At 48.2% G+C, this 57,671-nt stretch carries 54 protein-coding genes, 1 tRNA gene and 1 riboswitch (1 of these 56 running past the window's edge); of the genes, 27 read left to right on the plus strand and 28 right to left on the minus strand.

Annotation, left to right across the window (positions count from 1 at the left end):
* Positions 1-233: 233 nt before the first annotated feature.
* From Q0991_RS07155 to pyk, 4 genes are all read right to left on the minus strand, one after another.
* Positions 234-1,424, minus strand: coding sequence for a VWA domain-containing protein (locus tag Q0991_RS07155; protein ID WP_299486823.1), 1,191 nt, complete (start codon positions 1,422-1,424; stop codon positions 234-236).
* 30 nt (positions 1,425-1,454) lie between these two features.
* Positions 1,455-2,420, minus strand: a complete 966-nt coding sequence (locus Q0991_RS07160; RefSeq protein WP_299486825.1) for a TIGR04168 family protein — start codon at positions 2,418-2,420, stop codon at positions 1,455-1,457.
* A gap of 27 nt (positions 2,421-2,447) precedes the next feature.
* Complete coding sequence (locus tag Q0991_RS07165) at positions 2,448-2,831, minus strand: DUF4346 domain-containing protein (protein ID WP_299486827.1); 384 nt, start codon at positions 2,829-2,831, stop codon at positions 2,448-2,450.
* Between the two features lie 83 nt (positions 2,832-2,914).
* The gene (gene pyk, locus Q0991_RS07170; protein WP_299486829.1) at positions 2,915-4,690 is read right to left on the minus strand and encodes a pyruvate kinase; all 1,776 of its coding nucleotides are present in this window, start codon (positions 4,688-4,690) and stop codon (positions 2,915-2,917) included.
* Between the two features lie 132 nt (positions 4,691-4,822).
* Between pyk and Q0991_RS07175 the strand changes: the two genes are divergently transcribed.
* Positions 4,823-5,266, plus strand: coding sequence for an Rrf2 family transcriptional regulator (locus Q0991_RS07175; RefSeq protein ID WP_299486831.1), 444 nt, complete (start codon positions 4,823-4,825; stop codon positions 5,264-5,266).
* 38 nt (positions 5,267-5,304) lie between these two features.
* On the opposite strand, the gene Q0991_RS07180 is transcribed toward Q0991_RS07175, so the two are convergent.
* From Q0991_RS07180 to Q0991_RS07195, 4 genes are all read right to left on the minus strand, one after another.
* The gene (locus Q0991_RS07180) at positions 5,305-6,585 is read right to left on the minus strand and encodes a prepilin-type cleavage/methylation domain-containing protein (RefSeq protein WP_299486833.1); all 1,281 of its coding nucleotides are present in this window, start codon (positions 6,583-6,585) and stop codon (positions 5,305-5,307) included.
* Between the two features lie 155 nt (positions 6,586-6,740).
* Positions 6,741-7,277 (minus strand): GspH/FimT family pseudopilin, encoded by a 537-nt coding sequence (locus Q0991_RS07185; protein WP_299486835.1) that lies wholly within the window; start codon positions 7,275-7,277, stop codon positions 6,741-6,743.
* A 25-nt stretch (positions 7,278-7,302) separates the two neighbouring features.
* Positions 7,303-7,824, minus strand: coding sequence for a hypothetical protein (locus tag Q0991_RS07190; protein ID WP_299486837.1), 522 nt, complete (start codon positions 7,822-7,824; stop codon positions 7,303-7,305).
* 150 nt (positions 7,825-7,974) lie between these two features.
* The gene (locus tag Q0991_RS07195) at positions 7,975-9,387 is read right to left on the minus strand and encodes a hypothetical protein (protein WP_299486839.1); all 1,413 of its coding nucleotides are present in this window, start codon (positions 9,385-9,387) and stop codon (positions 7,975-7,977) included.
* A gap of 908 nt (positions 9,388-10,295) precedes the next feature.
* Here Q0991_RS07195 and Q0991_RS07200 point away from each other — a divergent pair.
* From Q0991_RS07200 to Q0991_RS07215, 4 genes are read left to right on the plus strand one after another with little or no spacing between them, the layout of a single operon-like run.
* Entirely contained in the window at positions 10,296-10,844 is a 549-nt protein-coding gene (locus tag Q0991_RS07200) for a GspH/FimT family protein (protein WP_299486841.1), read from the plus strand.
* Between the two features lie 35 nt (positions 10,845-10,879).
* Positions 10,880-11,350, plus strand: a complete 471-nt coding sequence (locus Q0991_RS07205; RefSeq protein ID WP_299486843.1) for a type II secretion system protein — start codon at positions 10,880-10,882, stop codon at positions 11,348-11,350.
* The gene (locus Q0991_RS07210; RefSeq protein WP_299486846.1) at positions 11,277-12,386 is read left to right on the plus strand and encodes a PilW family protein; all 1,110 of its coding nucleotides are present in this window, start codon (positions 11,277-11,279) and stop codon (positions 12,384-12,386) included. Before Q0991_RS07205 ends, Q0991_RS07210 begins: the two co-directional genes overlap by 74 nt.
* Before the next feature lie 55 nt (positions 12,387-12,441).
* Complete coding sequence (locus Q0991_RS07215; protein ID WP_299486847.1) at positions 12,442-14,850, plus strand: hypothetical protein; 2,409 nt, start codon at positions 12,442-12,444, stop codon at positions 14,848-14,850.
* Between the two features lie 184 nt (positions 14,851-15,034).
* Here the strand turns inward: Q0991_RS07215 and Q0991_RS07220 are convergent, their stop codons facing one another.
* Together Q0991_RS07220 and Q0991_RS07225 are read right to left on the minus strand one after the other, a co-directional pair.
* Positions 15,035-15,226: a Uma2 family endonuclease gene (locus Q0991_RS07220; RefSeq protein WP_366524911.1), complete on the minus strand. Its 192-nt coding sequence runs from the start codon at positions 15,224-15,226 to the stop codon at positions 15,035-15,037.
* Between the two features lie 25 nt (positions 15,227-15,251).
* Positions 15,252-15,464 (minus strand): hypothetical protein, encoded by a 213-nt coding sequence (locus tag Q0991_RS07225; protein WP_299486849.1) that lies wholly within the window; start codon positions 15,462-15,464, stop codon positions 15,252-15,254.
* 248 nt (positions 15,465-15,712) lie between these two features.
* Here Q0991_RS07225 and cbiB point away from each other — a divergent pair, with 248 nt between their 5' ends.
* Positions 15,713-16,714, plus strand: coding sequence for an adenosylcobinamide-phosphate synthase CbiB (gene cbiB / locus Q0991_RS07230; RefSeq protein WP_299486851.1), 1,002 nt, complete (start codon positions 15,713-15,715; stop codon positions 16,712-16,714).
* Positions 16,715-16,748: 34 nt separating this feature from the next.
* Here the strand turns inward: cbiB and Q0991_RS07235 are convergent, their stop codons facing one another.
* The gene (locus tag Q0991_RS07235; RefSeq protein WP_299486852.1) at positions 16,749-17,930 is read right to left on the minus strand and encodes a murein transglycosylase A; all 1,182 of its coding nucleotides are present in this window, start codon (positions 17,928-17,930) and stop codon (positions 16,749-16,751) included.
* Positions 17,931-17,949: 19 nt separating this feature from the next.
* Positions 17,950-18,201: a hypothetical protein gene (locus tag Q0991_RS07240; protein WP_299486854.1), complete on the minus strand. Its 252-nt coding sequence runs from the start codon at positions 18,199-18,201 to the stop codon at positions 17,950-17,952.
* Positions 18,202-18,952: 751 nt separating this feature from the next.
* Here Q0991_RS07240 and Q0991_RS07245 point away from each other — a divergent pair.
* Positions 18,953-21,721 (plus strand): EAL domain-containing protein, encoded by a 2,769-nt coding sequence (locus Q0991_RS07245; protein WP_299486855.1) that lies wholly within the window; start codon positions 18,953-18,955, stop codon positions 21,719-21,721.
* Here the strand turns inward: Q0991_RS07245 and Q0991_RS07250 are convergent.
* The 3 genes from Q0991_RS07250 to Q0991_RS07260 form a co-directional block, all read right to left on the minus strand.
* Positions 21,711-22,478 (minus strand): HAD family hydrolase, encoded by a 768-nt coding sequence (locus Q0991_RS07250; RefSeq protein ID WP_299486856.1) that lies wholly within the window; start codon positions 22,476-22,478, stop codon positions 21,711-21,713. The genes Q0991_RS07245 and Q0991_RS07250 overlap by 11 nt on opposite strands.
* Before the next feature lie 87 nt (positions 22,479-22,565).
* On the minus strand, positions 22,566-23,141 hold the full coding sequence (locus tag Q0991_RS07255) for a CAP domain-containing protein (protein WP_299486859.1): 576 nt from the start codon (positions 23,139-23,141) through the stop codon (positions 22,566-22,568).
* Positions 23,142-23,497: 356 nt separating this feature from the next.
* Complete coding sequence (locus tag Q0991_RS07260; RefSeq protein WP_299486861.1) at positions 23,498-24,382, minus strand: DMT family transporter; 885 nt, start codon at positions 24,380-24,382, stop codon at positions 23,498-23,500.
* Between the two features lie 207 nt (positions 24,383-24,589).
* Here Q0991_RS07260 and Q0991_RS07265 point away from each other — a divergent pair, with 207 nt between their 5' ends.
* From Q0991_RS07265 to Q0991_RS07310, 10 genes are all read left to right on the plus strand, one after another.
* Entirely contained in the window at positions 24,590-24,859 is a 270-nt protein-coding gene (locus Q0991_RS07265; protein ID WP_299486864.1) for a hypothetical protein, read from the plus strand.
* 60 nt (positions 24,860-24,919) lie between these two features.
* Complete coding sequence (locus Q0991_RS07270; RefSeq protein WP_299486866.1) at positions 24,920-26,680, plus strand: DUF389 domain-containing protein; 1,761 nt, start codon at positions 24,920-24,922, stop codon at positions 26,678-26,680.
* Between the two features lie 388 nt (positions 26,681-27,068).
* A complete protein-coding gene (locus tag Q0991_RS07275; RefSeq protein WP_299486869.1) occupies positions 27,069-27,254 on the plus strand; it encodes a hypothetical protein in 186 nt (61 codons plus the stop codon).
* 146 nt (positions 27,255-27,400) lie between these two features.
* A complete protein-coding gene (locus Q0991_RS07280; protein ID WP_299486872.1) occupies positions 27,401-28,909 on the plus strand; it encodes a hypothetical protein in 1,509 nt (502 codons plus the stop codon).
* Between the two features lie 156 nt (positions 28,910-29,065).
* Positions 29,066-29,203, plus strand: a riboswitch (guanidine-I (ykkC/yxkD leader).
* Positions 29,204-29,354: 151 nt separating this feature from the next.
* Positions 29,355-30,551: an agmatinase family protein gene (locus tag Q0991_RS07285; protein WP_299486875.1), complete on the plus strand. Its 1,197-nt coding sequence runs from the start codon at positions 29,355-29,357 to the stop codon at positions 30,549-30,551.
* 3 nt (positions 30,552-30,554) lie between these two features.
* Positions 30,555-30,935, plus strand: a complete 381-nt coding sequence (gene hypA, locus Q0991_RS07290) for a hydrogenase maturation nickel metallochaperone HypA (protein WP_299486878.1) — start codon at positions 30,555-30,557, stop codon at positions 30,933-30,935.
* Positions 30,919-31,617: a hydrogenase nickel incorporation protein HypB gene (gene hypB, locus Q0991_RS07295; RefSeq protein WP_299486881.1), complete on the plus strand. Its 699-nt coding sequence runs from the start codon at positions 30,919-30,921 to the stop codon at positions 31,615-31,617. The genes hypA and hypB overlap by 17 nt, the downstream gene beginning before the upstream one ends.
* Before the next feature lie 33 nt (positions 31,618-31,650).
* Positions 31,651-32,664, plus strand: a complete 1,014-nt coding sequence (locus tag Q0991_RS07300) for an ABC transporter substrate-binding protein (RefSeq protein ID WP_299486884.1) — start codon at positions 31,651-31,653, stop codon at positions 32,662-32,664.
* Positions 32,665-32,731: 67 nt separating this feature from the next.
* Entirely contained in the window at positions 32,732-33,577 is an 846-nt protein-coding gene (locus Q0991_RS07305; protein WP_299486886.1) for an ABC transporter permease, read from the plus strand.
* 9 nt (positions 33,578-33,586) lie between these two features.
* Positions 33,587-34,363 carry an ABC transporter ATP-binding protein gene (locus Q0991_RS07310; protein WP_299486889.1) on the plus strand — a complete coding sequence of 259 codons (777 nt, stop codon included), beginning with the start codon at positions 33,587-33,589 and terminating at the stop codon, positions 34,361-34,363.
* A gap of 7 nt (positions 34,364-34,370) precedes the next feature.
* On the opposite strand, the gene Q0991_RS07315 is transcribed toward Q0991_RS07310, so the two are convergent.
* The 6 genes from Q0991_RS07315 to Q0991_RS07340 form a co-directional block, all read right to left on the minus strand.
* Entirely contained in the window at positions 34,371-34,856 is a 486-nt protein-coding gene (locus Q0991_RS07315) for a hypothetical protein (RefSeq protein WP_299486891.1), read from the minus strand.
* 63 nt (positions 34,857-34,919) lie between these two features.
* Entirely contained in the window at positions 34,920-36,059 is a 1,140-nt protein-coding gene (locus Q0991_RS07320) for an anhydro-N-acetylmuramic acid kinase (protein ID WP_299486892.1), read from the minus strand.
* Between the two features lie 2 nt (positions 36,060-36,061).
* Entirely contained in the window at positions 36,062-38,479 is a 2,418-nt protein-coding gene (locus Q0991_RS07325) for a serine/threonine-protein kinase (protein ID WP_299486893.1), read from the minus strand.
* A gap of 53 nt (positions 38,480-38,532) precedes the next feature.
* On the minus strand, positions 38,533-39,417 hold the full coding sequence (locus tag Q0991_RS07330; RefSeq protein ID WP_299486896.1) for a hypothetical protein: 885 nt from the start codon (positions 39,415-39,417) through the stop codon (positions 38,533-38,535).
* On the minus strand, positions 39,417-40,118 hold the full coding sequence (locus Q0991_RS07335) for an iron-containing redox enzyme family protein (RefSeq protein WP_299486897.1): 702 nt from the start codon (positions 40,116-40,118) through the stop codon (positions 39,417-39,419). The genes Q0991_RS07330 and Q0991_RS07335 overlap by 1 nt, the downstream gene beginning before the upstream one ends.
* Positions 40,119-40,122: 4 nt before the next feature.
* Positions 40,123-41,253 (minus strand): beta-ketoacyl-ACP synthase III, encoded by a 1,131-nt coding sequence (locus Q0991_RS07340; RefSeq protein ID WP_299486899.1) that lies wholly within the window; start codon positions 41,251-41,253, stop codon positions 40,123-40,125.
* Positions 41,254-41,786: 533 nt separating this feature from the next.
* Between Q0991_RS07340 and Q0991_RS07345 the strand changes: the two genes are divergently transcribed.
* Entirely contained in the window at positions 41,787-42,698 is a 912-nt protein-coding gene (locus tag Q0991_RS07345) for a tetratricopeptide repeat protein (protein WP_299486901.1), read from the plus strand.
* A 131-nt stretch (positions 42,699-42,829) separates the two neighbouring features.
* Positions 42,830-43,156: a hypothetical protein gene (locus tag Q0991_RS07350; protein WP_299486904.1), complete on the plus strand. Its 327-nt coding sequence runs from the start codon at positions 42,830-42,832 to the stop codon at positions 43,154-43,156.
* Between the two features lie 204 nt (positions 43,157-43,360).
* Here the strand turns inward: Q0991_RS07350 and Q0991_RS07355 are convergent, their stop codons facing one another.
* From Q0991_RS07355 to Q0991_RS07370, 4 genes are all read right to left on the minus strand, one after another.
* Complete coding sequence (locus Q0991_RS07355; RefSeq protein WP_299486905.1) at positions 43,361-43,744, minus strand: DUF1823 family protein; 384 nt, start codon at positions 43,742-43,744, stop codon at positions 43,361-43,363.
* Between the two features lie 3 nt (positions 43,745-43,747).
* Positions 43,748-44,320, minus strand: a complete 573-nt coding sequence (locus Q0991_RS07360) for a DUF3611 family protein (protein ID WP_299486907.1) — start codon at positions 44,318-44,320, stop codon at positions 43,748-43,750.
* Between the two features lie 6 nt (positions 44,321-44,326).
* Positions 44,327-45,520, minus strand: a complete 1,194-nt coding sequence (locus tag Q0991_RS07365) for a Coenzyme F420 hydrogenase/dehydrogenase, beta subunit C-terminal domain (RefSeq protein WP_299486908.1) — start codon at positions 45,518-45,520, stop codon at positions 44,327-44,329.
* Between the two features lie 129 nt (positions 45,521-45,649).
* The gene (locus tag Q0991_RS07370; protein WP_366524913.1) at positions 45,650-47,170 is read right to left on the minus strand and encodes a Rieske 2Fe-2S domain-containing protein; all 1,521 of its coding nucleotides are present in this window, start codon (positions 47,168-47,170) and stop codon (positions 45,650-45,652) included.
* A 351-nt stretch (positions 47,171-47,521) separates the two neighbouring features.
* Here Q0991_RS07370 and Q0991_RS07375 point away from each other — a divergent pair, with 351 nt between their 5' ends.
* Positions 47,522-48,331 (plus strand): HpsJ family protein, encoded by an 810-nt coding sequence (locus Q0991_RS07375; RefSeq protein ID WP_299486912.1) that lies wholly within the window; start codon positions 47,522-47,524, stop codon positions 48,329-48,331.
* Between the two features lie 66 nt (positions 48,332-48,397).
* Positions 48,398-49,744 carry a UDP-N-acetylmuramoyl-tripeptide--D-alanyl-D-alanine ligase gene (gene murF / locus Q0991_RS07380; RefSeq protein ID WP_299486914.1) on the plus strand — a complete coding sequence of 449 codons (1,347 nt, stop codon included), beginning with the start codon at positions 48,398-48,400 and terminating at the stop codon, positions 49,742-49,744.
* A 4-nt stretch (positions 49,745-49,748) separates the two neighbouring features.
* On the opposite strand, the gene rph is transcribed toward murF, so the two are convergent.
* The gene (gene rph, locus Q0991_RS07385) at positions 49,749-50,468 is read right to left on the minus strand and encodes a ribonuclease PH (RefSeq protein ID WP_299486916.1); all 720 of its coding nucleotides are present in this window, start codon (positions 50,466-50,468) and stop codon (positions 49,749-49,751) included.
* A gap of 224 nt (positions 50,469-50,692) precedes the next feature.
* Between rph and Q0991_RS07390 the strand changes: the two genes are divergently transcribed.
* Positions 50,693-51,229 (plus strand): P-loop NTPase family protein, encoded by a 537-nt coding sequence (locus Q0991_RS07390; RefSeq protein WP_299486917.1) that lies wholly within the window; start codon positions 50,693-50,695, stop codon positions 51,227-51,229.
* 16 nt (positions 51,230-51,245) lie between these two features.
* Positions 51,246-51,842, plus strand: coding sequence for a dCTP deaminase (gene dcd, locus Q0991_RS07395; RefSeq protein ID WP_299486970.1), 597 nt, complete (start codon positions 51,246-51,248; stop codon positions 51,840-51,842).
* A gap of 7 nt (positions 51,843-51,849) precedes the next feature.
* Here the strand turns inward: dcd and Q0991_RS07400 are convergent, their stop codons facing one another.
* Positions 51,850-52,704 (minus strand): 2OG-Fe(II) oxygenase, encoded by an 855-nt coding sequence (locus Q0991_RS07400; protein ID WP_299486919.1) that lies wholly within the window; start codon positions 52,702-52,704, stop codon positions 51,850-51,852.
* Positions 52,705-52,763: 59 nt separating this feature from the next.
* The gene (locus tag Q0991_RS07405) at positions 52,764-53,549 is read right to left on the minus strand and encodes a cobalt-precorrin-6A reductase (protein WP_299486921.1); all 786 of its coding nucleotides are present in this window, start codon (positions 53,547-53,549) and stop codon (positions 52,764-52,766) included.
* 259 nt (positions 53,550-53,808) lie between these two features.
* Here Q0991_RS07405 and Q0991_RS07410 point away from each other — a divergent pair, with 259 nt between their 5' ends.
* From Q0991_RS07410 to secE, 4 genes are all read left to right on the plus strand, one after another.
* Entirely contained in the window at positions 53,809-56,508 is a 2,700-nt protein-coding gene (locus Q0991_RS07410; protein WP_366524909.1) for an EAL domain-containing protein, read from the plus strand.
* 128 nt (positions 56,509-56,636) lie between these two features.
* Complete coding sequence (gene rplS, locus Q0991_RS07415; protein WP_299486924.1) at positions 56,637-56,999, plus strand: 50S ribosomal protein L19; 363 nt, start codon at positions 56,637-56,639, stop codon at positions 56,997-56,999.
* Between the two features lie 123 nt (positions 57,000-57,122).
* Positions 57,123-57,195: transfer RNA gene (locus Q0991_RS07420), tRNA-Trp, on the plus strand.
* A 296-nt stretch (positions 57,196-57,491) separates the two neighbouring features.
* Positions 57,492-57,671: the 5' portion of a preprotein translocase subunit SecE gene (gene secE / locus Q0991_RS07425; RefSeq protein WP_299486925.1), read on the plus strand. It continues 87 nt past the right edge of the window; the window shows 180 of its 267 coding nt (coding positions 1-180); it begins with the start codon at positions 57,492-57,494; its stop codon lies beyond the right edge, outside the window.

The following is a 57,671-nucleotide window of genomic DNA, read 5'->3' on the forward strand; positions in this document are numbered from 1 at the left end:
CGGCCCGTCGTTTGATGGAAGCGAGTTCTTCAGATGTCATCTCTGACAACCGGAGAATCCTGACCACGTGCTGTCTCCTTTAAATCAATAATCGACGACATGTATCGGTCGTCGAGCGGTGTATAAGCATTACTAGCTTAGCTCAGAAGCGGGGTCAACAAAATCGAATGTATCAGTGAGCTCGATTCCACGCTGGCTGAAAGGTATTGGCGTGACGATCTCAAAAGTGGCGGTCATAGGGAAGCGGTCACAATCTCTTCTTTGGCGGCCCACTGTCCAATATCTTGACGTTGAATAGCGGCGGCCATTAAATCGGCAAATTTATCCGGCGTACAGGCAAATGTAGGAATCCCCAGAGTGGCGAACTTGGCCGCATTGTGATGGTCAAAGTAGGGAGCGCCGTCATCGCTGAGGGCCAACAGCGTAATCATTTGTACTCCTGAATTGACCAAGGAGGCGACGCGCTTGAGCATGGCTTCCCGATTGCCCCCTTCGTACAGATCGCTAATCAGCACTAAGATTGTTTCTTCTGGTCTGCGAATCAACCCCTGGCAGTAGCTTAAGGCTCGGTTGATATCGGTGCCACCGCCCAGTTGGGTGCCAAACAGCACATCGACGGGATCTTGCAGGAGATCGGTTAAATCGACGATGGCCGTATCGAAGACGACGAGCTGGGTTTTAACGGCGGGCAGTGAAGCTAATACTGCTGCAAAAATACTGGCATAGACAACGGAAGTGGCCATGGAACCGCTCTGATCGACGCAGAGGATAATGTCGCGGAGGGCTGAACGCTTGCGACCAAAGCCAATCCGGGTTTCAGGAATAATTGTGCGATACTCCGGCTGATAATGGCGTAGGTTGGCGCGAATCGTTCGGTGCCAATCAATTTCATGATGGCGCGGGCGGCGATTGCGAATCGACCGATTTAAGCTGCCCTGGACAGCCTGTTGCATTGGGTTGGAGAGCTGACGGATCAAATCTTCAACCACCTGCTGGACCACTAACCGCGCTGTCTCTTTGGTCTTGCTGGGCATCACCTGACTTAGGGAGAGCAGATTGGCCACGAGATGGACATCCGGCTCCACAGCGGCTAGCATTTCTGGCTCTAACAACATCTGCTGCAAGTTCAGCCGTTTAAGGGCATCCTGCTGCATTACCCGAACGATGGAACTGGGAAAGTAACTGCGAATATCGCCCAGCCAGCGGGCAACTTTGGGAGAGGATCCCCCTAATCCACCTGAGCGTTGCCCTTGGGACCCATGGGTGCCTTGGGTTTCATATAGGGCGGCTAAGGTTTGATCCATCGCCGTGTCTTGGGAATTGAGGGTTAACCCGCCCTTCGTACTGATACCATCAGCCTCGCCACCCCCGAGGATCAGCCGCCAGCGTCGATTACGTTCGGAATTATTCTGAAGCTCTGCCATCACTGCTTTTTGGAGAATATACGATGGGGGCTATTCGGAAGATGGCACCAGGGACTGATTCACAGTAGTGGGTGGGGGCGCATGAGCATACAAGGTTTCTGAAGAGGTAATATCGTAGGCGGCATCGACCCAGGCCAGCTTGACCTCCGTGACCTGATGATTTTGCAAGGTCACCAAAGAGAAATTACGCTGCAGTCCTTGCTGTGTTTTGATAATCCGAGGCACGCAGGCCGCATTGAGATAGACCGTGCCTGCTTCATCTACACAAAGTCGCTTGCGCTGAACGGCTTTGGTATGGCGCAAGTTATGGTGCATATGGCCGAAGGCGACAAGGGGAACTCGCTTGCCAATGGATCGAGTGGTTGCGATCGCATCTCGCAAATCCGGGTCCCCAAAATCTCCCCCCAGCTGCTTCCAATCCTTACCACAGGGATCTTCTGCCTGATCTCCTAACCCAGCCGGACCATTATGGCCCAAGAAAAGAATGGTTTCTGAGGGGGCCTGGGCGGCGGCATCGACAATCCTTGCCATAGACTCGTCGAAATCCTTAACGCCAAAGCGGTCTCGATAAAATTCTGCACAACGCCAGTCGGGTCCCCCCCAGCTAAAGGGCCGTCCACCGACCACACTCAGATCGAGCTGAGGAAAAACGCGGTGGGTATAGCCCACATGGGCTTCCGCCAATAGGTCTATTTGCAGCGATACCCAGTCTTCCTGAGTGCGATCGTAGGGACAATGTTTCGTTCCCCAGGGCGTGGCCGTATACCAAGCATCATGGTTGCCAAAGGAGGCCGCATAGGGCAGGGCTAAGGTTGAGACTGCCCGCACCACCTCCACTGCTTCATTACCAAAATCCCCCACAAACAAGGCTAAATCGACGCCCAAGCGCTCCAGTGCTTTAGGATCCTCTTCATCCCAAGCATCATGAATATCCCCAATCACAGCAATTTTGATTGATGGCGGACTAGGGAGAGGGGTGGGGGATGGCTCAGTCATTCCGATGTGGGGCAAGGGTTGAGGCCGCTAATCTTGAATATATTCTTGGTCCTGGGCCAACGCCATTTCTGCCCGGATAAATTCGCGACCTAAATAGGCGGCATGATCCAACTGGGTCACCAAGCAAGTTTGTGGTTCTTCAAAGATTGCAATACACAGTTCTTTCGCCGTCTTAGCCCGGAACGTAGCGTCGGGCTTTCGCTCCACTTTGCCGCGACAAGATAACGGCTCTCCCGTCTCTGGATCAACCGCTAAGCCCTTCTCGTTAATGTCATTGGCATAGTGATCGGCACAAATTGCTGGAGCGTGCCGATCGAGATAAATCAAAAAATAGCCGCCTGGATCTAGGGCAATAAAGCGTTGAGATAACTGGTCATTGATGGCAGCTTGATCGCTAACAATGGTATTCATGAACAAAAAACATCGTCAAGTGGATAGGATACGACTCCAAGATCCAGTCTAGTACGCAAACTCAAATTCGGTATACGGTGGCCTTAGCTCTTTGCCCGTGAGGTCATTGTGCCGGAATAGACCAGTCCTTTTTTCACATTGAGAGTGAGGTGGGTGCCGTCCCGAATCATGCGGGTGGCATTTTCAACGCCTACGATAACGGGAATTCTCAGTCGGAGCCCCAATACAGCAGCATGACTATCCATACCCCCTACTTCGGTAATAATCCCTGCTGCTTTGCGAATGGCATCCACATGACGCGCATCTGTTGCGGTAGCGACTAAAATATCGCCCTGATTAAAGCTCTTAATACTGTTGGGTGTGGTGACAACCCGAGCCAAACCACTCACTGATCCCTGACCGATCCCAGTTCCCTGACCCATCACAGCAGTAACAATCTCAACCTTGATAAAGTCGGTGGAGCCGGCAACGCCCTGCAATGTGCCAGCAGTGATCACCACTAAATCCCCTTCTTCGACTAAACCTTTTTCCTGGGCAACACTTAAAGATGCCTGCAGGGTTTTGTCAATAGAGGGTAAATTGAGGACCAGCAAGGGCTGAACCCCCCACACCATTTGAAGCTGACGAGCCACCTCGACATGGGGAGTCACGGCTAGGATGGGGATATTGGGACGATATTTGGAGACATTTCGTCCAGTGGACCCAGTTTTGGTAAAGGTAAGAATGGCTTTGGCTTTGAGTTGAGCGGCAATATGGCCCACGGCTTGGCTAATTGCGTTGGGAATGGCTGTTTCTGAGGTATCGAGGGCATTAATCGTTTGAATGCTTTTTTCGTAATCGATCCGCTCGGCAATTTTAGCCATCGTCGCGACGGCTTCGACAGGATAGTTGCCAACAGCGGCCTCATTGGAGAGCATCACCGCATCGGTGCCGTCCAAAATGGCATTAGCGACATCGGAAACCTCTGCTCGTGTCGGCCTGGGGGAGTTGACCATGCTATCTAACATTTGCGTGGCCGTAATCACGGGAATGCCGAGACGGTTGGCCGTAGCAATTAACCGCTTTTGCAAAATAGGAACATCTTCGGCCGGCAGCTCAACCCCTAAATCACCTCGGGCAATCATCACCCCATCACAGAGGTTGAGAATTTCTTCCATCTGGGTGATGGCTTCATGTTTTTCGATTTTGGCGATCACTGGGATTGATTTTCCCGCATTGGCAATGATTTCTTTGATTTCGATCATGTCCGCCGGGTTACGGACAAAACTCAGGGCAATCCAGTCCACCCCTTGGGCAAGGCCAAATTGCAAATCTTCCCGATCTTTGTCGGTGAGGGCTTTGACGGACAAATAAACCCCTGGGAAATTGACGCCTTTAGAGTCAGATAACTTACCTCCTACAACCACGCGACAATGGAGCGTCTTTGTGGATTGATCAACGGATTCAACAACCATTTCTACCCGGCCATCATCCAGGAGAATGGTAGCCCCCACAGATACCTCTTCAGCCAGTTTGGAATAGGTGACCATACTGCTGGTTTGCGTGCCCGGAATGGTCTGGCTGGTGAGGGCAAACGGATCTCCTTTTTGGAGGGTGATGGGGCCATTGGCAAATTTACCGAGACGAATTTTGGGTCCTTGGAGGTCTTGCAAAATGGCGACGGGCTGGTTCATCTCATAGGAGAGTTGCCGAATCAGCCGAATAGAGCGCAGGTGATCGTCGTGGGTACCGTGGGAAAAGTTGAGGCGGAGGGTGGTGGCTCCTGCTTCAATAACCGCCCGCAGCATATCTGGATTGGCAATGGCTGGCCCCACGGTGGCCACAATTTTGGTACGACGATCGGTCTCAGGCAAGGACATGTATCCGTATTAAAAAAGTCTAGGCAGTAAGATGAACAATCAATCGGGTTGGTCATCAACTTAACAGTTTAGGCTGAGACGCTACCCCAAGCTATTTTTTTGCGGAATTCCTGCAGCAACACGGAGATTAGGGTGAAGTTAACAACGAAGGGACACTATAGTGTGAAGGCATTGCTGGATTTGAGTTTACAACCCAATTTTGGCCCCGCATCGGTAAATGCCATTGCCAAGCGACAATCTCTCCCGGCACCTTATTTAGAAAAGCTATTGATCGAGTTGCGAAAAGCGGGGTTGGTCCGCTCTATTCGGGGTTCGAAGGGCGGATATCAGTTGGCCCGTGCCCCAGTAAAAATTTCCCTGGGCCATATTTTGGAGGCGGTGGGAGAAACGGTTGAGCCATTTACAGAACCGGCACCTGCAGCCCAACAAGCGGAGGATTGGGTGACGCTCACTCTCTGGAAGCGCCTGCACCAAAAACTAAAGGAATCTCTGTACAGCATCTCCCTAGAAGATCTCTACTACGATGCCCGCAGTTGGCAAGCCGCTCAAGGGGCAGAGACTAGCTTTGTTGTTTAGTTGATACCTGCTTTTAGATTATTTTGCTAGCAAAAATATTATTGCTGTTGTGGAACTGACGTGAAGAGGACTACTAGATCTTGCATATCAAAACTACTGTCACCTGAATTAGTAGAACCCAGTTCAAATAAGACGATCACCTCATTATCTTCTATAGTAATTTTCTGGTTAACGTCCACGTAGTCATCTAAAAAATCTGCAATAGGACGTTGATTTCCAAAAGGTGCGAAGTCTGGGATTGAATCTCCATTCTTAAGCGTTAAAACTTGAACTAAATTGTCATCTTGAGAATTGGCAGAGATATTGATATTGCAGGGGCCTCCTGTGGATGCACCATCAACTGTAAGAACTGTCTGTGCTTCAACAGGAATATTACTTTGAGAGCCTGGAGGATTAGTTGATAGAGAAACCTGGCTAACCTGCTGCCCTAAAACAAGATTGTAGACTGCTGTAGTTGGAATTGGGTCAGATCCATCTGGGTTACAGGAAATTTCACCACCTAATACTCTAATAGAGAGGCTTGCCTGATCATTAAAAACCACCGAGCCATCACCGGGAAGCTCAAAAAGGGGTGGAACTCCGCTATTGCCTGGAAGATTAGGGTTGTTAGGGTTGGCAGAAGACGTGGCTGACGGTCGTGCTAAAACTGTAGTCTGAGCTTGATATTCTTCAGTTCCTTGAATGGGTCTATCAAAAACACCTGTATGAAAGAGTTCTGTAATTTTGCCTGTGGCATTAACACAAGCTCCAAAACCGATATTGCCATTAGCGGTCCAATTTGAATCAGAACAGGTTGGGGTGGTGGTTGTATTTTGAATTGAGTCAATGAGCGGTTCATGACTCCAGTTAGCAGAGTTAGATGGATCAATATAAGTACCATCATTGTTATATTTTGGTCCCCACCTGTAGATAAGTTTGGGGCCTAACCAGGTATTGTTGGTTGACGAAGCAACATAATAAATGATTGGCGTTTGGACACCTGTTAAATCAGGCATCTTTAGCATAAGGACTGGTTGGGCACCGCTAGGGAGTGAGGTGTTGAATTCAGAAGGCTTTGGTTCATTACTTGCATCCTGAACAATGTCATCTGCTTGGCGTATTTCTGCAGCTATAAAATCCAAAGAGCGATTGAGTTCCACCCGCCGTTCATTTTGGGCATTAGCAATCTGACTAGAACTTAAGATAGAGACTAGACCAAACCCGCCTACAGTAATCACTCCTAGACTAATAACACCTGCAACTAACAACTCGGGCAGAGTAAAACCTTTAGACTTAGGGTAATTATGCTGCAAGTACCTTTTAAGGTGATTATTATTCATATTTATAAATTTCTTAGAATAAAAAGTGATAGATGAGATTGAGACTATATCAAAAAACTAGTTTTTAAAAATCCATAGAAGCTGAATGATGTGGAATATTTAGGTGAGTGCTAGTTTCAATTCATAGTAAGCACAATGCAGATAATGGAGATTAACTAAGTTGAAGTATGACAGTCAGCTTCTAGGTTTGGGTTTGGAGAGGGGGGGTGGGAACCTCTAAACTCGCCAGTCCTAATAATACCAATACCAGATGAAATTGCTAAACAACGCATCCCTTGAGATTGATCGGGATGATAAAAAACAAAAACATTGCTAGAAGAGGTAGAGCCTTTAGGAGAAAACTGGATGTCTGTATTGTTCTCAGCTATCAGAATGACAGCAGATGTGCCAATGCCTCCACCTACTTGAGTTAAATCTCTGGTACCTGTAGGCAAACAATTGGTGGGGTTTGCGGTGATAGAAGAAGTACTGATCATGATGGTACATTGTTGACTTTTACGAATTGCTGCAGCTTGGGCTTCTCTGAGAGCTCCTTCAACCTGCCTAGAAACATCCTCAACTCTTTTGCTATTGACCCAGCTTAAGAACCCAGGGGCTGCTAAAGCAGCAAATATTCCTAAAACAACTATTGTCCCTAGTACTTCAGTTAATGAAAACCCGAGGCTTCTGTGTTGATGCCGAGTAAATGTCATATTGCTTACTTGCTAGTTGGAACTATCAACTAGGACATTTTAATGATGCATCAGGAATAACCTTAGTGTGAAGGATGGAAATAGGTATATTGTCTGCTGATACGACCTCATATTCTAAGCTCAGAACGTGATAAGGGGCAGAGGTCGGTAAAATGGGAGTACGTCTAAGCGTATAAGGCCGATTACCGACAGCACTAAGCTGATTAGTTTCTACTGGAGCATTAGAAGCAATTCTATCTCTAAGCTGAGCTGCATAGCCTAAGGAATTGGATGTGGCTTCACATGCGGGGAGATTTACGTTGTAGTCTATTTCTGGGTCAACAGCGTTGTAGTCTAAACGATTAGCTTCATACCTTACCCTTTCGAGGTCTTCTTGAATCCAAGTTGTGGCTTCACTGAGTTCCTGACCCTTGACTTTAAAGGCTGTTGCAGTAACGATTGCCTGCATCGCAGTACTGATGAAGCCGACAATTACTAAAAGACCGACTAATACTTCAACAAGTGTAAAGCCCCCATTAGGAGCTGTATTGAAGATATATTTGTTCATCAGTAACACTCCATATGAGTAATAAAAGAACAATCTCTATAAATTGGGATTCAAAAAGAATTACTCGCTTGGTAGTTAAGGAGAATCAAAATATTCATAGTAATCAAATTCTAGCTACTTGAGAAGAAATCATATTGACTATTAGAAGTTTTAATTTGTAGTTTTCTCCTTAGTCAGCCAAGTTTGTATGGGGTTAGTGACAGCAAAATATTCTATTGTACTGGCAACATTGTACGGATCTTGAGACCAAAAACCCCGCGAGAGATCCAAAACAGGATCGCTGCTATTGTTGCCGCCATTCCAACTATTGATCCAGAAAACGCCCGTATTGTTAGTATTCTGAGTAGGATCAGTAGGGTGTTCAAAACACCAATTGCTCGGACTTCCCCCAGTAGAGTTATAGGTGACATCATAACCAGGGGTATGGATAAAAGCATTACATATGGTAGTACCTTGATTAAGGGTGATTGATTTGTTGGGAAAAGTGGGATCTTCTTCGCTATAAATTTTGACTTGAAAAGGACCACAATCTTCTATAGTCCTACTCCCACAGGAATGACGAATTACTTTGCCTTCAAGATTGATTTCTCCTTTAACCCATATTTCAATATTCTTGATTGGTTGAGTTAAATCACTGTTATCAACAGTGAAACCTGAGGTTAGAGTGTCGAATCTATATTTATAGCTAGTTCCTTCAATAGGATCGCCTGAACGAGGCAGGGAACTAGGTGCATCAGTCAGTTCTATGCCGCTGCTTGGAATTGGTGCAGGAGGCATCGATAAGTCCTTCAATTTTTTAACATGTTCAGCTGGTTCCGCAGAAATGGATGAATCGCAATCACCTAAAATATCGGCTTTAACTTGACTCGTATTTGCCGCAGTTTGGACCCACATGCCAGCAATTCGATAAGTACCGCTTGAATCTCTGGGAGGGTTTACATTTCCAGGCAGAGGATCTTCTAAAGGAATTTCAACCTCTAATTGGGAAATAGATTCGCTAGGTTGCCCGCTATTGACTCGGCCTTGAACACTGAGAGTCCCTATTTCTCCATCAGTAGGGCTACCAGGAGTTCCAGAATAGAGATAGTCTAGGAGCCTATATTCACCTTGACTTGGGTCGTTGGGATCTACTGGTTGCCAATTGCGTTGACTAACGTCGGAGATTTCCGCTTTGGCAGCATTTTTTTGAGCATCTGTATAGTTGTTGCAACTCAATGCCAGATTTGTATCAAGGCTAGTGATGTTGTCTGGTAAGCGCCAACTAGGTGTGGGATCGCTATCAAGGCAGGTGCCACTACTATCGCGATTTTCGCATGCTGGATAGACTGCGATCGCACGATGCTGATTCATTAAGGCTCGGATTTCGTTGACCCCGGTTTCCGCGGCGTTGAGGCTTTTGGCGGTATCCTTTTGTGCGATCGCACTGACTTGGCTATCTTGCGATCGCAGTAACATAGTTAACCCAACCAGGAGAATAATCAGCCCCATGCCGATCGCAACGGGTAATGCAAAACCAGCTTGTCCCTTACGACACTTCAGCGAATATTCCAGCCATTGATTCATGGTTGACGGTCTCAACAAATAAATATGGATAAAACGTCAATTTGTTAGAAATTATTCGAAATCTAATAAAGGCAGCACAAAGCACTAACAAAAAGGACTTCAGTGTTTCCTCTGACGACAATCGCAGAGTTTTGACTACCCACATAATAGCAGTTCAACCCCATCATGGTTTGTCGCATCAAACCCTTACAATTACATTTTTCCAGACTGCAACGTTATTTTGGCAATGATCAAATAAAAATCTTATTCTGTGATCTAGATCACACGAGTTGGTGATTTCGATTTCTAGACTAGATTCTCAAGAAAAAATCTATATGAGTCTGTGGTATTGCCCTACAGAACTTCTAATTGATTCATTTCATAAGCGACAGGGTTCTTATTTCAAGCTGAACCTTGGCTGTTTGATCTGCTTATCAACGATACGAACCCTACGCCTTAAATACATGTTAGGCGGGCAAAGATCATACATCTTTAATATTGCCATTTTTATAGGCTTGGCGATATTTTTATGGTTTTTTTGCTATTAATTAGCTATGTATAACTAAATTGAGATGATGTTATATATCAAGAAAATAGGTCCCTCTATTGTTCGTTTTAATGTCTAAAACATATAACTTATAGGATTTCCGGGATATCACTGAGGTGACCGCGAAAGATTTTATATAAAGTAATGATCAGGGATTGCAAAAGTATATAGCAATATCTACCGGACCTACGTTTGCCGATCGGTGCTTGGGAGCGACTGAGGCCAACTTAGGGCGTAATCAAGGGGAATCCTTAGGGTGAACTTGATCTGCTTTCACATGGCTAATTTCATGATGTACAAATCCTCAAAATTGAGTCACTAATCGGTGATCAATTTTATTGAAGCTGCGTCCATCCTAGGTATTAAGAATAGAGTTCATCCCATGCATCAGAAAAACTTGTCTTTGGTCTTTTACACTCGCCTGATTCAGCGCCAGCAAAAATCACATCCGAATGCTGGTATGTCGTTAATTGAAATTTTGGTGGTCATTGCCCTAACGGCGATGTTGGCTGCGCTAGCGGCTCCAGCAGTCACCTTCGGCAATAATCCGCTCAGGGATTCCTCCAATCGAATTGCATCGAGTTTCAAATGGGCACGGGCTCGCGCTATCTCTTCGACTTCTGCGGTCAGAATTCGCCCCCTTTCCAATACCGAATTCATCATGGAGCGAGCAGCCCGATGTTCAGATACCACTTGGACCCAAATTAGCGATCTTGTCGAGAAAAATGGTCAGTTAGTGAATGAAGACTTAAGCCTTAATAGTCCGGTTCAGGTAGTCAACCCCTCTGATAATACATGGAGTATTTGCTTTGACAGCAAAGGGTTATCTGAGACAAGTCTCCAACTCACTTTCCAAGATATGGATACCAACCAACAACGGACAATGGAAGTTTTTTCTGGAGGTGCTGTTGATTTGGGAGACATTAGTTGAGTTGTATTGGCAAAGTTAAGGATTAAGCACAGGATATGGCTATACGTTTCCCGATAAATAAGCACAATTATCAGATCAATCCATCACGCATTTCTCACAAGAGCGAACGTGGACTAACTTTAGTTGAATCTGTTGTTTCATTGTTGATTTTTTTCATAGCTTTAGCAGGCATTGTCCCTCTTTTTTTGAACTATACAATTTCTAGTATTAACAATGAAAAGCGCACAGCTGCTATAGCTGTTTCACAAGAGGTAATCGACTCAATTCGCCATAACCAAGAGGAAGACTTCGAAAGCATACCTACTACAGGTTCAGAAACCCAAGCCTCTATCACGTACTTAGACAGAGAGTACACGCCAGTAGTGACTTACTGTCAAAACTCTTCTTACTGTAGCGACATTGCCAGACATATCAAAGTTGAGATCTTTCAGAATGAACAATCCATTTATGAAGCTGAAACAGTTTTTACCACGTTTGACGATCCAAGGAACACCCCAAACGACTAATCAAGGCTTCACACTGGTTGAACTCATTGTGACAACCTTAATTGCCTCCACCGTTTTAGCACTCTCATTGCAACTCATTACTGATCAACGTAAGCAATTTCTCACAGATCAGCTTCGGTCTCAAAATTCCCAAACGCTTAGAACTGGCATGAATTTGATCGGAGATGGGATCCGCAGTGCTGGTGACAACTTGCAAAATGATACGGAATTACCCGTAATCAGCGTGATCGATAAAGATGATTCTGAGAATGATACTGACCATGACAAACTCATCGTTCAACGGCAATTAATCAAAAATACCTTAAGGCTCTGTGCTGATTTGAGTAATGGGGAGACTGAGCTAACAGTCTTCAAACCCAACGATAGTAGTTGTACGCTAGGGCAAAGCCCTGCCCCTAGTGGTTTTGATGTCTCTGTTGATGTCTTTCGCACTTTTCGCAGTCAAGTCGATGGCAATGACACCTTTGACACGACATCAGTACCCAGCGTTGGTACCTGTAACGAAGAGTCTGTCTGGGCCTATATCCATGATCCCGTTAACAAAAGGGGCGAGTTCTTTAATTATGCTTTTGAAACCAGTGATGCTAATGGAAACTATCTCCACCGATGTGATGACGATCAGTGGGAATACGAGTACGAGCATCGACCTCAGTTTAGAGATAATCCCAAAATTTATCTTCTAGAAGAAGAGGAATTTAGACTCAATGGTGAGGTTCTAGAACTCGTAAAAAATCGTCAGGATAGCGCAGACGATATTTTGCGCGTTACCAATAATATTCAAGCGTTAGAGATTGAAGTTACAACCGACTCAGGTTCTTCAACTTCATTTAATCCTGATGTTATGACCAATGAAACACCTTGGAGCACCATTAGAGATGAATTTCAGTATGTATCCGTAAGATTACAAGCGAAAGATGTCGCAGAGAGTGATTTACTAGCTCGAAAAAATAGTTCTGGAGAGGAGCAAGAAATAGACATCTTATCTAAGTTTTTTCCACGCAATGCCAGCTCTTTTTCAAGTCAGGAGCCTGATTAATACTACCTTCCAAAATTGCTCTCTCATACCTTCTTTCTAAAGATTAATTACCGCCATGAAGTACCATCCTAGAAATATCCAGCATATTTTATTCTTAAAATTAATGTGCTTGCAAGAAAAGCGAAGTTCACAAAGTGGATATAGCTTAGTCGTGACGGTAGCCATGCTCTTGATCTTAAGTACTCTACTGATCAGCGCTGCAGTTGTCAACAAAGTAAATAGTGCAAGCACCCAAGCTTCCAGTAAAAGCAATCTAGGTTATTATGCTGCTGAAGCAGGATTGAACCTTCGGGCTAAAGAAATTAAAGAAACCTTTGAAGATGGAAACCGTCCAGCAGGGTTGCCACCAGCAAATTGGCAAGCTTGTACGGATGACAGTGGTTCAAACAATGGTAGTGGAGATTTTGCGTGTAAAGCGTATAACTTACCAGGACAAACTGCTCAAACTTTTCTTGAAGAGAGTTCCTTCGAGCAAATACCTGTCCCAGAGGGTGAAGAATTTGAAGGTTTAATTGCTCAGGAATATAAATATGATTTAATATCTGTTGCTGAAACGTCTGAAAATTTACCCTCTGCAATTCTGGGTATGAGTTTCAAAAGTCGAATAGTACCTATATTCCAGTTCGCAATTTTCTATGAGAATGATCTGGACTTTACTATTCCGCCTAATATGTCAATTAATGGTCGGGTTCATAGCAACCACGACATGTATCTGAATGTAGCTGGCAGTGACTATACTTTACGCATTGATGGTCAGGTCACAGCAGGGGGAACCCTTTTTCGTGGAGATAAGGCCGATGTGGGCTCACAGCAATGTGCCGGAACAGTTACAATTCCTACCCAAGGTGGTACTGATCTAAATTTACAGTGTGATGGCAGTAATATTACTCCCTATGTTAATGACACAACTAGCCCATCAGATATTGATGATTGGGGCAGTGCGATTAAGCTTGAACTGCCCAAACTAAAGGTTCCTTCAGCGGGTGAGTTTGATCCTATAGCTGGTAGTCGCTATTGGGATGCAGCTGATTTGCGGGTTGTGTTGAGATTGGATAGCACCACCAAAGAACCAACTGGAATCCAAATTCGCAACCAAGATGGATCGGTTGATACCACTTTAACGAACAGGCTAATGAATAGCTGTCCAGTTACTCAAACAACTGTAGATCAGAAATGGTGGGCGGGAAATATACCTAACTATCTTGCAAATGAGATTTGGATTGGTGCTGATTCAACTACTGGCTTTAACGTAGGTGATGCAGTCACAATTGGCTCCGATATTGATAGTAACGTATTGTCCTATGTATATGATGATGGTATTGGTCGGCGTGCTTTACGAATCAAAAGGCAACTAGGCCATAATTATCAAGGCACGGGGAACATTGTTTCAGAAAATGATGTTATTCGTAAAGCAGTAGTTTCCACTTCCGATACTTTTTATAACTATCGCGAAAAGCACAATTCAACTGGAGGTGATGCAGGCAACTACATTCGCATGTTGAATGTAGATATCCAAGCTCTATTAGATTGTGCCCATCAGCAAGATTTGATGGGTACCAAGGACTTAGATGACTCGACAAATGGTGGATTAGTTTGGTACTTCACCGTTGATGATAGCAACGCTAGTACAAACGCTATCGACAAACCAACTGTTATAAGCAATGACTCTGATAAAGCTGGCAGTAAATATGGTGTTCGTATCTATAACGGTAGCTCACTCAAATCAACAATCAGTGGTGCTCCTGAAATCGAAGGCTTAACCATCGTCTCCGATGAAGCAGTGTATGTACAAGGTGATTACAATCTGCATACAAGCACCAATCCAGCAACTGATGATTGGCGACCCGCAGCAGTTATGGCTGATACCATCAATGTTTTGTCTAATGCATGGAACTTAGATGACTCTAATGGTCGGGGCTATTCAAGCAGTTTGCCAGCCTATACTATTGATTTTGACAGCCGTATTCCTACAGAAACGACCATCAACGCCGCCTTTTTATCCGGAGTTGAGATTACAGGCGGAGAGAATGGAACTGCGTCCCAACAAGGACCGGACAGTAAAGATAGCGGTGGGGTTAACAACTATCCTAGATTCCATGAGCATTGGGGTGCCTCAACTGGACCTGGTCAAGATTGTGATGCTCAATATGGGACAGCTCAAACCCGCCATTGCTTTAACTATCGAGGGTCTTTTGTGAGTTTGTTCGAGCCCCGTCGAATCAACTCAGAATTCTGCGGCAGTTATAACGAGGGTAGTTGCAACATCTACTCCCCTCCTGTCAGAAACTGGGATTATGAATCCCGATTCAATGATGCTGATGATTTACCGCCTTTGTCTCCAACGGCTGTCTATCTAGTGCAGGAATTATTCCAGCGGAATTTTGACCGCACCTCTAGTAAGACAACCAAATTGTTTGCATCATTGCCTACTATCCCATCTATTCAGCCCAACTTTTCTTTATAAAGTCTGAGAACAGATAGTAGCGTAACCATAGCGGAGGGTGAGTCCAGGTTTCCCCGAGACTCACCCTCCGCTTTATCCGCTCTATGCGGTTTCACAACCAACCCCATCCCCTCTCGGGAGGGGTGCCTGGTGGGTCTGTCTCCCAGGAGGGTTACCCCTAGGGCGAAGTGGGAGGCAAGCCCTATCAACGCAGATGTAAGTCAGAGAGAATATCAGACAGATCCAGCACAAAATTAGGCAACAACTCCTCGCCTGACAAAACTGAAGGCGAAGTTAACCTTTCTGGTGGCTGACCAAGACGATAAATGTCTACCTGTTGACTTTGGGGATTTAGAAGCCAGCCCAACCGGACCCCATTTGCCATATACTCCTGCATTTTCTCTTGCAGCTTGGCCAAGCTATCACTGGTAGACCTCAGCTATACCACGAATGATAAAGTGGTCCGGAAATAGACAGGTTTCGACGACTCGTCTCACCACCAACAGGGGAATAATCAAAGCTCCTGTAGCGTTGCGTTCGAATCGGTAATCTCGATGATGCTGGCACAGCTCAAAAAACTGGTCATCCGTCATCTGGATAAAAGGGGCCAAGTCAAGGGTGATAGTGTCCATCATCTGTACTATCTCGGGCGAAAGATCAATTCTTGGCAAAAGGATGGTGTCAATTTGCCAAAGGCATTGGTATTGTGGAGCTGAAGGAACTTGCCTCGATCATAACAAAGCGATATTTCAGTCGCCTGTTCCTCTTATCACTGGCGTCGTATTGGAGCCTTCTCAGTGCCCTGCAGTTTAACTTTGATAATGACCCGATTAAATGGGGGGCAACCACAAACCAGCTTCATTTTTTTAGAACTGATTAGCCAGTGATCAGGATAGAGACGTCTGTGGCCTTCGATCGGCCTTTGACCTTCGTGGTCCTGATCAGTGCAGCGATTCTCGACTTTGCGATGGGTGATCCTTGGGGATGTCCCCACCCGGTTCAACTTATGGGTTGGGTCATACAGCGATATACCAAAGGGGCATTGCGATGGTGGAATGAACCTTGGCAACTCCGATTAGCGGGTATCCACCTAGCGATCGCATTAGTGTGTAGCGTTAGCTTAGGGAGTTGGTTACTATTCTATGGTCTGGATCAGAGGGCCTGGCCTGTCAGCCTATGCCTAGAGGTGGTGCTGCTGGCCAGCTGTTTTGCGGGTCGGAGCTTACATGATGCAACGGTCGATGTTCTCAAACCCTTGGCTGTGGGTGATGTGACGGTCGCGCGATCCCGCCTCCGGCGATATGTCGGTAGAGATACCGATACCCTAGCCGAGCAAGATATCCTGAGGGCCTTGTTAGAAACAGTGGCTGAAAATACCACCGATGGGGTTATGGCCCCTTTGTTTTATGCTTTGGTAGGCATTGCCATTCCGGTGGTGGGGCCGGTGCCGTTGGCGCTCGCCTACAAGGCTGTCAGCACTTTAGACTCCATGATTGGGTATCGGGAAGAACCCTATCAGCATTTAGGCTGGTTTAGTGCCCGCCTGGATGATGTGCTGACTTGGTTGCCCTGTCGGTTGATGGTTCTAACCGTGGGCCTATTATCCGGGAAACTCAAGTCGGTATGGGTGATTGGCTGGCGAGATGCCCGTAAAGACCCTAGCCCCAACTCAGGTTGGAGTGAATGCGCCTATGCGGCCATCTTGGGGGTGCAGTTAGGGGGACAAAATTGGTATCGCGGTATGGCGAAGTTTAAACCGCTACTCGGCAATCCTCGGCAACGGATCACAACACAGCATATTGAATTGGCTACCCGTCTGACTCGTAATTGCTTTTTGTTATGGTTGGGATTGGCCAGTCTTGGAGTCGGGCTAGTCTCGCCCTAAGCTGTGCCTTGGGTGATGGTCTGGGCTCTCTATGTTATGGGTTCTCTTTTAAGAGCAAATAATAGAGCTGTCCCGACCCCGTCATCACTCCGGCGCGGGCTTTGGCTTTATCCCCCGTACCCATAAAAATATCGACCCGACCGGGTCCCTTGATGGCACTGCCAGTGTCATGATCCAGGACAAAACGACTAACCCTTTGGAATTCCAATGTCTGGTTGGCATTGTAATAGGGCAGATCGGTCCGAATTAATGCCAAAGCGCCCGGAGGCATGATGGATTTATCGGTCGCAATCGATCGCTCATCGGTGACAGGGACACTCAGGTTGCCCGTGGGGGGAGAGCCGAACGTTTCCCGGAAAAAGACAAAGCTCTTGTTTTTAGGGATATAGTGATCCAAATCTTGGGGATTTTCCTGAAAGTACTGGATCAATACGGGCAGGCTCAGTTCCTCCAGAGTAAATTTGCCATCCTCAACCAAAGCTTTACCAATACTGGTGTAAGGGTGAGCTGTTTTGCCCGCATAGCCCACCGTCATCTCGGTGCCGTCGGTTATTCCCAGCCGGGCTGACCCTTGCACCTGGACGAGGAATGCTTGCAAGCGATCGCGCAGCCATACCAATTCCAATCCTTTAAGGGGACCTTGAGATCCTTGCAACCCATCCGAGCCTTCCAGCGCTGCCCGAGTGGGATGGGGGTTTGGCCATTCTTTTAAGTCTGCTGGGGCCTGATATAGGGGGTACCGAAACTCGGCAGTGGGTTTGCGGCTGGCCGGATAGGTGGCTTCGTAGTATCCCGTGAAATCGACATTGCCTTTTTGATCGTTACCGACAGATTGGTAAAACTGAAACTCGCGTTTGACGGCTGCTTCCAGCGCGACTGGGGACTTGGCTTGCACCACCAATTGGCGAAACCGCTGAAGGCTAAGGATCACGCGACCGCGGCTGAACCCCGGAACTGGATAGTTTTGGTAATCCTTTTGGGCTTTGTCTGTCCCCAAATAGGCCAAGCTATGATCAATGGCCGTCAGTAGAGCTTTATAGTCTCCTTTCTGGCCATTTACTTTTTTCCATAGCTGCTCATCCTTTGCTAACCCTCTAGGCAGTTGGTCTGTCGAAACGCCCTGTAAAGGCAGACGTTCCATGGCGGGTGTTGCCGCCGTGAGCGGTGTGGGTGCAGCCGTACACCCCAACAGCAAAGGCAAAGTTAAAAAAAACATGCAGTCAAACCATCAAAATCTAATAACGGTCGACGCTAGATAAGAAGACAGGTTCCACGCGGATGGCCGTAATACTAGCAGGTCGGATGACCATATACTCGCCCTGGATATTTTTAATGGGGACGTTAATAAATTCCTTGGAGTCAGACTTGGGGACTAGCTCATTGCTATACCATTGCTGAAACTCTTGAATAGTGGCAAACCGAACCTCTTCTTTGTGGCCCCCTTCGATAAACAGGTGGACCGCATATTCGTTGGCAGTTCTAGGCATTGTTGGATTTAGTGATGGACTCCGAGCTAATTATGGACAAAAATTAGCCCAAACATAACGAATGGCACGATCTTCTTGTTCAAAAAGATGCCAATCCTAGTCTCACATGATGGCCCACCTTCTCCCAAACGACCATCACTGCATCCCCAAGAAGGGGAGTCGTTGAATCTAGGCTGCCCTGCGCCCACCCATTGTCCGAATTTACAGCTAACCCGGAAAGGGACGTATCTCAAAGATGGGGGAGTTGACTCGAATGGCCCTCATTCCCGCCGGTGGGATACGCCCCCAGAGAAGCTTTGCTGTGCTGTGCGATCAGCATTAGCAACGGAGCCGTCAACATGCCACTGTCTCTTTACAGATAAAGTAGGGAACACTAAGGGGTTATAGAGTCAAAACCCACTCTAAATCTCATAGGAATTGACAATATTTTTAATTTAAAAATGAAAAAAGATTTTTCTCATGAGTAGCTAGAAACCCAATTGAATTGCTAGTCATTTAGACCAATAATAGGGCTATCTCTTTGCCCTAATTTAAGTTCAGTAGCCTAGCCTTTCGTTAATGACAACGATGCCAATTTATCCATTAAAATAAAAATGTTCCCTATGCTGAAAATGAGTTTGAATCTATGGTTAGACCCAATCTAATCCTGAGATTGTTAGACATCTCAGTTTCTAGATTCAACCCACTTCGTTGTCGTCAGCTAAAGGATATAAGCCCAAAACAGGGTTGGTGGTTGCGAAAAAGTACGATTTTGCCCGCTCTTTCAATCAGTTTATTCGCTACAGTGCCGGGTGTTAAAGCAGCAGAGAACGTTCTAGTCATTCATTCTTACCATCCAGAACTTTCTTGGACTGAACAAGTAAAACGTGGCATTGACCAATCCTTTCAAAAACGTCGACCTGATACAAAAGTTTTCCATGAATATCTAGATAGCAAACGTTTACCTGCCCTAGAGCATTCACAACACTTCTTGGCGTTGATTCAAAAAAAATACCAAAAAGTACCGTTAGACACGCTCATCGTATCGGATGATCCGGGCTTGCAGTTAATCCTGAAATCCCGAAATCAATATTTTCCCCAAGTGCCCGTTGTGTTTTTAGGGATTAACCATGTTCAACCCGAACTTTACAACGTGCCTGGGTTGACAGGGGTATTTGAAAAACATAGTCTCGCTGAGACGGTTCAGGTTGCCAAGCGACTGACCGGGGAAGATGGCTTAATTGTCATCAATGATTCTACTGAAACAGGACAAGCCAACATCAAACGGATCAACGAGGTCAAGGGGCTACCCAACGTGCCCAAAACCATCAAAATAATCAATGATATCACTCCTGAAGATTTGTCCCAGCGATTGTCTCCCTACCCTTCTACCTGGCCAGTATTGCCCATCGGGCAGCTTCGTCAGGGCCATGCGAACGGTAAGTTGATTGACTTTAAGACGGATACCAGAATTCTCAGGGCGAAGCTACCAAATCCCCTGTTTACAGCAACCGTGATGCGTGTGGGGCCTGGAGCGGTTGGTGGCAAGGTCTTAGAAGGCCGTTTTCATGCCGACCAGGCGGTGCAATTGGTGACGAAAATTCTGGATGGGGAAGATCCAGCTGACCTAGAGCCAATTGCTGAAACCAAAAATCTATGGATGTTCGACGCCAGAGAATTAAAGCGTTTTCGGATTGATCCTCAAGATTTACCCCTTGGCAGCACCATTCTCTATGGCGAACCGTCCTTTTACGACCAGCATCGAAGTTTAGTCTGGATTGTTCTGGGAGCTTTCTCCAGTGCTCTGGTGATTATTGCCCTGTTAATGGAGGTGTTGCGGAGACGGGCACAGGTTGAGAAAACCCTACGCGACAATGAAAAACGCTATAGAGACTTGGCAGAAGTGGGCGCTAATACGTTTTGGGAATTGGATGTCAACCTGAAACTCTCCTTCGTGTCCGATCTACAGGGACCTCAAACCTCAGCAATTTCTTCCCAAGCGCTGGGGTTGTCTTTGCCTGAAGTCTTTGCAGATGAAGAGACCTTTGAATTTAATACCAAACGCCTAGAGACCATTCTGCATTGGCATCAACCGATTCGAGACTTTATTTTCTTTGCCAAAGAAGCCAATCAAGAAATGCGCATTTTTAAGCTGAATGGCAAGCCCATTCTTGATGAGGCCCAGCTATTCCAGGGGTATCGAGGCATTCAGCGTGATATTACAGCAGAGTATTTCTTAACCAAGAAAATCGCCTATCAGGCAGCCTACGATAGTTTAACGAACTTACTCAATCGGACGGAGTTTGATCGACGATTACAAGAAGCCGTTAATCTTGCGAGGGACAATGAAACCCAATGTGTGTTGTGTTACCTCGACTTGGATCAATTCAAGTTGGTTAACGATACAGCGGGGCATATCGTCGGTGATCAATTACTCACTGAATTGGCACAGTTGCTTAAACAAAAGATTCGCCCTGAAGATATCCTCGGACGATTGGGTGGGGATGAATTTGGATTATTGATGCAAGACTGCTCACTACAGGAGGCGCAAGTCTGTTGTGAAATGCTAGTTGCTGCCGTACGGGGCTTTCGCTTCCAATGGCAAGAGAGTCAGTTCCGAGTGGGGGTGAGTGTGGGGATTGTGGCCTTTGCTGATGCCAGCTACACCGCAGAGGAATTATTAAGTCGGGCAGATTTAGCTTGCTATAAAGCTAAAGATACGGGCCGAGGTCGTGTCTATGTTGCCAATCAAAACGATCCTGAGATTGACCGCTACCAACTGCAAATGGCGCATATTGCTGATATTCCTCAAGCTATTGAAGAAGAGCGTCTATATTTGGTCAAGCAGCCTATCCAAAGGGTGAATCAGCCGTCTTCGCGCTATCGACATTATGAGATTCTGTTGCGGTTTAGAGATGGCAACAATCATGTTATTGGCCCTGGATTGTTTATTCCCGCAGCGGAGCGATATGGGGTAATTAACCTAATTGATCAGTGGGTATTAGAAACGACCCTGAATCGTTATCTTCAATTTGGCATGAAGGACGCGATTGTCTCGATTAATCTGTCGGGGGCCAGTATTAATGATGAGCGGGCAACGGCAGATGTGATTGCCTTGATCCGCCAGTCTAAGGTACCGCCCAGTAATATCTGTATCGAAATTACAGAGACGGCAACCATTGCCCAATTAGATCAGGCGTTGCGGTTTATTGAATCTTTGAAAGAGATTGGGGTGAAGTTTGCCCTAGATGATTTTGGCAGTGGCGTGTCGTCCCTCAGCTATCTGAAGAGCTTGCCTGTGGACTATCTGAAGATTGATGGTAGTTTAATCAAAAATATTGCGGTTGTTGAGAGCGATCGCGAAATTATCTACCTGATTAATGAGTTAGCCCACAAGATGGGCATGGAAACGATTGCAGAATTTGTCGAAAACGATCATATTTTGGAACAATTGCGAATTATTGGCGTGGACTTTGCCCAAGGCTACTGCATCGGCAAACCCGAACCGTTAGATATCAACCAATTAATTCCTAGCTGGTAGATGTCCGCCACAAAGATTTTAAGACATCCATATTGACAGACTCAGCTCCGTTCATTCCTCCCACCTGTGGCGTCAATGGGTGACAGGGATTCTCCAGGTCATCGATCACTAGTAAGGCTCCTGAAAAGTCTTGGTGTTGAGTATAGTCGTTGACGGTAATAATGGGGCGACAGCCTGCGGCACAGGCTGCTTGACAACCCACCTGTGAATCTTCAAAGACCAGGCAATCTGATGGTGTCAAATCCAGTTGGTTCAGGGCATAGTGGTAAATGTCAGGGGCAGGCTTTTTGGCTAATACCATATCTCCTGCGGCAATGGTCTGGAACCAATGATGACTGTCTTTTCCTAGGGTGTGTTCTAGAAGGGTCAAGACATTGGGGAGATCGCTGGTGGTCGCGATCGCAAGCCGTATCCCCTCAGTCCGTGCCTCCTGCAACAGTCGCTCTACCCCAGGGCGCAGCGGAATCACACCTTGAGCTAGTAACCTTTGATAATGATGATTTTTAGCCCCATGCAGCTCAGCTACAAACCCCTGTAAATCTTGGGGGGGCTGCCAGTGGGGACAAGACGCCTGGATATAATGGCAAATTCTCTCTTTTCCCCCTGCAACTTGGAGAAGCTGACCATATTGCTCAATCGACCACTGCCAATCTAAACCAGCATCCGCAAAGGCTTGGTTAAACGCGACGCGATGGCCATCGCGTTCTGTGTTGGCAAGGGTGCCATCCACATCAAAGATCAGAGCTTGTAAAGACAAGGTAGAAGCTTCAATTCACGTTTTCCAACCTATCAAAGAATGGGGATAGGTGGGGTTGAATCATCCCGATTGACAGCGGCCTCTAGGCTATTTGGGCTCCATATAGATTTGGGTGACGTAGTAGGTTTTCCCTTTACGCCAAATCCCTACACCGGTCTCTTGCATCCCCGACAGCAAAATATTTTTGCGATGCGCTGGACTGTCCATCCAGCTTTGCACTGACAGACCGACCGGATCGCGAGAACGGATACATTTCATCAGGTTCTCGCCAATTACATAGGCTCGTAATCCCGAGGCTTCTACCCGCCGACGGTGATTTCGTCCTTGGGGGTCGATATGGCTGTAAAAATTGTAATCGGCCATCTGTTGACTATGGGAGCGGGCCACTAAAGACAGTTGGCGATTGAGTTTTAAGGGGGGTAGACCGTGGAGTTGACGGCGCTGGTTGATCTGCTGCCACACCTGAGCCTCCATCTGAGCAATGGAGCTGGACTGGGCGGCCAGGGTGATAGAGGAGGTACCGGTGGTGACTGAAGGGGACAAAGTAGACTGAGCCAAACCCGGTGTGGCACCAAAGCTGAGACCGAGTGCTAAGGTTAATGACCAGCCCCAACGCCTAGCGTTGGACAGTTGAGAAGCAGATTGCTCCTGATAGATGCTCATGAATCATGTCCCCCAGAAAAAACGGATACTCGCAACGATCGGGATAGTTTTATGAGTATGACAAGCTCATGTTTGCGATCGCGTCTTTATACGCAAGCCAAGTGTTTAACTTGCGTATAACTTTTGCATAGCTTTGTGAATATCTCGGTAATTCCGACTACGAAAAAACGAGATTAATTTCATTCGACAAAATGCATTGATCTGAAAAATCAATAATGCATCGATAATTGATTTTAAAAATCAGCAGATTGGCCGTCTTATCCTTAGGATAGACAGTTTCTGTTTCTATTCAGACATATAAAAATAATTTAATTCTCGGGATTAATTTTAATTCTGCCCTAGATTTCGCTAATAAACTATGAAGTTTGAGCGAGTAACAGACCCACTCCCATAATTGCCGTGATTGCCCCTAGCCAAGCGCGAAAACTCACTCGTTCTCCCAGAATGATGGCGATCGGTAAAACAAAGAGTGGACTGGTCGCATTTAAGGTTTGAGAAATACCGGTGACGGTGTATTTCAAAGATACTTGCTGTAACCAAATGCCCAAGTACGTCCCGGCAAACGAGGCAGCAAACAGCCGGATCAACACGCTTTGGGTGATCATCGTTTGCCACCAGATTCTCAATTGACGTTGGAAGATGCCCCAGACTAGGACAACGGCCACCCCGGCCAGCAGCCGCAGTAAGGCACCCCATTGGGGACTGATAGGCGTATTTTCCAACGCCGTTCGGGAAAGGATAGCGCCAATGGCTTGGGCAAGAGAAGCGAAGAGGGCGTAGAGTAAGCCCAGCCAGTGATATCGGTTTTTCTCCTGTTTCGCTGTCCGTTCGCTAATCACCCAGACAATTCCCAGAATGGTCACCGCCATTCCCAACCAAGCCAGGGGAGAAAGCTGTTCTTGTAAAAACCACAGTGCCAAACAGGCGGCCATGGGTGGTGCGAGGGTGCCCAAAAGTAAGGTACGGCGAGCACCTAGGTGGCGCAGGGCTTCTAAATACACCGTATCGCCAAAACCGATGCCAATGGCACCACTCAATAGCAACAGCACACTATTTTTCGCGGCTAGCGGTGGAGCCCCCAGTCTTTGCAGGCCGATTGTAAGGACCAAGAGCAAGATGGCGATGACGCCTTTACCTAAATTGAGGGCTAAGGCTGACGCTTGTTGACCCAGGGTTGCATAAATGACTGAAGCGATGGCCCATAAACAAGCCGCACAGACTGCGGCTATTTCTCCAAGCATGATGCCTGTTCGTATGGATCGTTGTTTATAAGACGTTTCATCTGGTTGATTGGGTACCTATGCAGTGCATATCCTTGAGAGTGGCTTGAGTGGGAAAACTCACAAATAGTGTTCTCTATCCTTCCTTGGCTTTTTCCTATGGATAATGACACGGTGTTGATATCTTGTCTTACATAATTATGGTCTGCTCTTCCTTGGTCTTCTCTGATGCATAAAGACGCTGTGCTGAGATCTTGCCTTCAATCAGGTCGTCCCGAGCGTTACTGTCACTGTATGGTGGAAGAAATCTTCCGTCGGCCTGAGATTTCAAATCGCACCAAAGCCAATCTTGCTCAACACTTTACAACTCACCTGAATCAAGCGATTGGAAACGACACAGCAGAGACAAAAGAGACAACTGCGGAATTCAACGCCTTACTGGAGTGTTATGTGACCTGTTTAAATATTATGGTTGCCGACTCAGATGATACAGGATGACCAGTTGTGCTGTTGGCGGCAAGGTAGGTGAAGTAATGATATCTATGTGGGGAGTAACGAGTGGCAGGACATTTACGGAATTGGTTGGCCGATCATCTAGAAATTAGCCCGCGCCGTAAAGCTGAAATTTATCGTAGTCTCCTCGATTCAGTTAGCTTAGCGGATATCAGCTATTGGCTCCAGGTGTTGTTTTCTGCTGGAATTGCCACCTTAGGGTTGGTGTTGGATAGTCCAGCGGTGATTATTGGGGCCATGCTCATCTCACCTCTGATGGGCGGTATCTTGGCCAATGGCTTGGCGTTCGCGGTGGGGGATTTGGTCTTAGGGGCCCGAGCGATTGTCAACCTAGCGGTGAGCTGTGGGGTTGCGATCGCATTTGCAGTTCTGATTATTGCTCCGATTCCCTTCAAAGAGCTGACCCCTGAAATTGCAGCCCGGACTCAGCCCAATGCCTTAGATTTGTTTATTGCCTTATTCTCCGGGGCATTGGGATCCATTGCTACAGCTAAAGAACCCAAAGGGGTGGTGACCTCCATTCCAGGGGTTGCGATCGCCGTGGCTCTGATGCCTCCGCTTTGTGTGGTGGGTTACGGCATTGGGGTGGCCATCAGTCCAGATATCGTAGGGACGGGGGGCTATCAAGTGGCTCGTGGGGGTGGCTTGCTGTTCTTAACCAATTTGGCTGCGATTACTTTGATGTCGATGTTAGTGTTTCTTGCCCTTAATATTGGCATGCCTGAGGTTAAATCTCAGGTGCGTGAATGGCATGATCAAGACCCAGAAAGTCGATGGGTACAGACGCTATTGACCCGCCTGCCCGTGACCGATCGCCTGCAAAAGATCGGCAGTTTGCCCAGTCGATTGGTGGTCATCCTTCTGCCCATTTTGCTGCTTCTGATCCCGCTCAGCCAGTCTTTTCAGCGTCTGCAATCCGAATTAGCACAAAAACAGGAGGACAATCGAGTCAAACGCTTGACCACTACACTTTGGCAACAGCAATTTGCCAATACCTCTTCTGGTGCACCCCGTTCCCATATTAGTCAGCTAAACACTGCGATAACCAATAACCAGCTGAGGGTGCAGTTGACCGTATTGACCAGTAAGCCCTATACCCTTGAGGATCAACAGACTTTTAAGGAAGCCTTAGCTCGCCAATTGGGACGGTCTGCAGCTTCCCTAGATGTTCAGCTGATTGAAATCCTCACGGCCTCCAATGAGCTATTGGCGCAATTATCGAATCCTGTTGTGCCAGAAGCAGCACCTGAACCCCCACCCCTCACCGTCGCGCAAGCGCAGATCAATTTGTTGCAAACGGTTGATGCCGCCTTAGGCAGAATAGTGTTGCCGACGCCAGCACAGCCGTTGCGTCATGAAGTCAGCACTAGCGTCGTTGCACCACTAACACTCAAAATTTTCTATCTGAGTGATCGTGATGTGAGTCAAGACGCTCAGGCTTTGCTGCGTGAAAATCTGCGCAATCGTCTGGAGACGCCAGCAGCTCAGGTCATTCTGGAAAGAGTGCCTCGGTTTCCCCGTCCTTTGGCGTTTGATTTTGATCTTTCGACGTTGACCGCTACCAACCAACAAATCGTGAATCAAGTGGGTCGTATCTTGCAACAACAGCCGGCTTTAACGGTGGATTTGGTATCACGCGCTGAAAACCAAGAAAATCCCATTATCAATGACAACCGCCTAAACGCCATCCAAACTATTTTGACCCAGGATTGGCAAGTAGACGAGCAACGCATCAATCGTCGCGCAGGACCTGTGCTGGAGCGCGGAGAACGACCGTCTGTCTTCCTTAAACTCAACCTCAAATAACAATAGGATGATCTGAACATTTCCCTGTGCTTTATGATGACCGCGCGCTCTCAGAGAGGTTCATGCTCTCTTCAGGGGAATTTAAGTCAGATGAAGCTATGATTGTTTGGGAATACGTAACGCTATTGCGAGAAAACGCTGCTATTTCATCTTGATGACTAATCTAACTGAGCATTCTGCTAGATTCTTGTTTTTATTCACTTTATGTAAGAAAAACAAAGTCGATCGGGAATGTTAAGGTTATGTGCGTGATCAAGATCACATCAGTAGCCTGCGGTTATCACTGCGTTCATGAGTAAATATTGGCATCCTGAACGGCAAGCCGGGTCTCGGTAATGCGGAGTATATGGGTGGACTGGTGTTGAACACCATAGGGGGAAATTGATTCATGTCTGTCGTCTTAGCAGAGCGATTTGCGCACAATCCAGATTGGTCAAGAATTCAGCCGCACGATTGCGATCGCGCCCTAGAATTAGTGGTCTTGATTCAATCTCGAAGTCATCAGGATCGACACATGCTTGCTGATGACTACTATGGCTGGATTTACGAGCTAACCAAGTTGCTCAATCATTAGTTCTTTGTTAACCCCTGTGTCATCGCTACTGGATGATCTCGGCCTGACTAGTTTAGCGGTAAGGTTAGCGCAGTATGCAAAGCAATCCGTTCTCATGGGTTGATTTCCTAAGCGGTTCAAGGGCTAAATTAGCCTGGAGTTGGAGCATGGCCCTTGCCTTGCTCATGCCACTGGAACCTGCACGCGCGGATAGCCCTCTAACATCAACTCAGTTAGCGGATGCCTATCAAGATTTACCCATTGTCCAACTGGCACGTCGCCAGAAAGTTGCGGAAGGCGAAATCTTAGCGTTTCTGATCGGTGATGCACCAACGGATCAAAAAGCTGCTGTCATTAATGCCTTGGGGTGGGATATTCAAGGCCAACGGAATGGATATCGATTTGTGGCGGGTTTGGCAGCCGCTCGCGGTTTGACCTTGCAGGAGATTCGTTTACAGCACTTGCGGTCTGTGGACCGTTTTGTCTTGGGGTATTTGCTGGCAATGGATGACTATTTCAAGCTATCCCCCTTATCCAAGACAGGGCATGAAGCCTTATGGCAAGCTAGCCCCCTCCAGTTGGTCAGTCAGGCAGCCTATGATTTACCCGATGATTTTACGGTTCACTTTGTGCGGTCGATGGTGCAGGGACAAAGAGAATTTGCGCGATCTGGGTGCTCGATTTACCTAGAGCCTCAGGAAGTCTTGGCCCAGTTCCCGCTTCAACAGCGAAATATGCGATCGCAGGCGGTAGACCAAGCCATGCAGTATCTCAAGAATTATGAGTCCTACTGCCAACAGCCCGCTTTCGCTCACGCGCAACCGTCCACCAACCCTGAGCTGAACCAGATTTACAAAATCGCAATGTTTCAAAATCAAATTGTGACAGCGACCCAGGGGGGAATTGTTTTCTGGAATCCTCAAACACAGACGGCTACTGCAACGCGGGAAGAAAGACTCTGTACTTCCGTAACGGTATGGTCGGAGTCTTTATGGGTGGGATGTCGGCATCGCCTTTGGCGCTTTGATGGCAACCAGTGGAAACTCTATCGCTATGACCCCCAGTCGGTTGAAGGTGGCTTTCATCTCCTGAAAGGGCCTCAAGGGCAATTATTGGCCCGACACCGGGGGCAACTCTGGCAGTTTGATACCAACCGCGATCGCTTTGTCATTGCCGATACCGAGTTAGGTTCTGGACAAGGCTATGACCTCATTTATCGCCAGAATGGAGAACAATGGCGAATTGACTTTCTCAAAGGACTGGAGCGTAATCAGCAGCGGTTGGCTCTACGGTCTAAGGCTTATCCCGGCAGGGATCCTCGCTCTTTTTACGAAGATACCGATGGCCAGTTGTGGGTGGTGGATTTTAAAGATGGCTTTTTCCGCTACGATGATGACTCCCAAAAATTTAGGCCGGTCGGTGAGGTTACCCGTCAAGGATCTGCGATCGCAGCCAATCGAACCCATACCTATTTTTTGCACTACACGTCAGGACTCTATATTCGTCGGCAAGGAGAGGCCCAGTCGGAATTTATTAACTTGTCGGAATTGCGCTATATGCGCGATCTTTCCATCGACCCAAAAGGCGATATTTGGGTAGCAGGTTGGAATCAGCTCATTCGGTTACGGAAACAAGGCAAAAACTGGCTCAAAGACGTTTATCGTTTGAATAGCTAGTTCTTAAACTCTTTTTAAGCGGGGTTAATTCTTACCTACTGAGTGTGGCGCTTTTCGGACCTCAATTTTTTGTATCTACCAATACAACAGGGAATAGGTCAGCTTGATATCTCTAGTACAGACAGTTGATTCAATCTTAGTAATAATTCTTTAAAAAACGCTTGTTTCTAGGGTTCCGATTTAAGCTTTATCTCAGCTTAAATGCCTGGTCCGAGAGAAACAGCTAGTTGCCCTCCTCACTTGCTTTATACGAATGGGTAGCTAGTGACACGGAGGGACAAAAGCCCGGGAGAACCAACATTAATGTCACGTGCGTTAATGTTTGTCTCCGCGGGTTTTGTGTTTTAAATGGATAATGCTCATCTTCCTCTAAAATGACGAAGAAGAAACATGACGAATTAAGAAATTAGCTTGACGAAGTAAAAAATCTCAATTTCTTGGAATTATGGCTGAAAATTCGACCTTTGGTCCTCCCAATTCCAATCCCGACTTTTCTTCCACTGAGGCCAACCGTGCATTAGACAAAGAAGCGCAGTTGCCTCTCACTGGTTGGCAACAAGAGGTCGATCGAGGATTAGAGCTGGGTTTAGAAGCGGCGGCTAGCATTCGCGATCGCAGCATCCCCACCTTCTCACGAGGAGAATTGCCCCACTATGCTGGCATCAACACCTTCCTCAAAGCCCCTTACCTAGAAGATGTTCGTAAAGTCGGTGAATACGATATTGCCATTGTGGGCGTTCCCCATGACTCTGGCACCACTTACCGTCCCGGCACGCGCTTTGGCCCCCAAGGTATTCGGCGAATTTCAGCTCTATATACCCCCTACAATTTTGAAATGGGGATTGATCTACGGGAACAGATCACTCTCTGTGATGTAGGAGATATCTTCACCATCCCCGCCAACAACGAAAAATCCTTTGATCAAATTTCTAAAGGGGTGGCCCATATCTTCAGTTCTGGAGCCTTTCCCATCATCTTAGGGGGCGATCACTCCATTGGTTTCCCTACGGTGCGAGGGGTCTGCCGCCATTTAGGCGAGAAGAAAGTCGGTATCATCCACTTCGATCGCCATGTGGATACCCAAGAAACGGACCTCGACGAGCGCATGCATACCTGCCCTTGGTTTCATGCCACCAATATGACCAATGCCCCCGCCAAAAACCTTGTGCAGCTTGGCATTGGTGGTTGGCAAGTGCCCCGACAAGGGGTCAAGGTCTGTCGAGAGCGAGCCACCAATATCCTCACGGTCACCGATATCACCGAGATAGGTTTAGATGCAGCGGTTGATTTTGCTTTGGAGCATGCCCTAGATGGCACGGACTGTGTTTATATCAGCTTTGATATTGACTGTATTGATGCCGGATTTGTCCCTGGTACGGGCTGGCCGGAACCCGGTGGTCTGCTGCCGCGAGAAGCCCTCTATATGCTGGGCAAGATCATCCGGAAGGCCCCCGTCTGCGGTCTAGAAATTGTCGAAGTGTCACCCCCCTACGACATTAGCGATATGACATCGCTGATGGCTACTCGGGTCATTTGCGATGCCATGGCCCATCTGGTGATTTCTGGTCAGCTCCCCCGCCAAAAGATGCCAGAATACATCCATCCTGAAGCCAATATGGACGTCGGGTCTGAGTGGGTTTAGGCCATGCATGAAACCGATATGACCAAGGCCCTAATCATGACAGTCCAGGACTGGTATGATTCCCAGCCGGAAGATCCTCAAATTACCAAAATTCATTTGGTGGTGGGTCGGTTTACCTGTGTCGAACCCGTTAGCTTACAGTTTGCCTACGAAGTTCAAACCCGTGACACCTTCCTAGCAGGGACGGAGCTGGTGATTCGGGAGACCCCTTTAATCGCCTTTTGTCATCCCTGCCAGCAGGAGTATTCCCCTGAAATGGGCTTGCGGTATGCCTGTCCCAATTGTGGAACCCCGATGGAAGACATCCGCTCCGGTCGCGAACTCAAGATTGACCATATCGAATACTGTTCTGATTCAGCTCAAGCTTATGCATCAAACTGTTGACGCTGCCCTTGGCATTAACCTCTTACATGCCAATCAAGAAGGGGCCGATCATAACCAAGCTCACTTTAACGAATGGGGTGTGACCTGCTTTAACGTCATGAGCAGTCCCGGTGCTGGCAAAACCGTGTTGTTAGAGAAAACCCTGGCGGCCCTAAGTCCTGAGCTGAAGCTCGCCGTGATTGAAGGCGATATGACCACTGAACTGGATGCCGATCGCTTACGGGCCTATGGAGTCCCAGTAGTAGCGATTAATACGGGGCGGTCCTGCCATCTCGACGCCAAGATGGTCGCGGGCGGTATTCACCAATTAGAACATTGCACCAATCCAAGGGAGCTGGATTTAGTGCTGGTTGAAAATGTCGGAAATCTGGTCTGTCCGGCAGAGTTTGAAGTAGGAGAACATGCCAAAGTAGCCCTACTCAGTGTGACAGAGGGGGAAGATAAACCATTGAAATATCCAGTGATGTTTCAAGCAGCCGATTGTCTGTTAGTGACCAAGATAGACTTAGTTCCCTATCTGAATATTGACATTGAGCAGATCATTCAAAATGTTCGTCAGCTCAATCCCCAGGCCACGATTTTGCCAGTGTCTGCACAAACAGGGACGGGGCTAACTGAATGGTTTGAGTGGGTGCGTCAGCAGGTTGCCCAACCCAAGCGGACTGCTGTCGGTCGTCACTAATTGTTTGTGTTCGTTTGCAGGTGAAAGACTTCTATGAAAAGACGAAATTTTCTATCCTTGTGTTTGGTATTTTTGTGCAGTTTACTGCTAACGGTCAGTTGCAGCTCGTCGCCTGATGCCTCGTCTGATTCTGAGCCAGTGGTGATTGGTTATAGTAACTGGGCTGGCTGGTGGCCCTGGGCCATTGCCGAGCAAGAAGGGCTATTTGAAAAAAATAAAGCCAATGTCAAGCTCAAGTGGTTTGATAATTACACGACATCCATGGAAGCACTGGCAGCCGGACAACTCGATGGCAATTGCCAGACCCTCAACGATACGATTTCCTTTGCGGGTAGCGCGACCAAAGGGGAGGTTGCAGTCTTGGTCAACGACAACTCTGCGGGAAATGACAAGATTATTGTTGCTGCCGAGATTAACAGCATTCAAGACTTAAAGGGCAAGAAAGTCGCCGTTGAAGAAGGGGTGGTAGATGACTTTTTATTGACCTTGGCCCTAGAAGAAAATGGCATGAAGCGAGACGATGTTGAAATCGTCGGCTTGGAAACGGGTAAAGCGGTGACTGCTTTTGTCGCCGGTAAAGCCGATGCCGTGGGGGCCTTTCCTCCCTTTTGGGCGACGGCCTTACAGCGAGAAGGTAGTAAAGAGCTGATTTCATCCAAGGCATTTCCCGGTGCCATTCCTGACTTGCTGGTGGTGACGCAAGATTTAGTAGATAACCGTCCTGATCAAGTGCAAGCGCTTGTAGATACTTGGTTTGATATCTTGGATTTTATGGAAAAAAATCCGCAAAAGTCAGATGAAATTATGGCCAAGCGGGCAGACATTTCTCTTGAAGAAATGAAGCAATTCAAAGAAGGGACTCGCTTCTTCACCCTTGAAGATAATCTTGAAGCGTTCTCGGACGGTGAAGATATGAAGCATATGCCCTTTGCGGCTAAGCGGATGGCTAAATTTATGGTTGATGTGGGCTTCATAGAAGAAGCACCCGATTTGACCCAAATCCTTGATGATCAATTTGTGAAGGCTTACAAAGCGAAGCAGGCTTAATGCCCAATGTTTTTGGAGCTAGCCAGTTCCAAAGACGTCAGGATTCTCAACCTCACCCACAGCGGTTATGACCTCAGACTTTTCTGCGTCCACTGCAAAAACTCGTCCTCAGCCGGGTGGATTAAAACCCACTATTTTTTGGCGGATTGCTGAAGAGATTCCTGCAAATTTGAAGTGGACCTTAACTGTGGTCTCAATTGCAGCTCCCTTAGGGCTTTGGTGGGGATTATCGAGTTCAGGGGTTGTTAATCCCAAGTTTTTACCGTCCCCTATCACCGTGGGTCAAGCTTTGATTGACCTCCAGACCAATGGCTATCTGATACAAGATACGCTGATGAGCTGTTTTCGGGTTGGGGTTGGCTTTATGCTGGCTGCTCTTATCTCTGCACCCATCGGTGTGGCCATGGGGACATTTACCAGTATTCGGTCTTTATTTGAGCCGATTATTGGTATTGTTCGCTATATGCCTGCGCCCGCGTTTATCCCCCTGCTATTGATCTATTTAGGTGTAGAAGAACTCCCCAAAATTGCGCTGATCTTTATCGGTACTGTGTTTTTCAATATCTTGATGATTATGGACGCAGTGAAGTTTATTCCGAAAGAGTTATTGGAAACGACCTATACCTTGGGAGGAAAACGCCATCAGGTTTTGTTTCAAGTGATTACTCCCTATGTGATCCCCAATATTTTGGATGCTTTCCGAGTAAACATGGCAGCCTCTTGGAATTTAGTCGTGGTGGCTGAGTTGATTGCAGCGGACGAAGGCTTAGGCAAACGCATTGAATTGGCTGAAAAATTCTTTAGGACCGACGATATTTTCGCTTGTCTGATCGTGCTGGGGCTGATTGGGTTTAGTCTAGATTTGTTCTTTCGCTGGCTGCTCCGTTTTTCCTGTCCCTGGGCTATAGACTAACCGATCACCATGCATCTAGAAGTTTCCCATTTGTATAAGCATTTCTCGACCCGTCAGGGAAAGCTGCTTGTGCTTAAAGACATTAATTTACATGTGGAGACGGGCCAGTTTGTCTGTGCAGTGGGAGCATCGGGGTCTGGCAAAACTACCCTTCTCCGCATGGTGGCAGGGTTAGACATGCCCACCTCTGGAAAAATCACGGTCGATGGTCAGCCGGTGATCGGTCCAGGTGCTGATCGTGGCATGGTATTTCAAAGCTACACCCTCTATCCCTGGCTGACTGTCGCCAAGAACGTGGGATTTGGACTCAAACTCCAGGGCGTTGCCCAATCACTGCGCGCTAAACGGGTGGCCGAGTATCTTGACGTGGTGGGTCTGTCTCAGTTTGCTGATGCTTACCCGCGTGAATTGTCAGGCGGGATGAAACAGCGGGTTGCCATTGCTCGGGCACTAGCCTCACAACCTAAGGTGTTACTGATGGACGAGCCGTTTGGGGCTTTGGATGTGCAAACCAAAGAAACGATGCAGCAATTTTTACTCGATTTGTGGCGACGAACGGGCACTAGCATTTTAATGATTACCCATGACGTGGAAGAGGCTATTTTTCTATCGCAGCGTATTTATGTCCTCACTGCTCGCCCGGGTTCTGTTCAACGAGAGATGTTGATTGACCTGCCTGCAGAACGGACTTACACGATCAAGCGTCAGTCGCTCTTTCAGGACTATCGAGATGAAATTATGGATCTATTGCGAGAAAAGCCAGAACTCAAGTCAGTGCTCGATTGACGTTCAGCTATCCAGGTTGCCGTTCCAAAGTGGCTTCCATGGTATTGAGCAGATAGTGATCACTCATCATGCCGCTGGATAGACGATAGATATTATCCGCAATCCGATGAATCGTTTCAAAACCGCTGCGGCGATCGCGATCGCCCAACACCCAAAACCGCTGCACAATGGATTCAGGTCCGATCCAGCCTTCTCCTTCAACTTGGCCTAACTGGCTGTGTTTTAAGACGTAAGTATACCGTTGGTCGTTATTCCCTAAGCGTCCGCGAGACTGCATGATAATTTCTGATTTACCTTGACGTGCCAAGACAGACTCTTCAGGGAACAACAGCTTGGTCGCCATCGTAAACCAGCTGTCACAGTTCCATGCCACTAGGGTCCGGCCATGCACGGTAACAGGGTCTTGGTTTCGTTCCATCCAAGTCCCTTTAAAAGTCCAACGGCCCGCATCTAACAGAAAAGTGTGTGGCACAGTGCCTCGATTCTCTGGCATCTTGTTTAATGTAGGTAAGTCTTTGTCCTTCCCTTAAGATGCCCATTGGGTTAATTGACTGGATCAAGCACAGTGTAATTCTCCTAGAAGAACAGGGCCTTTGGCCCCGGTCACGGTAGGCACATTACCTGCAATTTCAAGCTGTCGCCAATAGGCTAATACTGCAAATGCGATCGCTTCTTTGGCATCAGAATTCAACCCTAAATCATCCGTCGTGAGCACGGTGCTATTGCCTAATCGTTGTTGCAAGCACCGCCGTAAATAACCATTGCGACTGCCACCCCCACAAAGGACCACCTGATCAGGAGGGTGGGGTAAAAACTGGTCATAGTTATAGACAATGGTGGCTGCCGTAAAGTCCGTCAGCGTCGCCAGCATATCGGCAGGACTGAGCTGATACGAATCCGCCGTTTGTAAACAAGTCTGTAAATAATCGGGACTAAATAACTCCCGCCCTGTGGACTTAGGGGGTGGTGCTTGAAAGAAAGGATGCCGTAGCCATTCCTCAATCAAAGGCTGACAAGGATTTCCTTGAGCCGCCCAGGCTCCGTCGGCATCATAGGTCAGTTCTCCCTCAGAAAAGTGAGCAACGGCCAAATCTATCAAGACATTTCCCGGGCCTGTATCCCAGCCTTTAACGCCAATCCCCAGTCGATTCGCATCGGTTAAAGGTGGCAAATAGGTGACATTGCCAATGCCGCCAATATTTTGCACACAGCGATAGAACTCGGGGTGACTGAGTAAGCAAATATCGAGTTTCGAGACCAGGGGAGCCCCCTGGCCCCCTAACGCCATATCGGCCACCCGAAAGTTACTGACGGTATGGACACCCGTTTGGTGGGCAATCACAGCACCACGACCGAGTTGGAGAGTATAGCCCAAGTTCTCCTGCGGAGGCCGATGAAAAACAGTTTGACCGTGGGAGCCGATTAGATCGGCAGTTGCAGAACCATCCGTCTGAATCGACTGGGCAGCTTGGGCAAATTGAGTTGCGATCGCATCATCTAATTCCGCCAATTCCTCGATACTGAGCGGCTCTCCCCCACAGACCGCCAGAATTTGATCTCGGATGGCATCGGGATAGGGATAGGTCTGAGATGCAATTAAATTGACCTGTAAATCCAGTTCTCGGCCAGCAATATCTACAAGGGCCGCATCAATACCATCCACGGAGGTACCGCTCATCAAGCCAATTACGTGCATGGTTACCCTGCTCCCAAAGAACGTAGAACACTGAGGACGTTGTTGTAATCATCGGTGCGGCCTTGCTTAGCATAGAGATCTGCCGCTCTTCTCAGATCAGTAATGGCATCTTGCCGCTTGTTTTGGACCGAGTAGAGTAAGCCTCGTTTGTAGTAGTCTTCCGCCGCATCCGGCTTCAGACGAATGGCCTCATTCAAATCGCTTAAGGCCCCATCCAAATCCTGAAGCTGAACTCGGGCGCTAGCACGGTTGGAGAAAGCCGCTTGGCTGCGAATCTCGCTGTTGCGATCCGCATTAATTTTGATGGTGCGTCCATAATCTTGGATGGCGTTTTCATACTGTTTTAAGCGCAGGCGAATATTGCCGCGCAGGGTGTACAAGGCAGCACTACTGGGGTTAATTTCTAACCCTTTGGTGCAGTCATCTAAGGCTCGCTGCAGTTCATTCAGAGAGAAGAGGGCACCGCAGCGGTTGTTCAGCACAAAGGGATCATTGGGGTTAATGGCGATGGCCCGATCGTAATCTTTCAGGGCCCCTTCGAAATCAGATTTTCCGCTTTGGTAAGCCCGCAGCTCACCCCTTAGCAAGTAGGCATTGGTGGCATTGGGATTTGTTTCAAGAGCTTGATCAAAGGCTTTGCGGGCTTGCTCCGTTTTGCCCTGCTCATAAAAGACGCTGCCTAGATTGGTATGGGCTCGGGTCAGCTTGGGGTTAATGCTCAGGGCCTGATTGTAATCTGCGATCGCATCTTGTTTCCGATCTAGCCTGGATTTAGCATAGCCCCGACTCGAATATTCTTTGGCTGTCCGTACGGGTCGTTCTAGAGCTCTTTCCCAGTCTCGCTTGGCGCCATCCCGATCTCCCAGAATGGAGCGATAGCTGCCGCGAATCACATGGGCCGACAAATGGCTATCGTCAGCTTGAATTGCCTTATCCAGTTCTTTGACGGCGGCTTCTAACTTCCCCTGGGTGAAGAAGACCGTCGCTAAGTTGATATAGCCCTGGGGCTGATCCGGTTGGAGACGAATCGCCTGACGATAATCGGCAATGGCCTCTTTATATTGGCCAATCTCCACTTGGGTATCTCCCCGATGGTTATAAGCTTCCGTATCCTTGGGGTCGATTTTCAGGGCTTCGTTATAGTCTGCGATCGCAGCTTGGTATTCCCCCGTGGCAAAACTGATTTCGCCTCGCTCTCGATAGGCTGCTGCCGTTTTGGGCTGTTGCTGGATCAAACGATCGAACTGAGTCATCGCTTCCGAATATTTGCCAATTTCAGCATAAGTTTCACCCAGTTTCAGGGCTGCTTCTGTGTAATCTTTTTTCAGCTCTAGCGCCTGCTCAAAATTCTCAGTCGCAGATTGCCAATTGCCCGATTGGGCCGCCTGTTGACCCCAAAAATAATGCCATTGGGGCCGGAAGAAGAAAAAGAGACTGGTCGATGCGATTGCAACCCCGCTCGCCGTCAACCCGATCCATATCCACAAACGGTTGCCTAGTTTGCCCTTGGGTACAGGTAAGCTGTTGGCTAATGACTTACGGGCGGTAGATAAGGATTGATCCCCGGATGATGGTTGAGACAATACCGTACTGGCTTGGGTCACGGACTGCAACGCAGTTCGCATAGCCGCAACCGTAGCAAATCGATGCTTTGGATGGGGCTTAACCAATTGATCCACCAAACTTTTAAAGGGAGCGCTCAGGTGCTCACAATCCTGCTTCCACAGCAATCGCCCGGTTGTGCTGTTCGTCTCAAACTCATCGGGGAATTTCCCCGTTAGCAAATAAATTGCCGTTAAACCCAAGCTATACAGATCGCTGGCAAAGGTAGGACGTCCCGCTGCTTGTTCTCTAGGCATAAAACCAAGAGTACCGATCACAATCGATCGGCTGGGCTGCCCCTGAGCATTGATCTGAGTTGCCATCACCTCCTTGACAGCACCAAAGTCAATCAGACACGGCTGCTGGTCGGCGTTACGGACAATAATATTGTCTGGTTTTATATCCCGATGGATAATGTTATGTCCATGAATGTAATTCAGTACATTCAAAATCTGATAGAGCAGCTTAATCACATCTGCTTCGTTCAGCGGACCTTGAGTTTTGACCCGTTCCGTAAGGGTCTGACCTTCAATCCATTCCTGCACTAGATTGAACCGCCCCGCTTCCTCAAAATAGGCAAACAGACCAGGAATTTGTGGATGGCCTTGACCAATGCGCTCCAAAATGGCTGCTTCCCGTTGAAATCGTTCCAGGACGATCTTCTGAACCCGATCGTTATTGAGAACGGGTTTAAGTTGCTTAATCACACAAAATCGCCGAGATGGCATCTGCACATCTTCAGCTAAGAACGTTTTACCAAATCCCCCCTCATTTAATGCCTTCAGGATCCGATAACGGCCATTGACAAGTCCTTCCATTTATTCCGTGATGTGCGGTATTCGTCTAAAAAAGCAAGATAAACCCTTTAATCTCATGCCGCTAGGGTAACCTGCAATCGCTTCTGTTGGCGCAAATAGCCATGTAAAATTTCAGCATCCATGCCGTGCAACATTAGCCGAAAGCCAGCATGCAAGGTAATCAGCGGAATACAGGGATGGCGATTGTTGACTAAACTTAAGGCCATCGGATCTTGTAATAACTTGCTAATGTAAATGGCAATGGTTTCATCCAACTGTAGCGAATTGGTGGCTCGCCAGAAGTCGTGATCGGATAAGAATAAGGCATAAACCGGCGTATATACCTCAATTGCCGACTGTAAATCCACAAAATTTGTCCATCGTTGACGCCCGGGGTTAATTTCAAACTCGCCGTCCGTAATCGCATCGAAGTTCAGTCTTGGCGGCGCTTCGAGGGTGCGATTCTCAGCCTTTAGCTTTTGATTCAGCTCAATAATAAAGTTGTAAATATTCAAATCATGAATCAAGAAGGTATTGTCTTTTAAATCTTCTAGGCAGGTGGGACGTAAGGATTGGGTAGACGTGATCTCGACTCCAGCGTTATCCGCAATAAATCTCAGAATCTCCGTCCCAATCACGAAGTGCCGCAAAATTAGATAGTTGCTATCGGGCGTCACAAAATACTTCAATCCCCAGTAAATCAGCTGGTGTAGCAGCCTCGATGAGCTTAACCATTCCGGGATCACAATCCGTAGCAGCTTCACCCCCACGATCATCAGCTTGGCAAAGGGACGAACTAAGGGCAAAAAGATCCGGCGGGAGCGGCTATTATGCCCCCGGAGTAGGGCTCGCTTGGATTCATCATGGAGGGGCAGACTCGCATCTATATAAAGCGCCAACCAAGGATTGGGGTCTTTAATATTAACGATTTGTTGATCAAACTCTGTCTGCCAACTCATCAATACTGTCCTAGTTCTTCAAGCTGTAAGAGGTATAGCCGAGCAGTGACTTTGGCGGTGCGAACAATCGCTTCATCCATTCCTGTTATATCCAAAATTGAACTCGCCAGCAGGGCTTCCAGTTCCTGGAGGTGATCTTCGTCATGGGCCGCATGGTAGCGATAGAACATTAGCTGATCGGGATGGGTGATTAAGGGGTTTTCTGCTAAGGCATTGGCAAAGGTTTGGGCGAAGCGCTTGCCTAAACCCTCGATAATAAACATGGCTCCTAATAGGTCGAAGGGGTTGGGCTGCGAAGCTCGCTGATACATCCAGGCAGACAGGGCTTCCGAACCAATATTTTTGCGAGCACTGATCAACGCTTCTTTTTTGCCCCCAGATGCCAGATAGCTCTTCTCTAACATTTGATAGTCGAGATGTTCCGTGGCCGCATGGCGGATAAAGACGGAACGCTGATCTAGATAGGGGGCTGTAATTGAAGAGGCAGCGCGGCTAATCCAGCCACTGCCTTCCACCACTTGCTGGTAATGGTCGCTAATTAAGGTGAGATAATCCGCCAACCGCAGCTGCTGCTGCATGGCCCGAGCTACAATCGGCACTTTCAGTAACCGACTTTCAAAATCCGCCCACACCATGGTGAGTTGCCGGAGTACGCGTTGAGCCTGGGTAACGTTGCTCTGAAGTCGAGGTTGAGTTTGCATGGGGTCACACCACGGTTAAATGCATAAAGGCGGCAATACAGCGACCGCTTTCCGGGACAAAACATAACACTGTTTGACCGGGCTGGAGGGCGTGTTGTCGGACTAGCTCTTCCAGCATGATAAAGATGGATGCAGTGCCAGTATTGCCATAGCGCTCCAGATTATTACACCACTTCTCTTCCGCAATCATGGCCCCTGTGCGGCGCAGCAACCGCTTCATTTCTTCACCCAGCGAGTGGGACGAGTAGTGAGGTAAAAAATAACCAATAGCGTTAGGATCGAGATCGTATTTCTCTAGCAGTTCCAGATAGTAGCCCACCCAAACCGGAAACATGGCGTAGAGAATCTCAAAGTCTTGTTTGAGTGCGATCGCACCGGCTGCATAGGCAGACTGGGGAGACTCGTATACTCCCCATCCGAAATCATCCGCCCCGGTATTGCTCTTGGCCCCCGCATACATACAGGGCGGAAACCGATCGGCAAAGGACTTAAATTGAATCCAATCAATCCGTAAGGACACCCCATCCGGTTTTGGGTTAGGCTCTAGGACCACAGCCCCGGCACCATCAGAGAGCGTCCATCGCAGAAACTCAATCTGCGGGTCCGGTTTGGCATCTTGATCATAAAAAGGCTGATACACTGCTGGTCGAAACCAGCGACTGGCAAATTCACTGCCACTCGCCACCGCCAGTTGGGATTCACCCACTTTGACATTCAGCCAGGCATTTTTGACAGCCATCAGACTGCTGGCACAAACACTCTGAAACGAGACAATCGCTAAGGGAGGAATGTTCAACTCAGCATGAACGGCACTGGCAAATCCAGGAACCAGGTAATCTCCTTGAGTGGTACTCGTCGCTAGTAGATCCACCTGCTCTGGCTGGCAGCGAGCCTGCTTCAGCGCATCTTGGATGGCATGGGCTGCCATCTCTGCATTGGTATAGCGATAGCCCCCCTTCGCATCTAGGGCATAAAAGCGATGCTTAATCCCATTTTTGCGTAAGATCGCTGCTCCTAAGGCTGAACTCCGCTTGCTAATGCTGCCGATATACGCCGTCATATTTGCGTTGGCAACGGGTTCTCCAGGCAGAAATTTGCCGACGCCAGTAATGTAGCCTGCATCAAGAGATGGCATGGGAAAGGTGAACTGGGATGTGAACAGGTATCGATAAAAAGTGCAGTCATGGCACCTTGCCCCTGAATCATAGCTTGTCGGTGCTATGCTGCTGCCCTATTGAATGGGGACTGTGATGAAGATGGAGTCATTCAGGAGCCCCACAACCGCCAGGAGAAATATACCGACGAGATTTTAGGCAGCAAAATGGGAATTTCTATCAGATTGACGAGATTAGTGCTGACTGTACGGTTAGAAGCTGCTGCAATATCTTTAATCCATTAATCTCTCTAAAAAACGACCTAATCCACGCTTGTTAAGAGATTTGCCGAGAACTACCTATAACTTTGGCACGAAGGAGGGCATACTAATTTCATCAATGTTTGTAAGGGATTTGGCCTGCTGACTGCCTCCTTCAAGGAGGCTTTTGTCAAGCATAAAGTAATCTTAAATTCTGCAACACTTGAGCGGTTGGGGGAACCTGTATCACATTGCAGTGGGCCATTACTATTTCGGCCATTGAGTCATGTTCTCTTTCAATAAGTTTGGTAGCAGTGTTTTTTCAAAGATTCTTTCGTCAACCCCAACACGCCTCCAATGCGACCTCTTCTGAGAATTTAGAAGCGAAGCTAGCCCAGTCTGACCAGGCGATTGCCCATGGCACGGATAATAACGAAATTTGGTTTGGGCGAGGATGTATTCAAATTAAGCTTAAAGCTTACCAAGAGGCCATTCGTAGCTTCGACCGAGCTTTAGCCCATCGGCCTGACCACCTCGACAGTTGGCAATGTCTTGCGTTGGCCTATTGTCAGCTTGGGCTGTACGAAGAAGCTGTGAGCAGCTATGAGCAAGCGTTGAAGATCGGAGGGGTCCCCTCTCAAGATTGGTATTTTCACGGCACCCTATTGGCCCAATTGGATCGCTACGAAGAGGCGATTGGGAGTTATGAACAAGCGTTAATCCAAAGCCCTGATCATCCATTGATTTGGTATGACCGGGGGATTGCTTTATCCTGGCTAGGGCAACTTGAAGATGCGATCGCAAGTTACGATCAGGCTCTCAATCTAGACTCCAATCTCCATCAGGCCTGGTTTCGGCGTGGCCTAGCTTTCAATCAACGCCAAAACTATTCCCAAGCCTTACGGTCTTTTGATAAAGCCTTAGCGATTGAGGCGAAGAGTGCTGAAGTATGGGCTGCTAAGGGCTTGGCGCTCCTCCAACTGCAGCAGTACGAAGAGGCTATTACCGCCCATGAAAAAGCGATCAAACTCAATGCCCAGGATGATCAAGTTTGGTACAACAAGGCCTGCTGCCATGCCCATCGCCAACAGCTAGACAAAGCCCTTTACAGCCTCAGGCAAGCCATGGAACTCAATCCAGAGGCCATCCGTGAACTCGCTAGCACGGATCCTGACCTCCAGATCTTGCATCAGCAACCCACCTTTCAAAAACTTCTGGCAGCTTAATTTTCAGGACTCATAATTCTCATAAAACCTTCATGGATGATTCAGCCAATCAGATGAATTTACCTAGATAGTCATCATTCCAGCTTCAGATACCCCTCGTACATTGGAGGCAATGAAGTTGGAGACCAAACATGAAACGCACGACTCGCACCGCCTTATCACTCTTAACCAGCCTGACCCTCCACAGCATTGGCTTTACGGCACCCACACTTGCTGAAACCATCACCCGTGGCCCTAATTTTGCGGCCCATCCGGTTAAAGCAGCCCCCATTCCTGTAGATGCCCAAGTTCAAAAGACCACTGCAGACACCTTGGTTCCTAGTGTGGTGACTAAAGGATCGAATGGTGCAGCCCACCTTGCCCAGCCTGAATCTGTTCGCAAAACGTCTGCCCAGCCTTCAGGGACTCCAAATATCATCACTCGTGGTCCCAATAGTGCAGCTCATATTTTGAACTAAGCACCATGGTATTCAGGGTGACAGACTGCGACGGCAATATCACCACACGGGTCGCTTACGAAAAGTAAACGACCCCTTTTGAAGTGCAAGTGATTTTCCACTGTGAAAGTCGCTGCATCCATCTTCATTAGATCTCTACTACCAAGAAATTTCTTGGTAGTAGGCTTTATTCTTCTCAGTCATAATGAACGCCAGGCCTCCTACTTATTCAGGGTTTGAGGTCGCGGATTGCTTCAGATAGTTCAAGAACCAATTCACCGCCGTTGCCCGTCGAGTCCGGCGGGGGTTCAGTTCATCGACGGTGTAGCCACCAAAGCCCAATTCTTCTTTTAGCAATTGCTTGTTTTCTTTGGGAATGGAACGGGTGAGCTTGATTGTGGCAGGACGACTGCCAATAAAGTCAGGTGGTTCAGGGTAGATCTCTGCCCACATCTCATCAACTTGTGAGACCTCCCATTGTTGAGTCGCTGGATCATAGCGATATCCCAAGTGATACCAAAGCATTTGATTCACTATTTCATCGGCAATCTTCTCTTCCAAGATCGCCCAAAACGTTTCCGAAGTCAGTTCAGGTAGGTCTGCAGACATAGATTACTGTTGAGTGGTGCGCTGAAGGAGCCAAAGCGAAGCCACCAGCCCTGCGAGTTGGCCAGCAATGGTATTGATACAAGCCTGAATCACAAATAGATCAATGGGTTCAACCAGTTGATTGGGGTTGAGGCTAAACACAGCTACGCCCTGGGAGATGGCCTTGCCAATAATGGCCCCCACAAACCACTCACCCCCGATTACGGTGACTAAAATACCCACAAGATCCGTGAGTACAACCATTTTGAGCAATCGGAGCGTACTGGCTTTGGAGGGCACATCACCCGATGGGGCCAAGAATCGCCGTCCCCAGCGGGTATAGCGAAAACTCCAGAACACGCTTACCCCCAGAAGCAAGATGCCCCCGACGGTGAAGAATAAGCCTAAACCACTGATGGTGTTGCTGGCTTGATTGGGATTCCCCGCTCGGCTCAAAGACGCAAACAGGACTGTCACCCCCGAAATAATCCCCAAAACCGCCTTGATCCAAAAGCTAATCCAGCCGACGATGCGGAACGACCCCCCCAAGTTCTTGAAATTGGGAGCCCGGGATAGAGAATCAGACGGTCGGGTCATTCAGGGTTAATCCGGTAAGTCATATTGACTAACAATGCGCTTTGCGTACTCAGGCACGTGGGCATCTACCTTATCAGGGTAGTTACGCTTCACGTAGAGATAGTTACGGGTAAAGTGCGAATCAATCGAGAACCGCGCATATTCTAAACCTCGGGGGCCAATCTTGTCGATCACCACACCCATCAATTTGGCTGCCCACATGGGTAAAGTAACTCCTTTGTCATAGGCCGGGATGCTGTTTTGCACTGCCGCATGGCGATCGCCTTCAGACATCACAGGCTGAGTCTCCAGTTGATCCATCACCAAATCCAGCATCTCCTGCCCCGTCTCGTTACGAACCACCAGCCACTGCCAGCCAAAAGGAGAGCCCATATAGCCCACCACTAGATCAGCTAGAGAGTTGGTGTAATCAAAACAGCTCATACACGAGGGAGCAAAAATATCCTTGAGCTTATTGGTCTTCAGGCCAAAGAAGGGTACTGTCTCAATCGAGCCATCTTCATGCTTAAAGTGGATGCGGAAGTCCTGCATAAATTCGTAGTGGACCACCGTATCTGGAGATCGGCTAGTCGTTTCTAAAAAGGTTTGCAACCCCGCTCGATTCACATTGTCCACACAGGGTGTCCCCAGGACGTAGAGCTTCTCCAGCCCTAAACTATCTTGCACCGACCGTAGCGCTTGGGTTTGACATCCCACCCCAATCACACAGAGACGCTTCATCCCGGACTGTTCGATCTGCTCCAAGACCGAGAGATTGGGGGAGAGGGTCGGCTTGTTGACCCGTGCTGCCAGCACTTCTTCCGGAGTCCGGGCGATAATCGGTTTGGGTTGAAACCGATCTTCATCCGTATTTTGAATACAAACGACCCCCTCGACTTTGCCCTGCTTCAGCATTTCCATACCGATGGTGCTGACAATCCCCGTCCATTGGGCACCGGGGATCGGCTCGACCTTGCGGGCCGTCATCATTTGAGTACTGACCCCAAAATACCAATCGTCCTCATTATTCAAGTCACGGCTGCGGCCATGGGCTTTCTCTTCTAGCTCAGTCACCTGCTGATTGAGGAAGGCACAGGCTTCTTTGACGTAGTGAATATAGTAGGTATCACATAGCCCGCACTCACTACAGAGTTCTTTTGCTGGTCGGCGACTCGTAGATTTGAGGGCTTTGGCTTTTTTATGGGGTTGTACCGCAGTCATAGTTAAGGTAGGGGTCAGTACCTTGCTTCAGGGGACTGAACTTAGGGGTTATTCAACATTCCGATTGTAAACAGTTTCGGGGTCGTGGCCAAAACCCCACTCTGTTTTTCTGCTATGGCTGGATAGCGGTCAATCGTTATGGGCATGATCAAACTCATAAACATAAAACAGGCGGCTGAAGCGCTGCAGTAAATAGCCACCTATGGCGAAGGTCACACTACAGAACACTAACTCCCAAAACTCTAGTGGGGGAGCCATTAAGAATAAAGAGGCATCTGGGTGAGTGAGCGCGTATAGAGCTTGCGATCGCGCATCCAGCATCACCGCCAACCCAAAACACACCACGGCGCTAATCCATGCCACCCTTTTTGTCTGCTGAATACGCTTTAAGGCGGTACGGCACACTTGGCAATCTTTGGTGTGAGTCTGCCAAATATCGAACAGCTGTTCTTTATCTCGCTGAGGGGGAGGCAGTTGAGCATCACACTGCCAGGGGATGCCCCCGCCTGCCCGAGTCTTGATCCATTGCCGCAGGGCAATCACCATCTTGTCTTGCGGATTAGGTGTATAAACGTTCTCTAACCAACTTCCCTGCTCTTGGTGCCCCATTCGTTGCTCTTGGTAGTGCAGGAATACTAAGTCTTGATGGAGGAACAACGGCGCTAAAACATGTCCTAACCACACCGGCATCGGCCAAGCAAAGAAGCCAAATCCAGGCGGCGTTTTGCCGTCCTTATCTTTAACTAAGATCTGACAACCAATATGACGGCACCAACCCGGACGCGTTGGGCTAGCATAGAGGGCCAGAATCATCTTCCCTCCGCCTTTGTAGGTTGATTCAGCCCGCATATGACACGGCGGCTGAAAGTCATGAATCGCTTGTTTGAGCATGCCGGATACGGGTTGGATATCATGGGCAAACCCTTCCTGTGTGGACATCTCACGCACAGTGTTCATGGTGAAATAGTTGGCATCCCGATAGCGATTGCCCATAATGCCGTGATGAGAGACGGGGACATGGGCTGGGTCAGCAACATTTTCCATAAAGAAGTCCCAGCCATAGGGCAGATCCCGCACATACCAGAACAGTTTAACGACTCGATCAGACCGTTCTTCTAGCTCAGGAATAAGCCGTGGAGATCGTTCCTGGCTCAGGGAATGCGATGTTTCGCTGGCATCAGGCCAGACCCAAATTAACCCTTGCTGAACTTGAGTCGGATATGCGATCGCACAAGATCGCGAATTGGCCCGATGCTGTTTAGCCGTCTCTAAATCGAAACTTTGGGGAATATCTAAACAGTGCCCATCCGCATCAAATCGCCAGGCATGATACGCACACATCAAGGTGCCATCCACTTCGAGCCGCCCTTCCGATAGCGGCGCGAGGCGGTGAGGACAGCGATCTTCAAAACAGTGCCATTTTCCCTGCTGATCATGCCAAATCACCAGCTCTTTTCCCAACAATTGAATAGCGTGGGGACTTTTCAGATCTAGAAAGTCAACCACCGCCACGGGATACCACTGTTGGGTCCATTGAAATTGCTCCGGTGCAGCGAGGGGAGGCTCTGCTGCTGCCTGGGGCGGTGTGGTCTCTACCGGTTGGGACGGGGTGGATTGTTCCTCAAGGAACAGTCGGTTTTGAGTCGTCACTGCCTTAACGATTGCGCTCACAGATAGGGTGCATCTCCCCTAATATAATCCTCAACGTCCAACGGTTTAACCGATTCACGTTCAGCGCATCGGCTTCTCACACCAGGCCTTCACTTCACTGATGCAATGACGCTAAAGGAAAAGGTCTGTGAACCTCTGTCTCTATTGAAACGTCAGTCTTTTAGATGATGTCCAGCATCTACCATCGTTTGACAAAAGGCCAAAGAATAAGAATTATAATCCCCAGAAGCTTTGACAAGAATCCGAGGAGCCCTGAACTCGATTTGTCTCCGGCTTGTTTAGACTCGCTTATTCTCTATTTCGTTGTCCACCCTCAACCCTAAGTGACTCATGACCGTCTCTGAGAACCGCCCTAACTTGCCGCCCTCATCCCGGGTTCTGACCTTGGTGGGTCTAATTTTAATTCTGACTTTCTTTCTCGATTTTCTGGTTCGTTTAACCTCCCCACAACTCGCAAATGCAGAGATCCAATTGACCCTGCTGAATGATCTAATTGATCGAGGCGTGATTCCGCTGATCGGCTTATCCCTGATTTATGCGGGCTTTTGGTTCCATTTATATACTAAGCCTCCTCTCTCTGCTGACTCCCACAACGGTAAAGAACTGCGAGCGGCATGGCAGGATCCCAAATTTTGGACGTTTGTCTTCGCTAGCCTGCTGGGACTGATGTTTTTGCTGATTATTCCGTTTCACTATGCCAAAACCGGAGAAGTGATCCAGAAGGCCTTAGATCAGGTCGAGTCTGAGTGGACCCGTAACAAAGCCACGATTGATCAACAGCTTAATCAGGTCAAATTGGAAGAGCAGGAATGGCAATCTATCCTCAAGGATCCAACTCAGCTTGAGCAACGTTTGCAAAATCCACAATTACCGCCCCAGCAAAAGGCCGCACTCACTCAACTCAAAACGAATCCACAATTGCTGAAACAAAGTGCAGATGCTCGCATTAAGCAACTGCAGCAACAGCAAACCCAGGCTGCAGGGCAGTTAGCGGATGCGGAGAAACGCAAGTCTGAAGTCGTCAGCCGGGCAGAGGGAGAGCGATCCTTGACCCGTTTACGGGCAGGCATTAGAAGTATCTTGTTAGCTATCGCCTTTGCCAGTATCGGCTGGACTGGATTGCGCGACTCTTCCAACTAGGGCCAAAAGACGACTCGCAGGGTTTAGGAGATAATGACTAGCAGTCTTTAGAACGCATCCTTCCCCATGACCTTGCAGGCCCCCCTTGCCCAACTGATCGAGGTTTTATCTGCGCAGCCTCTCAATCTCCCTAGTGCATTGACGTCCCAACAAGTGCAAGGCGTTAATACCGATACCCGCAGCCTAAAGCCAAACGAGATTTTTCTTGCCCTGTCTGGGGAGCAGTTTGATGGGCATCGGTTCGCCAAACAGGCCGTGCAGCAGGGGGCAATTGCAGCTATTGTCGATCACTCCATCGACGCGGCGATTCCGCAATTAGTGGTTCCCAATACCCTAGTCGCCTATCAACGCTTAGGACAGTGGTGGCGGCAGCAGTTTCAAATTCCCATCATTGCTATTACGGGATCTGTGGGCAAAACCACCACCAAAGAGCTGATTTCTGCGGTCCTCGGCACCGCCGGGTCCGTTCTTAAAACGGAAGCCAACTACAACAACGAAATTGGCGTGCCCAAAACATTACTGGGTCTAACCCCCGATCATGACTATGCCGTGGTCGAAATGGGGATGCGAGGCCCGGGGGAAATTGCTGAATTAGCCCAGATTGCCCAACCCACGATTGGCGTGATTACCAACGTGGGCACGGCTCATATTGGCCGCTTGGGCTCCAGGGAAGCGATTGCCAACGCCAAATGTGAACTACTGGCCCAGATGCCTTCAGATAGTTTTGCGATTCTCAACGCCGATAACCCCCTGCTGATTGAAACGGCCAAAACGGTGTGGCAGGGGGCTCAAGTCACCTATGGTCTCGAATCTGGCGATGTACGGGGACGGCTGGAGGCTCAAACCCTACAGGTCGAGGGAGATGTATTCCCACTCCCCCTGCCGGGTGCCCACAATGCGTTGAACTATTTAGCGGCCCTTGCGATCGCACGTCATCTCAACCTCGATCTGGCACCTCTACGACAAGGCATCTCTCTTCAACTCCCGTCAGGTCGGGCTCGAAAACTCACCCTGCCCAACGATGTGGTGATTTTAGATGAAACGTATAATGCCGGACTGGAATCGATGCAGGCCGCGCTACATTTACTGGCCCAAACACCAGGCCAGCGTCGCATTGCAGTACTGGGTCCGATGAAAGAATTAGGAGACTATGCCCCCGAACTCCATCGCCAAGTGGGCAACCTTGTACAAACACTCAATATCGATCAGCTCTTGATCCTCGATCAAGGGCCGGAAGGAACTGCCTTAGCAGCGGGAACAACCACTGTCCCCACTGAGCAGTTCGGTGAGCATCAAGCCCTGATGGACTATCTTGATCAGCATATTCAGCCCGGCGATTGTCTGCTGTGCAAAGCGTCTCACTCAGTTGGCCTCGAGCGGATTGTCGACCATCTCACCCAAGCCAAGGCTTAGTCTGTTACGAGCCTAACGCTTGGCGTTGCGCCGTAATCAGCTTCTGAATGCCAATTTCGGCGAGATCGAGCATTTGATTGAGCTGCGGTCGGGGTAATGTGCCTTCTTCGGCAGTACCTTGCACTTCCAGGAGTTCTAATTGCTCTGTTGCCACCACGTTCAAATCCACAGCAGCACCCACATCTTCTGGGTAATTCAGATCCAAAAATGCTTGCCCTTCCAATAACCCCACGGATACAGCTGCTACATGGTGACGAATGGGAGAGTGCTCTAGCTCGCCCTTGCTGACCAACTGATTGACCGCATCCACCAAAGCAACAAAACCGCCCGTAATGGACGTGGTCCGTGTTCCTGCGTCGGCTTGTAAGACATCCGCATCCACTACCAAGGTGCGCTCTCCCAGGGCTTGCAAATCGAGCGCTGCCCGCAAGCTTCGACCAATCAACCGCTGAATTTCTTGCGTACGGCCCGATAATTTCATCAGTTCTCGGCGCTGCCGTTCGGGGGTGGCCCCGGGCAGCATCCGATATTCTGCGGTTAGCCAGCCTTGTCCAGTCTCTTCTAGAAACTTGGGCACACCGGGTTGCACCGAAACGGTGCAGAGTACTTTTGTCTGTCCACATTCTGCTAGTACCGATCCCGCCGCAAAGCGGGTATACTCTCGGTGAAAGTGGATAGGACGAAGCTGATCCGGTTGACGGCCATCAGGACGTTGCCAAGTCATGTATGCTAATTCTCAACGACAGTGGGATGGGCATCTGCCCCTTACGGTGCGGCCAAACCTCAACCAGCATACTCTACATTGCCCCCTCAAGATTCCGGCTGAGATCAAGGATTCTTTCAAAACTTAATACTTCTGGTTAAATTGTTGACGGATTCCATAGATATGGTGTTGACTATGGGGGAAAGTTACAGGTGAACGCTACATCTGTTGTTAGCATCTAAACTATGGTCGCTCAGCTAGACACTCCTCCCCGCCCAGTCGATTCTCCAGCACGCCACATTATCGAAGGCTTGGTTCAAATCTTTACCGCTCCGCATCGCAGTTTTTTTACCTCGGTAATGGCACAAGCGCTACGGGAAGCTGGGCAAGGAACGCGAGTTCTTGTCGTCCAATTTTTGAAAGGGGGCATCAATATGGGCCACCACCACCCCATGCATCTCTGTCAACACTTGGACTGGTATCGCTGTAATCTACCTCGCTGCATCGATACCCCAGAGCTAGAAACAGACGAAATGCAGGCCATGCAGGATCTGTGGCAGCATACCCAAACTGCGATCGCACAGGGAGATTACTCCCTCGTGATTTTAGATGAACTCAGTTTGGCGCTTCATCTCGATCTGATCCCTGAAGCCGAAGTCTTATCACTGATTCAACAACGCCCTCGGCATATTGATATGATTTTGACGGGGCCGAATATGCCCTCATCGCTAATGGATGTTGCTGACCAAATTACTGAGCTGCGACGTACGGTTTGTCCCTAGCGCTCAAGAGGTTTCTGTGATCAAAAATGATGCTTGGATAACCCAAATGGCGAATCAAGGGATGATTCATCCTTTTGAGCCCCATTTAGTGCGGGAAATCGAGGGCAGTACCGGTCTCCCGCACCGCGTGATTAGCTATGGCTTGTCTTCCTACGGTTACGATTTACGCCTGAGTGCCAAGGAGTTTCGGGTCTTTCGCCATATCCCTGGCACCATTGTGGATCCCAAACAGTTCAATCCCGCCAATCTGGAGCCTGCAGATTTACATGAGGATGAGAATGGCAGCTACTTTATTTTGCCAGCCCACTCTTATGGTCTGGGCGTCGCTTTAGAGCGCTTGGCCGTGCCCGAGAATGTCACGGTTATTTGTATTGGCAAAAGCACCTATGCCCGCATTGGCCTGATTGCCAATTTGACTCCAGCTGAGGCTGGCTGGCGGGGCCATTTAACCCTAGAATTTTCCAACTCCTCTAGCGCTGACTGCCGCATTTACGCCAACGAGGGGATTGTCCAACTCCTTTTCTTCGAAGGCGAGCCCTGCACGGTGAGTTATGAAACCCGCCAGGGTAAATATCAAGACCAAGATGAGCAAGTGACGCTGGCAAGGCTTTAAACCCGAGCTAACGGCGAATCCAGCCGTTGATGGTAAAGCGGCTGTCCGCAAAATCTTGAGACGGACAGCTCACGGGCAATACTTCATGCATATAGCGGCTAAGGAAAAAGACGATGCTGTTATTGCGGGGATCAACGGTTTGAAAGGAGTCAGCAGCAACATAAAAGTTATTCTCAATCTTACTGTCGTAGACCCGTAATTCTCCCCCTGAGAACGGCTTAGGCTCCTTGTAGAAGTAATAGACGTAGGTCAGCTCCCGAGTCGCGGTGTCTGGACTGCCGTTATCATTGTGCAGCTTATAAAAGTTGCCATCATTGTGGGACGTGAGCTGAGTCTCAATCTCGGAAGGCTTAAAGCTAGGAAGCTTGAGCTGTGTTAGTACCTTGGGCAAGACCTGCTCAATTCGCTCCATCACCCGATCCGCCAATCCATCTAAATCGGGCAGAATCATGGATTGGCGATAGTCAGGGGTATCGGTTGTAGTTTGGGTAGGCATAAACAAGACTTCTTGCTGAATCGCGGCTTGTAACAACGCCTGATGTTCAGCAGCCGTCAAAAACTGATCCATCTGCACATAGGGAGATGGAATGACCTCTGGCGTTGGGGCTGGATCTAGGGCTGATTGAATATACATCGGCGGTTCAGTCACTAAACCCACTAAATGCTCACTGGAAAAACAGAGGCCAGCATGACCTGCCTGCAACGGAATTTGAAACAGCTCTGGGGGCCGTGGCCGTTGTGAGGATGGCAGAACTGCCTGGAATAACCGCTGCAAAAGCGGATCACTGGACTGGAGATAGACGGTTTGATGATGTCCCCCCTGGAGGAGCAGTTCAACTTTGACAGTGGGAGGTGGGGTCATAGCTGCAATGTATGGTTGACGGCAACCCAACGCAGATGTGGGGTGTAAAGGTTCTATCCCTATTTTGGGTTGAGGGCAGCCTGGCAAAACTGCACAGCAGTGTTTAAATCACTGGTTTGTTGCGGATAAGTCAGCGAGGGACGCTTAATCATAATCAAGGTTACCCCCAAGGCTTGAGCGACTTGACGCTTGATGTCTTCTCCTCCTGGCTGACCTGATGCTTTAGCGACGACAACGGAAATTTGCCACTGCTCCCACAGTGCTTTTTCCAGGTCAAAGGAAATTGGAGGGCGCAGCGCAAGGATGCGATCACAACTAAATCCTGCCTTTTCGGCAGCTTGGATCGCTTGCACTTGGGGTAGGACCCGAGCAAATAAAGTACTGTGCTGATGCCACTGGATAAAGTGACGTAATGCCCTACTTCCAATGGTCAACAGCACCCGCTGATTGAGTAAATAATCCTGCTCAAATAAAGACGATAAATCACTGATTTCAATCGGGCCATCTTGGTTGGCAGCTGAGGGGTGGCAGGTGGGTGAGCGTTCAAATCGAAGATAAGGAAGCTTGAATTGGACCGCTGCCCCCATGGCCAGACGCGAGATTTCTGTGGCATAAGGATGGGATGCGTCAAGAATGGCCGCAATATGATGGTTATAGATAAACGGCTCAATCGTATTGTCCGCTAACGCTTCAGTCCGAATCTGCAGCCAAGGAGAGGGCGGATAAAGTCCCTGTGCTGATTTGGTAACAACAGTGACCAGACAAGGCAATTGGCTGTTCCGTAAACAGCATGCTAAATCAACACTTTCTGTCGTTCCCCCTATTAACCAAATCTGATGGAGCATGATTGAACAAGCTAAATTTGCAGTATGGATCTCAACATATACCGAGGCAAACCCCTGAGAAAGTGCGGTTCATATGAAAGCATTAGTCAATATGCAATTTTGTGGGGTTTTACTGGGCATCCTAATAAATAAGAACCAATTCGTTCTACCTCAAGGGGGGACCTAAGTTTAGGTTGCGAGGTTGTCGATGTGTTGCAGGGACCATCAGTGCTCTGCTCTTCCAATCTTAGAAATAACTCTCGGTAGACTTGAGTGCGATTTGGTCGTGGATATTAACCAGAAAAAACAAACCCGACATTTACTCATTTTTGAGGACACCGAAGGATTACGGTTAGTCCCCCTGGAAGCATCGTCTCATTCCCTAGGGCGTGATCCCACCAATTCGATTGTGCTGCAATCTAAAGCAGTATCCCGCCAACATGCGTTATTGCTCCGGGTCACCAGCTCTGATCCGAATAACTATGGTTTTTTACTCATTGATGGAGATTTACAGGGACAACGCAGTACAAACGGCATTAAGGTCAATGGGGTTAAATGTCGTTCTCGCCGTCTTCAAGATCAAGATTTAATTACATTTGGCAACCACATCAAGGCAAGGTATGTTGCGGTTGCCCCCCAATCTGATCAGGAATTTGAAGAGTATTGCCGCACCGCCAATCGCCAAGATCTTTTTTCTCCCCCGGCGTCACAATCCACATTGGTACCAGAACAACCTTCCGCCGTCGAGGAAGAAGGGGTCGATGAAGCTCCGCTTATTCGACTCGCATCTTTTCCCGAAATTAGCCCCAGCCCTATGTTGGAGATTAATCTAGATGGGGAATTGACATATCTAAATCCTGCCGCCGTGAATGCCTTTCCAGAGTTGCCGCTGCTGGGACTGCAACATCCAACCGTAAAAGGCTTATTGAGTTTAATTCAAGAGTCTGACGATCACATTTTGGTGAGGGAAATTACGGTTGCTGACAAGATGTATGAGCAATCCATTCACTTTATTTCTGAGAGTGATCTTATTCGCTGTTGTGTGTTTGACATTACTGAGCGGAAACTAGCAGAAGCTGAACTCCGTAAGCGGGATCGCTTACTTCAGAGTGTCGCTCAAGCCACCACTCACCTCCTTGAAAATGTCGGCTATGACGCCATTGACACTGCCCTAGCTATTTTAGGTGAGGCTGCCGGGGTTGATCGAATTTGTATTTGCAAAAATCATACGCTTCCTGATACCGACGAAAGCGGGACCAGCATGCGCTTTGAGTGGACACGTTTGTCCATAGATCCGGTGCGTCACCGCCCTCATCGTCAAGAGCAAAGCTACCATGCCCCCCATCTCAGACGGTGGTATCACGCATTGACGGATGAGATAACGATTCGCAGCCTCGTGCAAGATTTGCCGGAAGCGGAACAGCAGGTGTTAGCCCAAGACAATATTTTATCGATCTTGGTCGTGCCGATTATCGTTAATTATCGGTTCTGGGGATTTATTGAACTCCACAACTGCACCCGGGAATATCACTGGTCTTTGCAAGAAGAATCCATTCTATTTGCCATGTCTGCCAGTATTAGCGCGGCCTTACAACGACAGGACAAGGAAGAAATTATTCGGCATCAAGCGTTTCATGATGCGTTAACGGATCTACCCAACCGAGTACTGTTTAACGATCGGCTCACGTTAGCCCTAGCCTCGGCGCAGCGCAGTAATGGCAGCGTGGCCGTGATGTTTATGGACTTAGATCGTTTTAAGCTGATTAACGATACCTTAGGCCATTCGATTGGGGATGAATTACTCAAAGAAGTGGCGGTCCGCCTCCAAGGATGCTTGAGAGATGGGGATACCGTCGCCCGCTGGGGAGGCGATGAATTTACGGTCCTGTTACCCAAAATAGAATCCGTCAATGATGCGATTAATACGGCCTACCGCATCCTAGATGCGTTGAAAGCTGCATTTGTTATTCGTAGGCATGAGTTATTTGTAACAACCAGTATTGGCATTGCTATTTATCCTGAGGATGGACAAGAAGCTGAGATCCTCTTACAAAATGCAGATGTTGCCCTGTATCGCAGCAAAGAGCAAGGGCGTGGAATCTGCCAGCTCTACAATCCGACGATGAATGCTAAAGAACAGTTTGTGATTGAGAATAGTTTGCGATATGCCCTTGATCGGGATGAGTTTATTCTGCACTACCAGCCCAAAGTCAATATCACCACGGGTGAGATTGTAGGTCTAGAAGCTTTGGTGCGTTGGGAGCATCCTGAAATGGGATTGGTGTCACCGGCAACCTTTATTCCCATTGCCGAAGAAACAGGCTTAATTGTGGAGTTGGGGGAGTGGGTTTTAAGAACAGCCTGTCAGCAAGCGGTGGTCTGGCACCGGATGGGACTGGCTCCGCTATCGGTCGCCATTAACCTCTCTGCTCGCCAGTTTTATCAGCCCAATTTGGTTGAGATTGTAGCCCAGGTCCTGGAAACGACTGGTTTATCGCCTCAGCAACTCGAACTCGAAATTACAGAAACCATTGCCGTCAAGAATATTGAGTTTGCCAAGTCGATTCTCTATAACCTTCAGGCCCTGGGGGTTCATATTGCGATGGACGATTTTGGCACGGGATATTCTTCCCTGAACTATTTAAAACAGCTCCCCTTCAACACGCTTAAAATTGACCAATCCTTTATTCAGGATCTAAAACCTGAGTCGAAGGATGTGGAGATTATCAATGCGGTGATTGCGTTAGGCAAAGGGCTAGATTTGAAGGTGGTGGCTGAGGGGGTTGACAATGAAGAGCAATTGGAACTGTTGAGATCTCTAAATTGTGAAATTGTTCAGGGGTACTTGTTCAGTCGGCCCTTAAACGTTGACAATACGACCGATATTTTGCAAGCGAATTGGCTGCAACGAAAGCAATCCCAGTCCATGTTACGGACATTAGTGGCTAATCCAGAGCTGAGCCAATCGTCCTTGATGTAGAACGATCACGCTGTGCATGGATTCTGCCGAGAGGTCAAATTGACGTTCGATAAAAAGTCTCTGCTTGCTCTAGACGTTTTGTTAAAAAATATAGTATTCTTAGAGCTTGTGGATTTTTATAAAAATTTATGCACGCTGAGGAGATCATTCGCTCAATTGAAGCGGAGCATTTCAAAGAGAAATTACCAACAATCTATGTTGGTGATACAGTCAAGGTCGGAGTTTTGATCCGAGAGGGAAACAAGGAGAGAACCCAGCCCTATGAAGGGACCGTCATTGCCAAACGTCATGGTGGCATTAATGAAACCATAACGGTGCGACGGATTTTTCAGGGGGTTGGCGTAGAGCGGGTGTTTCTCGTTCATTCTCCACGCATCACGAATATCAAAGTGGTGCGTCGAGGTAAGGTCCGTCGAGCCAAGTTGTATTACTTGCGCGATCGCGTCGGTAAAGCAACTCGGGTCAAACAGCGGTTTGATCGGGATCTGTAGCTGCTGTTGAGTGATAGCAGTGCTGTTGATACCCCCACCTGTGCTACCGTTGCAAGGTAATATTGGACTAGTAAAAAGGTTTTACCGAATCTTTTTACTACACAGTTGATCCAGGTAGCCCGTGCGCCTTTAGTTCAGTTGGTAGAACGCAGGTCTCCAAAACCTGATGTCGGGGGTTCGAGTCCTCCAGGGCGCGCTCAATTTACATACATTTAGATCGACTGTGGGCTGGGTAAGCGCTACATGCGTCTGAACTCATGAATCCTAAAATTGAAATAGATTCGATAGGGATTGAATTCCGCCGATATCTAACCATCGTAGGCTAACAGCCCTAGAGGTTTTCGTTCGTTGAGTGCATTCGTAGCATTTTAAGGATTACCCGGCAATCAGTATTCAGGGTTAGCAAAAGTGGCTAAAAGAAGAAAAAAGAAAAATAAGTCAGCAAACAATCAACCACCTTCACAGCCGGATGTGGATAGTGTGTCTGAACCCATGTCTTCAACCACAGCCGCTGTTGGAGAGGGCGCTTCCGAGTCGGATAGCGTAGCTGCAGAGCCAGCTGCCATAGCCCCTCCCGGCCCTAATTCGACTGGTTTTCTGCAAGGCACAAAAGAAGAGTTAGAGAAAGTGGTCTGGCCCGATCGCCAACAACTGATCAGTGAGTCCATTGCG

The organism is Acaryochloris sp. IP29b_bin.137, assembly GCF_028285745.1.
Classification (GTDB): Bacteria; Cyanobacteriota; Cyanobacteriia; order Thermosynechococcales; family Thermosynechococcaceae; genus Acaryochloris.

What these genes read in the sequence shown, in the direction of transcription:
- Q0991_RS07285 (WP_299486875.1), top strand. Translation starts at nt 29,355, where the DNA reads ATGGCTGAAAATTCGACCTTTGGTCCTCCCAATTCCAATCCCGACTTT.
- Q0991_RS07200 (WP_299486841.1), top strand. Translation starts at nt 10,296, where the DNA reads ATGCATCAGAAAAACTTGTCTTTGGTCTTTTACACTCGCCTGATTCAG.
- Q0991_RS07160 (WP_299486825.1), bottom strand. Translation starts at nt 2,420, where the DNA reads ATGACTGAGCCATCCCCCACCCCTCTCCCTAGTCCGCCATCAATCAAA.
- Q0991_RS07280 (WP_299486872.1), top strand. Translation starts at nt 27,401, where the DNA reads ATGGCCCTTGCCTTGCTCATGCCACTGGAACCTGCACGCGCGGATAGC.
- Q0991_RS07260 (WP_299486861.1), bottom strand. Translation starts at nt 24,382, where the DNA reads ATGCTTGGAGAAATAGCCGCAGTCTGTGCGGCTTGTTTATGGGCCATC.
- hypA (WP_299486878.1), top strand. Translation starts at nt 30,555, where the DNA reads ATGCATGAAACCGATATGACCAAGGCCCTAATCATGACAGTCCAGGAC.
- Q0991_RS07215 (WP_299486847.1), top strand. Translation starts at nt 12,442, where the DNA reads ATGAAGTACCATCCTAGAAATATCCAGCATATTTTATTCTTAAAATTA.
- Q0991_RS07375 (WP_299486912.1), top strand. Translation starts at nt 47,522, where the DNA reads ATGACCGTCTCTGAGAACCGCCCTAACTTGCCGCCCTCATCCCGGGTT.
- Q0991_RS07330 (WP_299486896.1), bottom strand. Translation starts at nt 39,417, where the DNA reads ATGAGTTGGCAGACAGAGTTTGATCAACAAATCGTTAATATTAAAGAC.
- pyk (WP_299486829.1), bottom strand. Translation starts at nt 4,690, where the DNA reads ATGTCCTTGCCTGAGACCGATCGTCGTACCAAAATTGTGGCCACCGTG.
- Q0991_RS07365 (WP_299486908.1), bottom strand. Translation starts at nt 45,520, where the DNA reads ATGACTGCGGTACAACCCCATAAAAAAGCCAAAGCCCTCAAATCTACG.
- Q0991_RS07195 (WP_299486839.1), bottom strand. Translation starts at nt 9,387, where the DNA reads ATGAATCAATGGCTGGAATATTCGCTGAAGTGTCGTAAGGGACAAGCT.
- Q0991_RS07355 (WP_299486905.1), bottom strand. Translation starts at nt 43,744, where the DNA reads ATGTCTGCAGACCTACCTGAACTGACTTCGGAAACGTTTTGGGCGATC.
- rph (WP_299486916.1), bottom strand. Translation starts at nt 50,468, where the DNA reads ATGACTTGGCAACGTCCTGATGGCCGTCAACCGGATCAGCTTCGTCCT.
- Q0991_RS07185 (WP_299486835.1), bottom strand. Translation starts at nt 7,277, where the DNA reads ATGACATTTACTCGGCATCAACACAGAAGCCTCGGGTTTTCATTAACT.
- murF (WP_299486914.1), top strand. Translation starts at nt 48,398, where the DNA reads ATGACCTTGCAGGCCCCCCTTGCCCAACTGATCGAGGTTTTATCTGCG.
- Q0991_RS07360 (WP_299486907.1), bottom strand. Translation starts at nt 44,320, where the DNA reads ATGACCCGACCGTCTGATTCTCTATCCCGGGCTCCCAATTTCAAGAAC.
- Q0991_RS07220 (WP_366524911.1), bottom strand. Translation starts at nt 15,226, where the DNA reads ATGCAGGAGTATATGGCAAATGGGGTCCGGTTGGGCTGGCTTCTAAAT.
- Q0991_RS07225 (WP_299486849.1), bottom strand. Translation starts at nt 15,464, where the DNA reads ATGATGGACACTATCACCCTTGACTTGGCCCCTTTTATCCAGATGACG.
- Q0991_RS07305 (WP_299486886.1), top strand. Translation starts at nt 32,732, where the DNA reads ATGACCTCAGACTTTTCTGCGTCCACTGCAAAAACTCGTCCTCAGCCG.
- Q0991_RS07205 (WP_299486843.1), top strand. Translation starts at nt 10,880, where the DNA reads ATGGCTATACGTTTCCCGATAAATAAGCACAATTATCAGATCAATCCA.
- Q0991_RS07165 (WP_299486827.1), bottom strand. Translation starts at nt 2,831, where the DNA reads ATGAATACCATTGTTAGCGATCAAGCTGCCATCAATGACCAGTTATCT.
- Q0991_RS07405 (WP_299486921.1), bottom strand. Translation starts at nt 53,549, where the DNA reads ATGCTCCATCAGATTTGGTTAATAGGGGGAACGACAGAAAGTGTTGAT.
- rplS (WP_299486924.1), top strand. Translation starts at nt 56,637, where the DNA reads ATGCACGCTGAGGAGATCATTCGCTCAATTGAAGCGGAGCATTTCAAA.
- Q0991_RS07155 (WP_299486823.1), bottom strand. Translation starts at nt 1,424, where the DNA reads ATGGCAGAGCTTCAGAATAATTCCGAACGTAATCGACGCTGGCGGCTG.
- Q0991_RS07340 (WP_299486899.1), bottom strand. Translation starts at nt 41,253, where the DNA reads ATGCCATCTCTTGATGCAGGCTACATTACTGGCGTCGGCAAATTTCTG.
- Q0991_RS07190 (WP_299486837.1), bottom strand. Translation starts at nt 7,824, where the DNA reads ATGAACAAATATATCTTCAATACAGCTCCTAATGGGGGCTTTACACTT.
- Q0991_RS07300 (WP_299486884.1), top strand. Translation starts at nt 31,651, where the DNA reads ATGAAAAGACGAAATTTTCTATCCTTGTGTTTGGTATTTTTGTGCAGT.
- Q0991_RS07350 (WP_299486904.1), top strand. Translation starts at nt 42,830, where the DNA reads ATGAAACGCACGACTCGCACCGCCTTATCACTCTTAACCAGCCTGACC.
- Q0991_RS07265 (WP_299486864.1), top strand. Translation starts at nt 24,590, where the DNA reads ATGCATAAAGACGCTGTGCTGAGATCTTGCCTTCAATCAGGTCGTCCC.
- Q0991_RS07335 (WP_299486897.1), bottom strand. Translation starts at nt 40,118, where the DNA reads ATGCAAACTCAACCTCGACTTCAGAGCAACGTTACCCAGGCTCAACGC.
- Q0991_RS07210 (WP_299486846.1), top strand. Translation starts at nt 11,277, where the DNA reads ATGAACAATCCATTTATGAAGCTGAAACAGTTTTTACCACGTTTGACG.
- Q0991_RS07390 (WP_299486917.1), top strand. Translation starts at nt 50,693, where the DNA reads ATGGTCGCTCAGCTAGACACTCCTCCCCGCCCAGTCGATTCTCCAGCA.
- Q0991_RS07310 (WP_299486889.1), top strand. Translation starts at nt 33,587, where the DNA reads ATGCATCTAGAAGTTTCCCATTTGTATAAGCATTTCTCGACCCGTCAG.
- Q0991_RS07235 (WP_299486852.1), bottom strand. Translation starts at nt 17,930, where the DNA reads ATGTTTTTTTTAACTTTGCCTTTGCTGTTGGGGTGTACGGCTGCACCC.
- Q0991_RS07180 (WP_299486833.1), bottom strand. Translation starts at nt 6,585, where the DNA reads ATGAATAATAATCACCTTAAAAGGTACTTGCAGCATAATTACCCTAAG.
- Q0991_RS07325 (WP_299486893.1), bottom strand. Translation starts at nt 38,479, where the DNA reads ATGGAAGGACTTGTCAATGGCCGTTATCGGATCCTGAAGGCATTAAAT.
- Q0991_RS07315 (WP_299486891.1), bottom strand. Translation starts at nt 34,856, where the DNA reads ATGCCAGAGAATCGAGGCACTGTGCCACACACTTTTCTGTTAGATGCG.
- hypB (WP_299486881.1), top strand. Translation starts at nt 30,919, where the DNA reads ATGCATCAAACTGTTGACGCTGCCCTTGGCATTAACCTCTTACATGCC.
- Q0991_RS07275 (WP_299486869.1), top strand. Translation starts at nt 27,069, where the DNA reads ATGTCTGTCGTCTTAGCAGAGCGATTTGCGCACAATCCAGATTGGTCA.
- Q0991_RS07255 (WP_299486859.1), bottom strand. Translation starts at nt 23,141, where the DNA reads ATGAGCATCTATCAGGAGCAATCTGCTTCTCAACTGTCCAACGCTAGG.
- Q0991_RS07400 (WP_299486919.1), bottom strand. Translation starts at nt 52,704, where the DNA reads ATGACCCCACCTCCCACTGTCAAAGTTGAACTGCTCCTCCAGGGGGGA.
- Q0991_RS07320 (WP_299486892.1), bottom strand. Translation starts at nt 36,059, where the DNA reads ATGCACGTAATTGGCTTGATGAGCGGTACCTCCGTGGATGGTATTGAT.
- Q0991_RS07240 (WP_299486854.1), bottom strand. Translation starts at nt 18,201, where the DNA reads ATGCCTAGAACTGCCAACGAATATGCGGTCCACCTGTTTATCGAAGGG.